General features: G+C 36.9%; 49 protein-coding genes. 34 read left to right on the forward strand and 15 right to left on the reverse strand.

What is annotated here, in order from left to right; genetic code table 11:
- Positions 1-19: 19 nt before the first annotated feature.
- Genes ACYQ0O_RS01545 through ACYQ0O_RS01560 form a run of 4 tightly spaced genes read left to right on the forward strand, consistent with a single transcriptional unit; the run spans position 20 to position 2,956 of the window.
- Complete coding sequence (locus ACYQ0O_RS01545; RefSeq protein ID WP_075068145.1) at positions 20-202, forward strand: hypothetical protein; 183 nt, start codon at positions 20-22, stop codon at positions 200-202.
- Between the two features lie 3 nt (positions 203-205).
- The gene (locus ACYQ0O_RS01550) at positions 206-1,336 is read left to right on the forward strand and encodes an LptF/LptG family permease (protein ID WP_459890004.1); all 1,131 of its coding nucleotides are present in this window, start codon (positions 206-208) and stop codon (positions 1,334-1,336) included.
- A gap of 9 nt (positions 1,337-1,345) precedes the next feature.
- Entirely contained in the window at positions 1,346-2,425 is a 1,080-nt protein-coding gene (locus tag ACYQ0O_RS01555; protein WP_459890006.1) for an LptF/LptG family permease, read from the forward strand.
- 24 nt (positions 2,426-2,449) lie between these two features.
- Positions 2,450-2,956 (forward strand): hypothetical protein, encoded by a 507-nt coding sequence (locus ACYQ0O_RS01560; protein ID WP_459890008.1) that lies wholly within the window; start codon positions 2,450-2,452, stop codon positions 2,954-2,956.
- Between the two features lie 158 nt (positions 2,957-3,114).
- Here ACYQ0O_RS01560 and ACYQ0O_RS01565 read toward each other — a convergent pair whose 3' ends face one another.
- Positions 3,115-3,882, reverse strand: coding sequence for an alpha/beta hydrolase (locus tag ACYQ0O_RS01565; protein WP_459890010.1), 768 nt, complete (start codon positions 3,880-3,882; stop codon positions 3,115-3,117).
- Between the two features lie 113 nt (positions 3,883-3,995).
- Here ACYQ0O_RS01565 and ACYQ0O_RS01570 point away from each other — a divergent pair, with 113 nt between their 5' ends.
- The 21 genes from ACYQ0O_RS01570 (at position 3,996) to ACYQ0O_RS01670 (ending at position 27,250) form a co-directional block, all read left to right on the forward strand.
- Positions 3,996-4,391 carry a type II secretion system protein gene (locus ACYQ0O_RS01570; protein WP_162506634.1) on the forward strand — a complete coding sequence of 132 codons (396 nt, stop codon included), beginning with the start codon at positions 3,996-3,998 and terminating at the stop codon, positions 4,389-4,391.
- Between the two features lie 9 nt (positions 4,392-4,400).
- A complete protein-coding gene (locus tag ACYQ0O_RS01575; protein ID WP_075068153.1) occupies positions 4,401-4,850 on the forward strand; it encodes a pilus assembly FimT family protein in 450 nt (149 codons plus the stop codon).
- Complete coding sequence (locus ACYQ0O_RS01580) at positions 4,819-5,241, forward strand: prepilin-type N-terminal cleavage/methylation domain-containing protein (protein ID WP_075068154.1); 423 nt, start codon at positions 4,819-4,821, stop codon at positions 5,239-5,241. The genes ACYQ0O_RS01575 and ACYQ0O_RS01580 overlap by 32 nt, the downstream gene beginning before the upstream one ends.
- Complete coding sequence (locus tag ACYQ0O_RS01585; protein ID WP_459890013.1) at positions 5,238-5,759, forward strand: type II secretion system protein; 522 nt, start codon at positions 5,238-5,240, stop codon at positions 5,757-5,759. The genes ACYQ0O_RS01580 and ACYQ0O_RS01585 overlap by 4 nt, the downstream gene beginning before the upstream one ends.
- Positions 5,760-5,763: 4 nt before the next feature.
- Positions 5,764-8,805 (forward strand): beta propeller repeat protein, encoded by a 3,042-nt coding sequence (locus ACYQ0O_RS01590; RefSeq protein WP_459890015.1) that lies wholly within the window; start codon positions 5,764-5,766, stop codon positions 8,803-8,805.
- Positions 8,806-8,818: 13 nt separating this feature from the next.
- Positions 8,819-9,037, forward strand: a complete 219-nt coding sequence (locus tag ACYQ0O_RS01595; protein WP_459890017.1) for a hypothetical protein — start codon at positions 8,819-8,821, stop codon at positions 9,035-9,037.
- 38 nt (positions 9,038-9,075) lie between these two features.
- On the forward strand, positions 9,076-10,806 hold the full coding sequence (locus tag ACYQ0O_RS01600; RefSeq protein ID WP_459890019.1) for a hypothetical protein: 1,731 nt from the start codon (positions 9,076-9,078) through the stop codon (positions 10,804-10,806).
- Positions 10,807-10,830: 24 nt separating this feature from the next.
- A complete protein-coding gene (locus ACYQ0O_RS01605) occupies positions 10,831-11,349 on the forward strand; it encodes a hypothetical protein (protein ID WP_075068165.1) in 519 nt (172 codons plus the stop codon).
- A 5-nt stretch (positions 11,350-11,354) separates the two neighbouring features.
- Entirely contained in the window at positions 11,355-11,834 is a 480-nt protein-coding gene (locus tag ACYQ0O_RS01610; RefSeq protein WP_459890021.1) for a hypothetical protein, read from the forward strand.
- A 15-nt stretch (positions 11,835-11,849) separates the two neighbouring features.
- Positions 11,850-13,829 (forward strand): type IV pilus secretin PilQ, encoded by a 1,980-nt coding sequence (gene pilQ / locus ACYQ0O_RS01615; RefSeq protein WP_459890023.1) that lies wholly within the window; start codon positions 11,850-11,852, stop codon positions 13,827-13,829.
- A 16-nt stretch (positions 13,830-13,845) separates the two neighbouring features.
- On the forward strand, positions 13,846-15,537 hold the full coding sequence (locus tag ACYQ0O_RS01620; RefSeq protein ID WP_459890025.1) for a GspE/PulE family protein: 1,692 nt from the start codon (positions 13,846-13,848) through the stop codon (positions 15,535-15,537).
- Positions 15,538-15,542: 5 nt separating this feature from the next.
- Positions 15,543-16,763 carry a type II secretion system F family protein gene (locus tag ACYQ0O_RS01625; protein WP_459890027.1) on the forward strand — a complete coding sequence of 407 codons (1,221 nt, stop codon included), beginning with the start codon at positions 15,543-15,545 and terminating at the stop codon, positions 16,761-16,763.
- A gap of 199 nt (positions 16,764-16,962) precedes the next feature.
- Complete coding sequence (locus tag ACYQ0O_RS01630) at positions 16,963-18,426, forward strand: HD domain-containing phosphohydrolase (RefSeq protein WP_075068171.1); 1,464 nt, start codon at positions 16,963-16,965, stop codon at positions 18,424-18,426.
- An 82-nt stretch (positions 18,427-18,508) separates the two neighbouring features.
- Positions 18,509-19,495, forward strand: a complete 987-nt coding sequence (locus tag ACYQ0O_RS01635; protein WP_459890084.1) for a protein-glutamate methylesterase/protein-glutamine glutaminase — start codon at positions 18,509-18,511, stop codon at positions 19,493-19,495.
- Between the two features lie 16 nt (positions 19,496-19,511).
- Complete coding sequence (locus ACYQ0O_RS01640; RefSeq protein ID WP_459890029.1) at positions 19,512-21,425, forward strand: HEAT repeat domain-containing protein; 1,914 nt, start codon at positions 19,512-19,514, stop codon at positions 21,423-21,425.
- Positions 21,426-21,438: 13 nt separating this feature from the next.
- Positions 21,439-22,323 carry a CheR family methyltransferase gene (locus ACYQ0O_RS01645; RefSeq protein ID WP_459890031.1) on the forward strand — a complete coding sequence of 295 codons (885 nt, stop codon included), beginning with the start codon at positions 21,439-21,441 and terminating at the stop codon, positions 22,321-22,323.
- On the forward strand, positions 22,313-22,708 hold the full coding sequence (locus tag ACYQ0O_RS01650) for a PilZ domain-containing protein (protein ID WP_459890033.1): 396 nt from the start codon (positions 22,313-22,315) through the stop codon (positions 22,706-22,708). Before ACYQ0O_RS01645 ends, ACYQ0O_RS01650 begins: the two co-directional genes overlap by 11 nt.
- Positions 22,709-23,494, forward strand: coding sequence for a ParA family protein (locus tag ACYQ0O_RS01655; RefSeq protein WP_459890035.1), 786 nt, complete (start codon positions 22,709-22,711; stop codon positions 23,492-23,494).
- Between the two features lie 5 nt (positions 23,495-23,499).
- Positions 23,500-24,129, forward strand: a complete 630-nt coding sequence (locus ACYQ0O_RS01660; protein ID WP_459890037.1) for a chemotaxis protein CheW — start codon at positions 23,500-23,502, stop codon at positions 24,127-24,129.
- Positions 24,130-24,225: 96 nt separating this feature from the next.
- Positions 24,226-24,609 (forward strand): response regulator, encoded by a 384-nt coding sequence (locus ACYQ0O_RS01665; RefSeq protein ID WP_459890039.1) that lies wholly within the window; start codon positions 24,226-24,228, stop codon positions 24,607-24,609.
- A gap of 16 nt (positions 24,610-24,625) precedes the next feature.
- Positions 24,626-27,250 (forward strand): Hpt domain-containing protein, encoded by a 2,625-nt coding sequence (locus ACYQ0O_RS01670; RefSeq protein WP_459890086.1) that lies wholly within the window; start codon positions 24,626-24,628, stop codon positions 27,248-27,250.
- Between the two features lie 174 nt (positions 27,251-27,424).
- Here ACYQ0O_RS01670 and thyX read toward each other — a convergent pair whose 3' ends face one another.
- From thyX to ACYQ0O_RS01715, 9 genes are all read right to left on the reverse strand, one after another.
- Complete coding sequence (gene thyX, locus ACYQ0O_RS01675; RefSeq protein WP_459890041.1) at positions 27,425-28,048, reverse strand: FAD-dependent thymidylate synthase; 624 nt, start codon at positions 28,046-28,048, stop codon at positions 27,425-27,427.
- Between the two features lie 4 nt (positions 28,049-28,052).
- A complete protein-coding gene (gene ruvB / locus ACYQ0O_RS01680) occupies positions 28,053-29,015 on the reverse strand; it encodes a Holliday junction branch migration DNA helicase RuvB (RefSeq protein ID WP_459890043.1) in 963 nt (320 codons plus the stop codon).
- Positions 28,996-29,622 carry a Holliday junction branch migration protein RuvA gene (gene ruvA / locus ACYQ0O_RS01685; RefSeq protein ID WP_459890045.1) on the reverse strand — a complete coding sequence of 209 codons (627 nt, stop codon included), beginning with the start codon at positions 29,620-29,622 and terminating at the stop codon, positions 28,996-28,998. The genes ruvB and ruvA overlap by 20 nt, the downstream gene beginning before the upstream one ends.
- Positions 29,619-30,104 (reverse strand): crossover junction endodeoxyribonuclease RuvC, encoded by a 486-nt coding sequence (ruvC, locus tag ACYQ0O_RS01690; RefSeq protein WP_459890047.1) that lies wholly within the window; start codon positions 30,102-30,104, stop codon positions 29,619-29,621. Before ruvC ends, ruvA begins: the two co-directional genes overlap by 4 nt.
- A 3-nt stretch (positions 30,105-30,107) precedes the next feature.
- Positions 30,108-30,857: a YebC/PmpR family DNA-binding transcriptional regulator gene (locus ACYQ0O_RS01695; RefSeq protein ID WP_459890049.1), complete on the reverse strand. Its 750-nt coding sequence runs from the start codon at positions 30,855-30,857 to the stop codon at positions 30,108-30,110.
- Positions 30,858-30,879: 22 nt separating this feature from the next.
- Complete coding sequence (locus tag ACYQ0O_RS01700) at positions 30,880-31,470, reverse strand: RlmE family RNA methyltransferase (protein WP_459890051.1); 591 nt, start codon at positions 31,468-31,470, stop codon at positions 30,880-30,882.
- 82 nt (positions 31,471-31,552) lie between these two features.
- Positions 31,553-31,966, reverse strand: a complete 414-nt coding sequence (locus ACYQ0O_RS01705) for a YkgJ family cysteine cluster protein (RefSeq protein WP_459890053.1) — start codon at positions 31,964-31,966, stop codon at positions 31,553-31,555.
- Positions 31,966-33,186, reverse strand: coding sequence for a peptidase U32 family protein (locus tag ACYQ0O_RS01710; RefSeq protein WP_459890055.1), 1,221 nt, complete (start codon positions 33,184-33,186; stop codon positions 31,966-31,968). The genes ACYQ0O_RS01705 and ACYQ0O_RS01710 overlap by 1 nt, the downstream gene beginning before the upstream one ends.
- On the reverse strand, positions 33,187-34,044 hold the full coding sequence (locus ACYQ0O_RS01715) for a PHP domain-containing protein (RefSeq protein WP_459890057.1): 858 nt from the start codon (positions 34,042-34,044) through the stop codon (positions 33,187-33,189). It abuts the gene before it with no gap.
- Between the two features lie 269 nt (positions 34,045-34,313).
- Here ACYQ0O_RS01715 and ACYQ0O_RS01720 point away from each other — a divergent pair, with 269 nt between their 5' ends.
- From ACYQ0O_RS01720 to ACYQ0O_RS01730, 3 genes are all read left to right on the forward strand, one after another.
- Positions 34,314-34,508: a Trm112 family protein gene (locus tag ACYQ0O_RS01720; RefSeq protein ID WP_075068178.1), complete on the forward strand. Its 195-nt coding sequence runs from the start codon at positions 34,314-34,316 to the stop codon at positions 34,506-34,508.
- 104 nt (positions 34,509-34,612) lie between these two features.
- Positions 34,613-35,023 carry an Hsp20/alpha crystallin family protein gene (locus tag ACYQ0O_RS01725; RefSeq protein ID WP_459890059.1) on the forward strand — a complete coding sequence of 137 codons (411 nt, stop codon included), beginning with the start codon at positions 34,613-34,615 and terminating at the stop codon, positions 35,021-35,023.
- Between the two features lie 22 nt (positions 35,024-35,045).
- Positions 35,046-35,408: an Hsp20/alpha crystallin family protein gene (locus ACYQ0O_RS01730; protein WP_075068180.1), complete on the forward strand. Its 363-nt coding sequence runs from the start codon at positions 35,046-35,048 to the stop codon at positions 35,406-35,408.
- Positions 35,409-35,442: 34 nt separating this feature from the next.
- Here ACYQ0O_RS01730 and ACYQ0O_RS01735 read toward each other — a convergent pair whose 3' ends face one another.
- A complete protein-coding gene (locus ACYQ0O_RS01735; RefSeq protein WP_459890061.1) occupies positions 35,443-36,753 on the reverse strand; it encodes a lactate racemase domain-containing protein in 1,311 nt (436 codons plus the stop codon).
- 124 nt (positions 36,754-36,877) lie between these two features.
- Here ACYQ0O_RS01735 and pgi point away from each other — a divergent pair, with 124 nt between their 5' ends.
- From pgi to ACYQ0O_RS01760, 5 genes are all read left to right on the forward strand, one after another.
- Positions 36,878-38,533 carry a glucose-6-phosphate isomerase gene (gene pgi / locus ACYQ0O_RS01740; protein WP_459890063.1) on the forward strand — a complete coding sequence of 552 codons (1,656 nt, stop codon included), beginning with the start codon at positions 36,878-36,880 and terminating at the stop codon, positions 38,531-38,533.
- Positions 38,533-41,523, forward strand: coding sequence for an acyl-CoA dehydratase activase (locus ACYQ0O_RS01745; protein WP_459890065.1), 2,991 nt, complete (start codon positions 38,533-38,535; stop codon positions 41,521-41,523). The genes pgi and ACYQ0O_RS01745 overlap by 1 nt, the downstream gene beginning before the upstream one ends.
- Before the next feature lie 81 nt (positions 41,524-41,604).
- The gene (locus ACYQ0O_RS01750; RefSeq protein WP_459890067.1) at positions 41,605-43,341 is read left to right on the forward strand and encodes an aldehyde ferredoxin oxidoreductase family protein; all 1,737 of its coding nucleotides are present in this window, start codon (positions 41,605-41,607) and stop codon (positions 43,339-43,341) included.
- A 49-nt stretch (positions 43,342-43,390) separates the two neighbouring features.
- Positions 43,391-43,627: a MoaD/ThiS family protein gene (locus ACYQ0O_RS01755; RefSeq protein ID WP_459890069.1), complete on the forward strand. Its 237-nt coding sequence runs from the start codon at positions 43,391-43,393 to the stop codon at positions 43,625-43,627.
- Between the two features lie 3 nt (positions 43,628-43,630).
- Complete coding sequence (locus ACYQ0O_RS01760; RefSeq protein ID WP_459890071.1) at positions 43,631-44,314, forward strand: HesA/MoeB/ThiF family protein; 684 nt, start codon at positions 43,631-43,633, stop codon at positions 44,312-44,314.
- A gap of 6 nt (positions 44,315-44,320) precedes the next feature.
- On the opposite strand, the gene ACYQ0O_RS01765 is transcribed toward ACYQ0O_RS01760, so the two are convergent.
- The 4 genes from ACYQ0O_RS01765 to ACYQ0O_RS01780 all read right to left on the reverse strand — a co-directional run bounded on the left by ACYQ0O_RS01765 (position 44,321) and on the right by ACYQ0O_RS01780 (position 49,139).
- The gene (locus tag ACYQ0O_RS01765; protein WP_459890073.1) at positions 44,321-44,968 is read right to left on the reverse strand and encodes a response regulator; all 648 of its coding nucleotides are present in this window, start codon (positions 44,966-44,968) and stop codon (positions 44,321-44,323) included.
- A 13-nt stretch (positions 44,969-44,981) separates the two neighbouring features.
- Positions 44,982-47,420, reverse strand: coding sequence for a c-type heme family protein (locus ACYQ0O_RS01770; protein ID WP_459890075.1), 2,439 nt, complete (start codon positions 47,418-47,420; stop codon positions 44,982-44,984).
- Between the two features lie 14 nt (positions 47,421-47,434).
- Entirely contained in the window at positions 47,435-47,683 is a 249-nt protein-coding gene (locus ACYQ0O_RS01775; protein ID WP_459890077.1) for a hypothetical protein, read from the reverse strand.
- A gap of 64 nt (positions 47,684-47,747) precedes the next feature.
- Complete coding sequence (locus ACYQ0O_RS01780; protein WP_459890079.1) at positions 47,748-49,139, reverse strand: YeiH family protein; 1,392 nt, start codon at positions 49,137-49,139, stop codon at positions 47,748-47,750.
- 473 nt (positions 49,140-49,612) lie between these two features.
- Between ACYQ0O_RS01780 and ACYQ0O_RS01785 the strand changes: the two genes are divergently transcribed.
- On the forward strand, positions 49,613-49,836 hold a 224-nt coding region (locus ACYQ0O_RS01785; protein WP_459890080.1), incomplete at its 3' end, for a transposase.

Here is a 49,836-nt window from a genome sequence, read left to right on the forward strand (position 1 = left end):
AAATTAGGAGGACAAGAACATGTCTACTATTATGCCTGAGGAAAAGAAATTAAGGGATGCAATTACCTGGATTTCTGAAAACAGGGGCAAGAAGAAAGATCCAGACCTGGTCAAAGAGGCCTCTTTTCGGTTTAATCTAAATCCCAAAGAAGAGGAATACCTCCTCAGGGTTTTTAGAGGACAGGATACTGAAGATAAATAGTATATGGGTATAAAGCTCCTATACCGCAAGATGTCTTTGGAGATACTCCAGGTGTTTCTTATTACCCTTGGGGTATTTATCTCAATTATCTTGATTGGAAGGTTAATTCAGCTGGGAAAGATACTTATGTCCCTTAACATAAGTATTGTGGACATACTCTATCTGATCTTTTATCTCTCACCATTTTTTTTATTTGTGCTCATGCCTGTTAGTGGTATGCTTGCCCTTTTTGTGACCTTCCAGAGGATGAGTACTGACAATGAACTGGTTGCCCTAAGGAGTGGTGGTATATCCCTATACAATATTTTGCCCTGTCCAATCTTTATTTTACTGATTTTTACAGGAATAAATTTTTTTATCTCCTTTCACGGTATTTCATGGGGCATGGAGAGGTTCAACTCATATTTAATAGACCTTGCACAAAAAAAGACCAAATTGTCCATAAGGCCAGGTATGTTTAACTTAAAGATTCCAGGATTTGTAATCTACGCCCAGAGGGTATCAGAAAATAGTGAAGTTTTGACAAATGTATTTATAAAACAGGGGATAGAGAAGGATAGGGAAATAATAATTGTTGCTCCACAGGGGTTTTTAAAGTGGCTCCCTGGTAAAAAGGAGCTTTACTTTTCCATATTAAATGGAAGGATATATGAAAATCCATTTGACAGCAGGGGATCATACATCTCATTTGGAAAATATGAGATAAAGCTGGACCTAAACAGGGTGCTTAAATCTTTAAAAATCCATACAGATGAGCCAAAGTATATGTCTTTTTCAGCCCTTAAGAAAAAGTTGTCCGTATCTCCAAAGAGAAACTCCAGTTATGTGGTTCAATTAATAGAGGAAAAGTACAAGAGGATAGCAATTCCCACATCATGTATGATCCTTGGTCTTTTAGCCATTCCCCTTGGGTGGCTCTTAGAGGGTATGAAGAAGTTTTATGGAACTATTATTGTGGTGCTTGTGTTCTTTGTATATTACGCACTCTTTGCCATGGGAAAGAGCCTAGTGGAGGGTGGGGTCCTTGCACCAGTTATTGGCATATGGGGACCAAATATTTTATTTTTTATACTGACTATATTTGCCTTTTATTTTGCTGAAAAAGAAAAGTTTAAATTTTCAACAAGGGATTAAAATCTACTTATGAGACTGCCTATCCTTTACAGATACCTTATAAAGAACAACCTTAAATATCTCATTATCTGTTCTTTGTCCTGTATTTCAATTTATCTTTTAGTTGATCTATTTGACAGACTGGATAATTTTTTAAGTAAATTAGCCCCATTTAAGTGGATAATAAATTATTTTTTGTGGAAGATTCCAATAATAATCTCCCAGATATTTCCAATGGTATTTTTTTTGACCTTAATTATTCAATTTAGCTTGATGAAAAAAAACAGGGAATGGGAGGCCTTAGAGGGTGGAGGTATATTTATTGGAAATGTAGTGGCCTTTATTTTAATCTATTCATTTTTGTTTTCCATATTTCAGATAATATTTTCTCAGTATATTGGGGTAATGGCAATTCAAAAGACAAATGCAATCTGGGATAATTTGGGTAAGAAAAAAATAATAAAACATAAATTTATAACAAATTTCTGGTTTAGAAAAGGTAAATATATTGGTTATATTGGAAGGTTAAATGAGGAAAAAAGAGAGGGGGACAATTTTCAGATATATGAGGTAACTGATAATTTTTCCAGGATAAATTTGGCTCTTTTAGCCAAGAAAGGTAGAATCTTAAAAAACAAACTTATTTTATCAGATGTGTTATTATCGTATCCAGATGAATTTGGGATTAAGAAGGTTGTATCATATGAAATAAAAGAAAAAGATATGGATGTAATACTTGATATAACTGGGTCAAAGAACATTGAGTCAATACCAGTATGGAAATTAAGGGGGCTTATTAGAGAGCTTAAAGAAACTGGAACCAATGTTGGGTCAATTATGACTGTGTGGTATTCTAAATTATCATATGGTCTTTCTTTGATTTTCTTAGGGCTTTTGTCCCTGTTTATTGGGAAAAGAAGTGATAATTTGCCCCTTAACCTGGCTATTGGTCTCATTACCATTTTTTTGTTCTATGGACTCTATGTGACAGGGACCATTTTGGGAAAACATTCAGTGGTTCCTCCATTTATAGGTGCGTTTGGGGTACATATTGTATTTGCCTTTTCCCTGATTTATGCTTATATGAAAAATAGTGATTTCTCCTTTTAGATATATTATTGTGAGGAGGTATTTATGGTAAGAAAAATAATATGGTTTGCTTTTGTGTTGTTATTTATGTGTACAGGGGTCTTTGCCAGTGAACAGGGATTTACCCAGAAGGACAGGGAGATACTGATAAGATTAGAGGCTACCCTGAAGGTGTTTATGGAACAGACAGATAAGAGGTTTGCTGAACTTCGGGATGATATGAACAAAAGGTTTGAGCAGGTGGACAAGAGATTTGAGCAGATAGATAAAAGATTTGAGCAGATAGATAAAAGGTTTGAACAGGTGGATAAGCGTTTTGAGCAGATGATGGAGTTTTTATGGATGCTTGTAGGGATATTTACCACCTTAACCGCCACCACCATAGGATTTGCCTACTGGGACAGGAGGACCATAATAAAAAAGGCACGGGATGAAGCAATAGAGGTAATAGAAAAAGAGGGGAAATTAATTAATCTTATAAGAGCGCTTAAACATCTGGCATTTGAGGACAAAAAATTGGCAGAGGTCTTGAGAAGCTTTGGAATTTTATAGGACTTACAGGCTCTATTTTAAAATAATCTGCTTATTCCATTAACTCTGAAGTCTCAAGCTTTTGATGTATCTGAGAATGTCTAAGGTTCAACGTTCAAGGTTTTAGGTGGTCTTCATCCTTCACCCTTCTCCCTTTCACTAATCACTATTCACTATCACTAATCGGAGCTAAAGAAATAGGCAGATAAAATAAAATTAAGGGTGCTGTCCCACATTGGTCTGTAATTATTTGTTAATGTGTGGTCGCCATTTTTGATTATGAAGAGCTCTTTTGGCTCCCTGGCATTTTTGTATAAAATATGGGTCTGGTTTGGGTCTACCACGTTATCTCTGTCCCCTTGAATAATCAAAATAGGTGTAGGGGATAGGTTTTTTACCATTGAAATCACGTCCCATTTTTTGAGATCGTTAAAAAATGTATTTTTCACTCTTACTTCTTTTCCATCTCCCTTTAGAGTGAATATCTCCCCATCCTTTTTATATATAAATCTGGAAAAGAGTTCATATGGCATGGCAACAGAATTTACGCATATTATCCCACACACATTTTTTACCTTGTGATGTCCCTGAAAGCATATTGCAGTGGTTCCCCCAAAGCTCCTTCCCATGATAAAGATTTTTTTAAATCCAAGACTTAACATGAATTTAACTGCACTGAATAGGTCTTCTACCTGCCCGCTTAAGGTGATGTCTTCAAATTTCCCATCACTTTCACCATTTCCAGAAAAGTCAAACAACAGGGTGGTGATATTGTGATGGGAAAGATATTCTCCCATGGAAATGGCTTTTCCACCACCTTCCTTTGAACCAGAAAATCCATGACACACAATTAGGGCAGAAGACTCATCTGGGTCTATAACATCTCCAATTAATAAGCCTTTTATTGAATTTTTCCCCTTGCCAGGAAATGAAATTTTTTTTAACATTTTTTGTCTCAGTAGATGTTATTGTACAGTGGCAAGTAATTTAGTAAAATTTAAAATTAAGTCAACATAACCAAGGTATTTAAAATACTAAATATATTTAAGAGGAGGTATTTATGGAAAGAAGAAGGAAAAATGAAAAGGGTTTCACACTAATTGAGATCATTGCAGTACTCATTATTTTGGGTATTTTGGCGGCTGTTGCTGTACCAAAGTATTTAGATTTGCAAAAGGAAGCAAAGAAGAAGGCTGCTCAGTCATTGATAGCGTCAGTCCAATCAGCTCTCACTATGGAGTATTCGAAAGAATTATTGAAAAATAATGGCGACACAAATGCTACCTGGGAAAACTTTAAGACTAATCTTGACACAGATTGTTTAAATTATGTCTCTCAAGATGGTTATGATGATTATACATGTAACCTCACCCCTCAGGATAACTATATAGAAATAAAAGTGACGACGCCTGATAATGAGGATGTTTACGGAAATTTCACCAATCCTAATTCTTAACAAGTACAAATGGCAAAAGGTTTCACCCTCTTAGAAGTTGTTGGTGTGCTTATAATTGTGGGAATTATTGCAGCTGTTGTCTTGTCCAGGGTGAATTTTCAACCAGAGGAAGAAATCACCCTGGATGAGATTAAAAATCACATAAGATATGCACAGCTCAGTGCCATGAACTCAAATTATGTTTGTGGCATTTCTTTTGTGCCTGGTGGATATTTTTATTTTTGTGATTTAAATGGAAATAAGGCCATAGATGATAGTGAAAAAATGATGCTTCCAGGTATGGATGAAGAAGATGTGGCAGATGATCTGGTTACATCCAATTTCTTGCTTGTATTTGATAATTGGGGGAGGCCTTATTCTGATCTTTCTCTTAACTCCACGTCTCAGTTTGAGGGGGATATTGAGTTTAGTTCAGGACTTAAAATACATGTCACAAAAGAGACTGGATTTATCAACTAGGGCTGGATTTACTCTAATTGAGATTATAATTACCTTGATAGTTGCAGGTATTTTAGGTGTAATGATATATACCCTTATTTCTGCACATTCAAAATCAAGTGTCCAATCTGTTCTACTTGTCAGGGAAAATGGGGTCTTGATAGATGCCATGGAAAGGGTGGATGGGCACTATAGGGCCCTCATTGAGAACCATTCCTTAGACCTTGACAGCTTTAAAAATGACTTAGATGGTATTGTTCATGGTGTTGATTCCTCTATTTCTGTTGAAAGCAAATTTATTGATTTTGACTCTAATAATAGAGAAGTTCCAGATACATCTGGTGATCATAAATTTTTAAAGGTTACATTAACCAAAGACAATATTTCTGTGGTAAATTTATTTAGTAAATGAAAAATAGTAGTTCTGGTTTTACACTCCTTGAAATAGTATTGGTGCTTATTATTGTAGGTATAATTACCCTATTTTCCACCTATGGACTACTTGATGTTATGAAGGGTTATATCCAGAACAGGGAATATGCTGAATCCGCCCTGAAATTGAATATTGCAACAGGTAGGATCTACAGGGAGTTAAAAGAGCTTCATGGTGTTTATGGCTATAGTACCAATAAAATTTCCTATTTACGCAATGATACACACTATGCAATGGCAATGGCTGGAGATGAAATAAAGTTGAGTCTAAACTCTACATATCCCAATGAAGATTTTGGATATGAGTTAATTGACAGGGTAAAAAATTTTACCATATCACCCAAAAAAGCTGATGGTTCTGAGTGGACCACATCTGACAATATCAGGGATCTTGCGAGAATTGATGTGACCATAGAGCTAAATACAACCCCCCAGATTGGGGTCACCTTTTCGGTGAATCCCTGGTTTAATGATACATATAATGGCCCTGGGAAGTAGATATATGTCAAGAGGAGAAAATGGATCCATACTTTTATACATTGTAGTGGTAATGATTGTCTCGCTGCTGCTGGCCGGGGGACTCTATATTATGTCCTCTACTTCCCTTATTACCCAACCATCAGTTATATTGGGAGAGAAGGCCTTATATCTTGCTGAGGCAGGGTATAGATATGCTGCTGGAAAGTATTTAAGTGGTCAGAATATGACTGATAAAATTGATATTTTAGAAGGGATGGATAATTCTACCTATTTCTTTGATGATGGAAGCTCTTATACCCTTCATATATATCCCTTTTTCTTTAGACTTCCAGAATCTTACAACAATGCAACGAATATAAAATTAAAGGCCCCTGGAACAATTCCCCCTCAGATTCATTTTCCTGATAAAGGCTATCTTAAGATTGGAGAGGATGTATATCACTACACAAATGGTAAAAAAACAGGTCTTACAAACGCAACTGTTACTCTGGATTCACCTATAACCGCTTTTAAGGATACAATAGTCTATTTTGCCTTTTATCCAAAATATACCCAGGATGTTCAGGATGGAGGGACACTTGTTTTAGAAGGAGACCCGAGTCAGCTAACGGTTTTTCCAGAAAGAAATGGGTATATTGAGATACAAGGTGAAACCTATTTTTACCACTTTAGAAAACCTGGTTCCATCAAGCTTACTGAGCTTCAAAAAGAACATTCCCCTTCTTTTACTATTCATGTTACTTCTTCAACTCCAGTACTACTTAAAACCAGTGCATATATAGAGTCTGTTGGCAGGGTAGGGACGTCATCTTTTCTCTCTTCATCCAGGAAGATATCATATTATGTACCAATAACCGATGAATACCATTCTGCTGGTGGCGGGACACAGGTCCTTGCCTTGAGTAACGAGCCTGGTGGCCAGGATATCTTTCAGAACCTGCAGAATTGGGATAAATCCATAAATAATCCAGAAGGTCACGTGACAACAGAGGCTAATATTGGCTCAAATCATGGTTGGAGCAAAAGATGGGCTACTTTTTATAACCTGCCCCTAAAAGTAGATTTTAACCCAACTTTGATGAATTCCTATACAGACAAAAATTTGCATGCAATATGGGGAAATAGCTGGGACAATGTTTATGTTGTTGGTGATGGGGGTACAATTTTACATTTTAATGGAAGCAGCTGGACAAAAATGAACACGCCCACAAGTGTGATTTTAAGGGATATATATGGTTTTGGGGAAAAAGGGTCAGAAAAGATGGTTGCAGTGGGAAATAATGGAGAGATCCTTTTGTGCGATATGGGTGGTGATGGTCAGTGGAAGAGAAATCTCATGACAGATGGATCTAACACATATACTGAAAATGACCTATTTGCTGTTTGGGGAACAAGCTGGGATCACATAACTACCTATGGCAATTACGGCTCCAGCCCCTTTAAATGGTATAGGGGTTCAGGTGATTGGCCTAGGATGGATTGCAAGGGATGTACTGGACAATATAGTTGGTATTCTTTCCCTAAGGGAACTTTATGGAGGCCCTATGATTGGCCTGGGTGGAAGAACTGGCACTTTAGAAAGAGCTGGGAGATTTATGAAGGTGGTTACACATCAATTTTTATTTGTGGCAAAACAGTTGGCCCAAATAGCAAGGGTCTTATTTTCAGGGAAAAGCCCGATAATCTTTCCTATTATCGAACCTATAATACTCCCAAATCTTTTAACAGTATTTGGGGATCCTCTCTTGACGATATTTATGTGGTTGGAAACAACGGAAAGATTTATCATAACAATAATGGTGGCCGAAGTTGGGCATGGTCAGAACAAAATTCAGGTACAAATAAAAAACTAAATGGGGTATGGGGACAGCAATGTGGAGATATAGTATATGTGGTTGGTAATGATGGTACTTTGCTATACAAATTACCCAAGGATATTTCCTCATGGCAGATGGCGGATCTGTCAGGAATTACTTCTAAGAATTTAAATGAAGTATGGGGTGATCCAGATGTTGGCATCTATGCGGTGGGAAATCATGGAACCATAGTGTTTATGGGGTTTGTAGGAAATCCCTACAAGGAATTTATTTTGCCTTTTAAAAGTCATAAATTCAATGAGATTGAAAAATTTTGGCAGGAACACTCTAAACTCTTAACATACACCGCCCAAGTAAAAGTAGGATGGGGATATCAACTTCAATATGGCGCTACTGGACTTAATTTTAGATGGCATGAGAGTGATGCCTATCCAGGGCTTTATGAAGGATATGGTGTTTCTTTTATGGTATATAAGAAAAAACAAAATTGCGAAAACGACTATATTCCAAATGGGATAAAACCTGGGTTTGGCACAGAGAGCGAGCTAAATGATAGACTCCTACTTGTATTATGGAGGCAGAAAGTTGTAAATGGTGCCATAAAAAGGGATTGGATTGCATATAAGGATTTAACAAATGATGAAAAATTACTGGGAGATAGTTGGGCTTACAGTGGAAGGCTTGAAGATTTGTCTACTTTAGTTGTGAGGGTAGAAGAAAAAAAGATAAATGGACAGAAACTAAATGATGTAAAGATATTTTACGGTGATGCATCCACTGCACATGATGAGCCCCATAATCCAGATTATATGTACAACAACACCAACAGGCAGGCCTATAATCCTACCTATAGTGATGTATCTATTACAGAAATAAAGTGGCCTCTTTGGGATTTAAATAATTGGAATCCAGATGTTGATTTTTTTACCCTGGTTTGCAATGTCCCAGTTTCTGAAAATCCTATTCCAGAGGAAGGGAAAAATTATTGGATCTTAAATCCCCAAATAAAAGAGGCAAAACTTCTTGCAGATGGTGCTACTATAAGACTAACTGGTTTTACAACTCCAAGTGGAGATAAGTTTTATACAAATGACGCACATACAAGACCAGAGGTTGCACTTCATGCATACGGTGATATAAGATCGCTAAATAGCCAGACCTTTGTGGGATTCAGTGAATTCGCACTCTCTTTGGGAAGTGATCTCGAGGGAATAAATAAAGAAAGTTCATTTGGGGCATTATATTAAAAGAGGGGGATTAATGATCAGGGTAATTATTGCATTGATATTTTTTATAACATGCGCTACTGCCTATGGGCTGAAATATGAACCTCCCAAGAGTAGTAAAGATAAAGTAAATAAGAGGCAAAAAGTAAAGATCCAACAGAAATATATATTGCAGGGGGAAAAGAATATAGCTAAAGATATTTATTTAATGAATTCTAAAAATAGCACTAAGATAAAAATTCAAAAAAGATAGTTCATTGTAGGTAAAAAAGAGAGAGGTTGTTAAATTCAATGGGCAGTACCAGTCAAAGTGGTGTGTTGGAAAAACTAAAGACAAAAAAGATAAGTCTTAATTTTTTTCAAAGACAAGGTCATAGTGTAAATGTTGCAATAGATATTAGATACAAAAGCGTTATTATTGCAGTTAGTGAAAGGAAAAAAGGGGAATATGTACTAACAAAATTAGAAGAAAAGGTTTTTTCTGAAAAAATAGACAAAGACAGTGAAAAGTTTCAAAAGTGGTTAAAAAATATATGCAAGGCCCTTGAAAAGGAATTTTCAAAACCCTTTTACTGGATCCTTATCTCTTCCAAATTTGTTGACACCTTTTACTTCACCATACCAAAAGTAAATAAATCCAAAATAGATCATCTTGTTGAGATTGCCCTAAAGAGGGAATCAAAGGGTAATTTACGTGGTAATGTATATGACTACTCAATAATTGGAGAAAAACAAGAAGACGGAATAGAAAAATTAGAGGTTTTTGCCTATATTGCTCAGAAGGAATATATTGGGGAAGTTGCAAAATTAGCAGATAAACTGGATTTACAACCCCTTGGAATCAGCGCATATCATCTCACCCTTTCAAATTTATTTCGAGGGAATGGCACAGTGGCCCATTTTTTCCTGGGAACTGATTGGTCAAGGATAGATATATATAAAGGGGGATATCTTGTTTTTAATAGGGATATAAAAACTGGTTTTGTATCATTTGCAAATGAAATAATTGAAAATATCAAGGCAAGTGAAGAAGTGGAAATAACTGTTGATCTGTCAGGGAGAGATATAAAGGAACACAAAGATGTCCCTGATCTTACTCAGGATGATGTGAAAAAATATTTTATGGAGATATCTAGCAGGGGGGCTGCAAAAGGGCCATATGATAACAAATTGTCAGGGTTAGATTTAAAGAAATCAGTCTCTTCCTCTCTTCAGAGGCTGATTTTACAGATTAGACGTACCATGGAGTTTTACTCGTCCTCTACAAAAAATCCAGAGGTAAATAAGATCTATGTATCAGGTGTTATAGATCTACCAGATGATATTTTAGAGGAGATTGAAAAAAATCTTGGAATTAAAGTAAAAAAATTAAGACCTGTAAGTGATGGGCTAGTTGGAAGCAAATTAAATATAAATATTCCAGAGATAAAAGAATCTGACTATGCCCCTGTTGTTGCATGTTCAATTCAGGAGAAAAATGAGTTTAATTTTTTGTCTACAAGATTTGATAGGCAAAAGGATAAACTAAAAAAGATTGTATCCACGTCCATTTCTGTCTTTTTTGTATCTTTGACTATTTGTCTATCTATTTATTATCTTTACCTTTCTTCAGAATTAAAAAACACAGAATATACTTACCAGAAATATTTACACCAGCTAAGGTCCATAAATCCAGTGATAGATGGGGTTAAATTAAAAAAAATAGCAGAGATATTGAACAATGAAAAATTAAAGGTAAAAAAGGCATCTTCTGTATATAGACCCATATCCTTGATAAAGGACCTGGCCAGACTCACACCAGGGGATATCAAATGGACTAAGTTACATATGGATGTTCCAGCGGGAAAGTTAAGGCTGGATGTAGCTATTAAAAATTACGATCTGGCAAAATTAAAGATTGCCAACTATATATTGACCCTAAAATCATCACCACTGGTATCAGATGTTGTAATATCTGGTGAAAAAACAGTGTTTTATTCAAAAAATAAGTATTATTCGTATTCCATTGAGGTAAGTTTTTAGCTGACATTGGAGTTATATTTACTTATGAAAAAAATAATTGAATTAATTGACATTAAAAATTTACTGATTTCCACTATAATTTTTGTTTTACTTGTTTCAATGCTGGTAGTTTTTTTTATAATACCGACTAAAGAGAAAATAAAGTCCACAAGGTATAAAATAGATCAACTAAAGCAGCAAATAGAGGTCCACAACAAGCTTTTACCGATTTATATTCAATTAAAATCCAATCTAAAGTCCCTTGACAAAGGCATTGAGATAAAATCCAGGAAAGTATCTTTAATGGAATTTAAGGACAAAATTTTCAATGTATCACCTAAGTTTAATTTAAATATTATATCTATGTCTCCAAAATTAAAGAAGAAAGTATTAGAAAATGGACTTATCTCTCTTGATTTGGTTTTAAATGGTAAATTTAAGGATTTTATTAATTGGATAGAATATCTTATAAAAGAAGGTTATATAAGTGAGATAGGGTCAGTTAACATTGAAAGCGATGTTAACAAGTTGAAGATTGATTTAACAGTAAAAATTAGAGTTTAATGTAAATGAGTAGACGAGAAAAGGTAATAGTTGTACTGGCAGTTATAGCCCTTTTATATGGTGGATTTAATTTTTTATTTAAAAACAAAAAAAAGCGTTTACCAGTTACTAAGGTTAATATTGCGTCAATAACAAATAGTGTTTTTGCAATTGTAAAGAAGACCAGCATAACCAACCAGGAAAAAATTATATACGATATAATTCCTGATAGTGTAAATGATCCGTTTATGTATTTGAATTCAAAAAAGATAAGAGATGAAGAACCAGTGGTTAATTCTAATATTTCATTTGAGTATAAGGGTTTTGTAATAAGTGGAGGTAAGAGGTTTGCTATTATAAATGGAAGGGAATATGGTGAGGGAGATGAACTCAAGGAAAAGGGATTTAGGGTCTGGTCCATTTTAAAAGATAAGGTTGTTATAAAAGGTCCAGGAAAAAGTAATTTTATTGTTGTGCCATTTATTGACAATATAAAAACAAATTAAATTAGAGATGGTACCATGAGAGGAAAGATAAACTTTTTGTTTGTTTGTATGGTTATAACAGTTATTAGTGTGGGATGTAGTCCTCCTAAGGTCAGAAAGGACAATTATTTTGAAAAGTGGAGGACTTATGCCAAATCACATCTAGGCTCTTCTCCTAAAACTACTATCTCTTCAGTGGACATAGAAAAAGGGCTTTATAAAGAGAAAAAGAAAAAAAAGAATAAAGGGGAGAAGAGTATTTTATCGAAGGTCCCTGTTACCCTGAAGATGAGGGATGCCAGCCTAAAGGCCATTATACATGCCCTGGCAAAGGCAGCTAATGTAAATATTATTACCACCCAGAACATAAGTGGTAGGGTGGATGTGGACATCATAAATCAGCCCTGGGACCAGGTTTTTTTGTCTTTACTCAAGTCTCATGGCTTGACCTATAGTGTTGATGGAAAGATAATAAGGGTTATTTCAAAGGAAGATCTAGGAGCAGAGTTAGCTATAGAGACCTTGGAGACCAAAAAAAAGGAACAAGAAAGGGCAAAGAAGGAAGTTTCCCCCCTTGAAACAAAGGTGGTAAAGATAAATTTTGCAGATGCAGACAAGCTGCAAAAGGTACTTGTTAATCTTTTAACAAAGGATGAGAAGGGTAAGCTCAGGGGTAATATTGTGGTTGATACCCACACCAATTCCCTTGTGATTTCAGCAATAGAGACTGATATGAAGAAAATTATTGATCTTGTAAAGGTCTTGGACAAACCCACAGATCAGATTCACCTCAAGGCATATATTGTGGAGGCCAATCGAAATGTTGCAAGGGAGTTGGGTATTCAATGGGGTGGAAAATGGATGAATTCAATAAATGGAGGGAAAAATCAGATTGGCCTATCTGGTCCAATATCCAGTTATTCTGAAACAGGAGGAACTACTACTTCTATGGATACCTTTGGGACAGGTAAGAGTGGCACAGGTTTTGGTGTTCAATTTCCAATTGGAAGTATTTCCTCTCCATCTGCTACGTCCAAGGGAGCTGGGCTAAATATATTAATTGGAGATCCTGCCAAGAACATTTTGGAGATGCAGCTTTCTGCTCTGGAAGAAGAGGGACAGGTACATATCCTCTCTAGCCCGTCACTCACTACCTTAGACAACCAGATGGCCTTTACTGAGAGCGGTCAAAAAGTTCCATATGTAACAATTGATCAGGATGGAAACAGGGAAGTTGAATTTGAAGATGCAGTTTTGAGATTAGAGGTAACACCCCATGTTATTGCCGATAAATACCTTAAAATGGACATAAAGGTCAAAAAAGATGAGGTGGACTTTACCAAAACAGTTGATGGAAATCCCACAATAAACAAAAAAGAGACACAGACCTCACTCTTGGTATCAGATGGGGAGACAATTGTTATATCAGGGCTTAGCAAACAGACAATAAGGGATGCAGTCTCAGGTATTCCAGCCTTGAAAAATATTCCAGGGCTTGGTTATCTTTTTAAAGGAGATAGCAAAAGCAAGGAATTTGAGGATATACTTATCTTTATCACTCCAACTATACTAAAGAGCAAGGATAAATTAAAACACGATGTATCAGAAAGTAATCTCTCCCCTGAAGAAGTTGAAAGGATATCTGTTCCCTCAGGGAATAAGAGGGCTTCTGATTGGTTAAAAAAGAGCATTGGCTTTATTGAAAAGAAGAATTGGGATGAGGTTTTGAGGTGTGCTCATATTGCTGCGGACCTGGATCCATCCAATAAAATGGCATACTACAATATTTCTCTGGCATATTACAATAAAGAGAAGTATAGAAAATCACTTTTTTACATAAATAGATCACTTTTTCTGGATCCAAACTATGGAGATGGATTGAATCTAAAGGGAGAAATATTGGAAAAGTTGGGATATGTGGATAAGGCTTTAAAATTTTATGAAAAGGCCTGTTCATTAAATCTAAAAAATGCATGTGAAAACCACAAAAGGGTCTTCTATCTCTTGGAAAAATAGAGGATTATAATTTAAAATGGCTAGAAAAAAACTTGGGGAAATTTTAGTAGCTGAGGGGCTACTTACACCAGAACAACTTACACAGGCCCTGAAAGAGAAGCCCAGTTCCCAAAGATTGGGTGAGTATTTAATTAGATCTGGGATGGTTAAGGAAGATGAGTTGGTTAGGGCACTTAGTCGTCAATTAAATATACCTTTTTTTGTCCCTGAACGATATTCTTTGGATCCTTCCTTGCAGAAGGTCTTGCCCTATGAAATTGCTTCAAAAAATAGGGTGGTGCCACTTGGAGTTAAAGACAGGATCATTACATTGGGAATGGAAGACCCTCTGGATTTAGAAGCTGTTGATGAAGTGGAGATATTCACTGACAAAGAGGTTGATCCTGTTGTCTGTACTCCATCCCAGATAGATCAACTCTTAAGTACTCTCTATGGTTCAGATCAGGATTTAACAAAAGTCATTGATGAGATAGATAAATTGGAGATCACAACTGCAGAGGAATCAGATGTAGAAGGGGAACTAGAGATATCAAATCTAGCCGGGTTAGCTGAAGAGGCACCTGTTATCAGGGTGGTAAATTCCATATTGTCCCAGGCGGTAAAAGAAAATGCCAGTGACGTTCATATATCCCCTGAAAAGGAGAGGATTCAACTTAGATTTAGAATAGACGGCATTCTCTATGAGAGGCCAGCTCCTCCAAAAAAGATGTTTTTGGCAATTGCATCTAGGATTAAAATCCTTGCAAATCTGGATATAGCAAATACCAGAATACCCCAGGATGGTCGATTTACAATTAGGCTTGAAAACAAGGAGATTAATGTAAGGGTTTCAACCCTTCCCACTATCTATGGTGAAAATGTGGTACTTAGGCTGCTTGACATGAGCAGGCGTATGTATACCCTGGAGCAGCTTGGCTTTGATAAGAGGAATAGAGAAATAATTGAAGAAGTTGTTAAAAGTCCATATGGGATGATCCTGGCCACTGGACCAACTGGTAGTGGTAAGTCCACTACCTTATACACCATATTGAATATGATAAACACGCCAGATATTAATATTATTACCCTTGAGGACCCTGTTGAATACCGGATGAAAAATATAAGGCAGGTGCAGCTAAATAGAAAGGCAGGTATGACATTTGCCAGTGGACTCAGGTCAATTCTCAGACAGGATCCAGACGTGGTAATGGTTGGGGAGATAAGGGATGGGGAGACAGCCCAGATATCTGTACAAGCTGCCCTAACTGGCCATAAATTGCTCTCTACAGTTCATACCAACGATGCAGCAAGTGCAATAACAAGGCTTATTGATATGGGAATAGAACCTTTTTTAGTGGCGTCAACCCTCCTTGTATCCATTGCCCAGAGACTGGTAAGGCGCATATGCCCATATTGTGAAGAAGAATATATCCCAGATGCAAACTTAATAGAGTTTCTAGGTCTATCTAAGGAAGACATAAAGTATAAAAGGGGAAAAGGCTGTCCTCAATGCCATCATACTGGATTTATTGGCAGAATGGGTGTGTATGAGATATTGAGAAATGATGAGCAGGTCCAGGAACTGACAGTTAAAAATGTGTCGTCTAAAAGGATCACAAGAGAACTTGTGGAGGCAGGAAAGTTGAGGACACTTAAAGATGATGTCTTAGAGAAAGTGAGACACGGCCTTACAACCTTAGAAGAAGCTATTAAAGTCATTATTTCTTAAGAGCTATGGAATTTGTATATCAGGCAATAAATGATAAAGGGGAAGTAGTCAGAGGTATTGTTTCTGCTGATTCAATAGAAAAGGCAGAGGCCATCCTGTTTGATAGGGGGCTTTATCCTGAAGAAATCAGAAAACAAATTAATACCAGGGGATCTTCGTATTTAGACCAGTTAAGGGCCCGGGTATCAAAGGTAAAGGCCCCAGAGTTAATTATATTTACAAAACAGTTTAGGACTCTATTTCGGGCTGGGATATCCGTTGTTGAGATCCTGTCTATTTTAGAAAAACAGGTTGACAATTTAAAATTAAAAAATGTCATAAAAAATATGCAAGAGGATATAAAGGAAGGTAAGACCCTATATCAGGCCTTTTCCAACCATCCAGCTATATTTTCTAATCTCTACTGTGCCATGATCAGGGCAGGGGAAACCACTGGAGCACTGGTTGAGGTTATGGACAGGCTATGTTATTTGCTGGACCATGAATACAAGATCAAACAGGATATAAAGTCTGCTTTGCAATATCCAATAATTGTCTCCGTGGCATTAACTGGTGCTTTTTTCTTTTTGCTTACCTTTGTAATTCCAAAATTTGTAATGATTTTTAAAAGTGCCAAGATTACCCTTCCCCTACCCACAAAGATCGCTGTGAATCTCTACCATTTTTTAATCAACTACTGGTATTTGTGTATTTTAGGTGTACTTGCCTTGGTTTTTGGCCTTGCATTTTACTTTAAGACAGAAAATGGGCGATTGGTTAGAGACACCATACTTTTAAAAATGCCCATATTGGGTCCTGTTTTTCAAAAGGCGGCCATGTCTAGATTTTCAAGTATTTTCGCAATCTTGCAGGCAAGTGGAGTGGGGGTATTAAATGCCCTTGACATCCTGTCATCAACAATTGGAAATGCCGCTATATCCAGGGAGTTTTCAAATCTCAAGGAAAAGCTACGGGAAGGCATGGGTATTTCAGGACCCCTTAGCACTGCAAGATTTTTTACTCCAATGGTAATCTCCATGGTAGCTGTTGGAGAAGAGACAGGGAATTTAGATGAAATGCTATCTGAGATCTCAAAACACTATGACGAAGAAGTGGAATACGCTGTGGCAAAGATGTCAGCCAATCTAGGCCCAATCTTGATTGTGGGTCTTGCAGCTGTTGTTGGATTTTTCGCCCTTGCCATTTTCCTTCCAATGTGGGATTTGACAAAATTAGCCAGGATGTAGCTTTCCAAAACAAAAAAATCATTTCTTGCCTTTAAAATATATTTTTGCTTGAATTTGAACAAAAAAAACAGTAGCTTTTTTTTAATTTAATAACTCCCTTCGTCTTTTTGTTAAAATTTTGTTCCTAGTTGTTCTATGTTAAAGAAGAAATTAGTGTCTTAGTAACTTAATTTATTTTATAAAATATGGAGTGAGATAGATGAGTAAAATAACTCATAAAGGTAAGATTCTTGTGGTTGATGATGAGGAGAGTTTGAGGGAGATTTGCAGAGAGGCCCTGGTGGAACATGGGTATGATGTAATTGAGGCCAAAAATGGGAAGGAAGCAGCTCAACTCCTGAAAGATGATAAAGATATAGATATTGTACTTTCTGATCTAAACATGCCAGAGATGGATGGAATGGCCCTTATTGAGCATATTAACAGATACAATCTGGACGTGGAACTGGTTGTTATGACTGGTTTTGGGACCATAGAGACTGCTGTGGAAGTCATGAAAAAGGGAGCATTAGACTATATCCCCAAGCCATTTTATTTAAATCATCTTCTGGTAAAGATAGATAGTGCCATGAAGAGGAGGGAGGAAAAGAAGCAACGTGAAAGACTCGATAAATTAGTTCAAATCCTGAAATTAAATAGAGATCTGAATGCCAAGCTGGATTTAAGTGCGCTTTTGAATGAATTTTTGTTCCATGTGGAAAGGACCTTTTCTCCTGAGGGTACTGTGATTTTTGTAAAAGGAAATGGAGAGTTACATCCTGACAGGGTGAGGGGAAGTTTTAAAAATGACCCTGTATTGTTAAAGAAGGTGAAAGAAATCATTGAGTATTTAGTCAGAAAAAGGAGATCGAGTCTTCTGTTTATTCCAGGAAAGATAGAAGATGAAGATTTGAAAATAAGGGATAAGTTATTAGATACATCTAGACAAATTATGATATCTCCACTTATAAGTAAATCTGGAATAATTGGTTCAGTGTGTTTAACAAGGGGGCTTGATTCCCTTAATTTTAATTTTGATGACCTTCAACTCCTAACTGTGTTTTGTTCTCAGACTGCAGCAATCTTAGAAAACGCTAAACTTTACAATAGAGTTTGGGAGATGAACAGGGAGATAATAAGATCCCTGGCAAAGGCAGTGGAGGCTAAGGATTTGTATACTAAAGGTCATTCTGATCAAGTAGCATATTATGCAGTGAAGTTGGGAAGGCGACTTGGGTTAGACTCAAATGAACTTGATAAGTTGTACTGGTCTGGGATAGTCCATGATGTTGGCAAGATAGGAATACCAGATAATATTTTAAATAAGCCGGGAAAGCTAACCGATGAAGAATTTGATATAATGAAGAGGCATCCAGTAATAGGAAAGGAGATACTGTCCCAGATTGAGAGCCTAAGAGACATAATGCCAATTATTTATCACCACCATGAGAGGATAGATGGAAGGGGCTATCCAGAGAGGATAAAGGGGGATGAAATACCATTTTTGGCGAAAATAATAAGTGTGGTTGATGCCTACGATGCCATGACTTCTGATAGGGCATACAGGATGGCCATGGAACCTATCAAAGCTGCCTCTATATTAGAGTCTGGGGCAGGGATGCAGTGGGACCCTGAATTAGTTGATAATTGGCTTAAGGTATTAAAACAAGAAAAAAAAATATAATAATAGGGAGATAGGATATATGGACAAGGTAAAGGTATTGGTTGTTGATGATTCAGCCTTTATGAGAAAGGCAATTAGTGGAATGCTGGAAAAAGATCCCATGATTGAAGTTGTTGGAACTGCTAGAAATGGTGAGGAGGCCCTGGAGAAGATTAAGACTCTAGATCCAGATGTTGTGACCCTGGATATTGAGATGCCAAAAATGGATGGACTTACGGCACTTAGGCATATTATGATGGAATTTCCAAGGCCAGTTATTATGGTTAGTTCTCTTACCCAAGAAGGTGCAGAAGCCACTTTTAAGGCGCTGGAGCTTGGAGCTGTTGACTATATACCAAAACAACTGTCAAAGGTTTCACTGGAGATAGTAAAGATAGAAAAGGAACTCCAGGATAAGGTCAAGAGCGTTGCAAAGAAAAAAGGTAAGTTAAAGGTAAGACGTAGAAAAATTGTAGAAAAGGCAGTTGAGACCAGCCAGTTTAAGGGTAAGATGCAAAAAAGAGACCTTGTTGGAATAGGTGTCTCAACAGGAGGTCCAATGGCCGTTCAGCAAGTTTTAACCAAATTGCCAGCTGAGTTTCCTGCCCCTATTTTGATTGCCCAACATATGCCTGAAGCATTTACTGGTCCATTTGCAAAGAGGCTTGATGAGATGTGCAAGATTTCTGTTAAAGAGGCAGAAAATGGTGAAGTTGTAAAATCTGGGGTTGCTTATATTGCAAGGGGAGGACACCATCTTAGAATGGTTCAGAAGGTAAGCAGAATCGAGTTGGAGGTAAGCACTGAGCCAAAGGATGCGCTGTACAAGCCATCGGTAAATGAGCTAATGTATTCAATAGCTTTAGGTGTTGGGAAACGGGGACTTGGTGTAATTTTAACAGGAATGGGGAATGATGGCCTAAAGGGTATAGAGGCACTTAAAGATAGGGGTGGTAGGGCACTTGCTCAGAGTGAAAAGACGTGTGTTGTATACGGTATGCCTAGGGCAATAGTTGAGGCCAACCTTGCAGATGAGGTGGTAGATATATCAGATATGGCAGAGGCAATAATTAGAAATCTATATGTATAAAATTTAAGAAGCAACTATGATGGAAAATTGTAGGACTTATATTGAAAGATTGATCTCAGATGACCCATCTGAGGTCAGGGAAATGTGTTTTAGGATTGGAGAGGATGGCTGTATAGAGGGGATACCTCATCTTGTAGAGCTACTAAAGCATGAAGATATAGGTGTTCAGGAGGCCGCAGAATTATCCCTCAGGAAATTGGGAGGAGAGAGGGCGGTGGAGTCCCTGATTCCTCTTTTGTGGGAGGAAAGACCTTGTATTAGAAATGTGGTAATAGATATACTAAGAGACATAGGGTCCCAGGGGGTAGATCTCTTGTTAGATCTTCTATATGAAGAAGATCCTGATATTAGAATATTTGTAGTGGATATTTTGGGACACACAGGTAATGTGATGGTGGCTCGTGCACTTTGTGAGATACTTCTAAATGATCCTGATCCCAATGTAAAGGCACAGGCCGCTATAAGTTTGGGAATGCTTGGATTTCTTGAATCTGTTCCCTGTCTGGAGAAGGCATTAGAAGATGAAGAATGGGTGAAATTTTCAGCAATAGATGCCCTGAAAAAGATAGGTAGTGAGTCATCTGCAGAAATACTTATAAACTATCTGGGGAAGGGTTCTGATTTAATAGATTCTGCCATAATAGATGCCCTGGCTCAGATGGGAAAAGTGAGAATAGTGCCTATTTTAATAAATAAATTGGATACAGAAAACGTCCCTTTGAGAAATAAAGTAATTCAAGCCTTGGTTAATTTATTGGGGGAGAGGACGCTGGAAATTCTAGATAGAGGTCAGAGGGACAAGTTTAAGCATTATTTTTTTGAAGCCCTCTCAGATGAGGACAGGGATGTTCAACTGGCTGCTTTAAGGGGGCTGTCATATGTAAAGGGGGAAGATGCAGCAAATGCCATTTTTGAATATGCGCTTACTCTGGACCCAGAAAATGATGAAGAATTACTAGAAGAAGTTGAAAATATTTTAAAAGAAATTGGAGTTTCAGATGGATTAATTGAAGGAGCCCGTTCTAAAGATGAATATAGGGCCAGGCTTGCCATAAAAATATTGTGTCAAATGGAAGATGATAGGGCATATGAAGAACTTACAAAAATTTTTTGGGAGCAAGATAGGGATTTTCAGAGGGAAATTGCTCTTGAGCTGAGCCAAAAGAACCATCCGCTATTAAAAGATTTTTTCTTAAAGGTGCTTAAAGAACACAAAGATGGCAAGGTCATAAAATGTGGTTTGAGATTCCTTGGGGAGAAAATGAAGTGTGAAGATGCAGAATCAGAAATAATTAAATTCTTAGACCATCCTTACGACGATGTTAAGGAAGTAGCCCTGCAAGCCGCCATTTCCATTGGCACAGAGTCTGTTAAGCAAGAATTTATGCGAATGAAAAAAGATGAAGATCCTATTAAGAGATTTATGGCAATATATGGATTTGGGAGTTTGGGGGATAAGCGATTTTTGGCAGATATAAAAGAGGCCTTTTGTGATGAGGTGGAGGATGTTAGAAAAGTAGCTGTGGAGGCCTATGCCCAATGTGCTGATTCAGATGAGGAGGTTTTAGAAGTATTATCTCCAATGTTAGAAGATGGTAGCAGAGATGTTAGATTGGCTGTTCTAGATGTATTGTCTCATGTTAAATTAAGGGATAAAGTAAGGGATTTGATTATTCCTCTGCTTAAAGATAAAGATGATTGGGTTCGTATTAGGGCAGTTGAGATACTTGGAAATATAAAGGAAGGTGTAGAACCAAGTATATTACGGCCTTTACTTAATAGTAAAAATAATTTGCTTAGAATAAAGACTTTAGAGGCCCTTGATAACATTGGTGGTGAACAGGTCACAAGGATATTTATTGACCTCTTAAAAACGGAACGGGATCCAGAAGTACAAAATACAATTGAAAGGATGCTTTCTAAAAAATGAGGATACGTTAAGTATGGTATTTTTGACTAAAACTACAACTCTTCGTAAAGATTATAAAATCAGTGATGAAGAGTTTAAACTTTTAAGAGATTTTATCTATAATCAGACAGGAATTTATATTGCAGACAATAGAAAATATTTATTGGAGACGCGACTGAGAAATAGGCTCAAGGAATTGGGTCTTAGTTCTTTTTCAGAATATTACTATTTTTTAAAATATGATCCTTCCAGAAGAAAAGAGCTTGAAAAACTTTATTCAGTTGTAACCACAAATGAAACTTCTTTTTTTAGAAATGAGCCCCAATTAAAAGTTTTTCAAAATATAATTTTGCCAGAGGTAATTAATCGAAAGAAAACAGTTAAAAAACTCAGAATATGGTCTGCTGGATGTTCAACAGGTGAAGAACCCTATACAATAGCCATAATCCTTCACGAGGTCTTGAAAGGAGAAATAAAAAATTGGGATATAAAGATAACTGCAAACGATATCTCGGCAGATGTGATTAGAGCGGCGAAGAGGGGAATATATGGAGAATATTCACTGCGTACAACCCCTGGATTCATAAAGGCAAGATATTTTGATGTTATTTCTGAGGGTAGATATAAGATAAAAAGAGAAGTCCAACAACTAGTGGAGTTTAAACAGATAAATCTAGTAGATGGACTTCAAATAAGACAAATTGATAAATCCCAGGTTGTTTTTTGTAGGAACGTTATTATTTATTTTGATGATGTCGCCAAAAAAAAAGTAATAAATTTTATTTACGATAATTTAGAACCTGGTGGTTATTTGTTTTTGGGGCATTCTGAGACCTTACACAATCTGTCAAGGGCCTTTGTGCCTAAATATTATCCTGGTTCAATTGTTTACAAGAAGGGGGAGGTTCGTGGAGGATAGTAAAGATAGGAGAAAGTATCAGAGGTTGAATAAAGAACTCAGAGTAGAGTTGAAGAGATTTATATTCCCAGTAAAGAGTCAGAAGGTTATTAAGACCAAGTGCTTGAACATAAGTCCTGGCGGAATCCTTTTGGATGTAGGAGAGAAGTTTAACATAGGTGAAAAAATACAACTTACTTTATATGTACCAGGGCTAAACAGATATCATCCAAGTTTTTTTAAGGTTTTTGAGAGTTCACTTAATCAATCACTGGTGGCGGTAGCTGAAGTAGTTAGAGTGGAACTTAGGGGTGGAAGCTATAAGGTGGGGGTAAAATTTTTAAATATATATGAGGATGACTGGAAGGCCTTATACAACCTTCTGTCTAGGGAAATTAAGAGTTAAATGGCCATATCTCACACAAATATTTTGGCAATAGCAAATCAAAAGGGTGGGGTGGGTAAGACTACCACAGCACTTAGTCTTGGAGCCGCTTTTGTTTTATTAGGAAAAAAAACACTTGTAGTGGATTTAGATCCCCATGCATCGGCAACAATCCATCTTGCCTATTATCCCGAGACCATTACAATAAGCGTTTTGGATATGTTTTTACGAGAAGAAATTGATCTGGATTTTTTATATTCATTGATAAAGAAGGACAAGAGACATTTTTTTGATTTTATCCCAGGTTCCATAAAGCTTTCAATGGTGGAGTCCGAATTAAGAGAAAGACCGGGAAAAGGGCTTATTTTAAAAAAAATAGCTAGAAAACTAACGGGTCAATATGAATACATAATTTTAGATTGTCCCCCAAATTTTGGGATAATCCTTGTTAACGCACTGGTGGCGTCAACACTCACAGTTATACCTATTCAGGCGGAATTTTTGGCACTTCATGGGTTGAAACTTACTTTTGATACTATAAGGATGTTGAATAAAGTTTTGTCTAAATCTATTTACTATAAAGCCCTTGCAACTATGTTTGATCAAAGGGTTGGTGCATGCAAAAGGGTGGTTGATGTCCTTAAGGAGAACTTAAAAGACAGATTTTTTGAAACCATTATCTCAATTGATACAAAGTTTAGAGAGGCCAGTGCCAGAGGTGAGATTATATATAATCTTTATCCAAACAGTAGGGGTGCAAAACAGTACATGCAGCTTGCAAAGGAAATAGAAAGTATAAGGGTATAATAATCATGGGTAGAAAGACTCCAGAACAATATCTTAAAGAGCATGTAATATTGCCAGAAGAGGCAGATGAAAAGGGAAGTTATAGCTCCTATGAGTTAGAGTTTATAAAAAAATACCTTGGTGAGGAGACACCTCCAGTAATAGATGTACACGGTCAAAAGATATCAGAGCCATCTGCTTATATAGAAGATGATATCAGATCTTTTGAAGAGGTTCAACTAGTTGGTTTTGAGATAGGAGATAGAGAAATTGCATTTCCAATACACTATGTCCAGGAAGTTATAAAAATGGTCAACTATACTAAGTTGCCATCATCTCCACCTAACGTTGTTGGTGTTATTAATTTGAGAAATAACATTGTGCCTCTCCTTGATGTTTATCCACTGATCTGTGACAGGACAAAAAATATAGAAGACTATAGATTTATAGTGATTTGTAATTTTAAAGAGTTTAAAATTGGTGTATTAGTTGAAAGGATAACTACCATGCACAAAGTTCCACAACAGGACCTGGAATGGAATATAGATAGCCGGATTGGTGCTAGTGGCGTTACAATGGGACTCATTAAAAAAGATGAAAGATTGATAGGTATTATGGATATAAATAAGTTAGTTGAAATTGTAATGGGTAGTTGACGAAGTTTATGTTTGTATGGCACTTGAAAAAAAAGAGAAATTTTTTTAATTGTTATCCCATATAGTAAAAAAATAAATTGGCAAAGAAGGAATGCTATGTCTGAAAAAAAAGCAATTTTAATTGTTGACGATTCAAAAACTGTGAGGAATTTGGTTTCATTTGTGATAAAAAAGGCAGGGTTTAAGGTTGTTGTTGCAGAAGATGGGCTAGATGGCCTGGAAAAACTATACTCTAACCCCGATATTGTGCTGGTGGTGAGTGACGTAAATATGCCCAGGATGGATGGCCTTACTTTTATAAAAAATATCAGAGAGCAAGAGGCCTTTCGAGATTTACCCATTATAATCCTAAGCACAGAAGGTGAAGACAAGGATATACAAGCAGGCCTAGAGGTAGGAGCTGATATTTATATGGTGAAACCAGCACAACCTCATAAGTTGCTTAAAAATATAAATATGTTACTTGGAAAAAAGAAATAAAAAAAGGATATGGGCCATGATGATGGATCAGGAAGTCTTGATAGATTTTATAGCTGAAGCAAGGGAACATCTAGAAACCATAGAACCCAATTTATTGGAACTGGAGAAAAATCCAGATGATCTTAGTCTGATAGATGAGATTTTTAGGCCAATGCACTCTTTAAAAGGTGCTTCTGGGTTTCTCAATTTAAACAAGATGAATAAATTGGCACATAAGGCAGAGAATATATTAGATGAGATGAGAAAGGGGAATTTAAAAAATACCCCTGAAATTATGGATGTAATTTTAGCTGCTACAGATGCCCTGAGACAGATGCTGGACAATCTAGAGGAAACTGGAGAAGAGGGAGATGTTGAAACTGAATCAATTATTGAGACAATAGAAAGCCTGTTAAAAGGGGAAATTCCCACATCCTCAGTTGAGGAGTCAGGATCTAGTAAAGGAGATAGTGAAGATAAAGGTTATTTACTTACAATTAATAGTCCTGAACACTTAAACGACTTTTTGGAGGAAGTTGAGGATAACATAGAGAATTTGAATAAGCTTTTGGTAGATATAGAAAAAGAGCCAGAAAGAAGTGAAGAAATTATTCAAGACATCTTTAGATACTTTCACAATTTAAAGGGCAATAGTGGGCTTATAGGATACAAGGAATTTTATGATCTGACCCATAAGGCTGAAAGCTTACTCAATTATTTTAGGCAGAATAAAGAGAAGATTCCCAGTGATATTTTAGATCTTCTTTTAAAGACCCTGGATCTCTTAGAGGAGATGGTGGATGCAATAGATCAGGAAAGTGGATTGGTAACCCCTCCTGATCTAAAAGGACTTCCCCAGGAACTGGAAAAGGTTATATCAAGATTAACAGGTTCTAAAGAGTCTGAAGAATCTGCTGCAGATAAAGGATTAGATGAGGGAGCAGAAGAAGCATTGGAAGAAGGTATGCATGTGGATGACGAGGATCTATCTATTTTTCTTGAGACTGTTAGACAACAGTTTGAAAATATAAAACTTGCCCTAGGTACCTTGGAGAAAGAACCAGATAATAAAGAGTACATTGATGGACTATATAGGGCCTTTATTTCCCTTAAAAATGCCTGTGAATACATGGAACTTGACGAATGTGCCAAATATGCTGATCAGACTGCTGTTTTAGTTGATCAGGGGAGGAATATGGAGGGAGGCTTTGATACCCTGCTCTCCATATTGTCCCAAGAGTCTGAGATACTGGAAGAGATGATAAATAAAGAGATAGAGAAACTCACAAAATCGCAGGTAGAAAAGATCTCAGAGAAACAGGATGAAGACGTTGGGTCACAACAAGAGATAAAAGAACAACCTGAGGTCAAAAAAGAAGAGACTAAAGAATCTAAAACTCAGCTCACCGACAATAAGAAAGGAGAACAAGATAAAAATAAACCACAAAAGTCTCAAAAAATTAAGAGCTCTGCAACTATAAGGGTAGACCATGAGAAATTAGATCATCTTATGAATTTAATAGGAGAGCTCATTATCAATAGAAATAGATTTGTAATGCTCACAAAACAACTGGAAGAGAGCCAAAATCTATCTGATATGATTCAATATTTTTATGAAACAACTGATGCCCTTGGGAGGATTTCTGACGATCTGCAAGATACCATTATGCAGGTGAGGATGGTGCCAATTCGAACTGTATTCTCCAGATTTCCAAGATTGGTTAGGGATTTAAGCAGGAAAAGTGGTAAAAAGATTGACCTTATCATTGAAGGTGAGGATACAGAGCTGGACAAGAGCCTTGTTGAGTTAATTGGTGATCCAATCCTACATCTTATTAGAAATGCAGTGGATCATGGTCAGGAAAGCCCTGAAGAGAGAGTGGCTGCAGGGAAACCAGAAGTTGGAAAAGTGTGGCTTCGCGCATTTCATGAGGGAAATTCTGTTATGATTGAAGTGGAAGACGATGGTAAGGGTATAGATCCTGAAAAAATAAAGAGCAAGGCCATAGAAAAGGGAATAATAACCCCGGAAGATGCCGAAAAAATGGATGATCGAGAAGCAATTGAACTTATCTTTGCCCCTGGTTTCTCCACCGCTGAAAAGGTGACAGATGTCTCTGGTCGTGGGGTGGGCATGGATGTTGTGAAAAATAACATCAAAAGTCTAAATGGAAATGTTTTTGTACACAGTGAAGTTGGTAAGGGAACAAAATTTACCTTATCTCTCCCCCTTACCCTTGCTATTATTGAGGCCCTTTTAGTGGATGTTGGGAAACAGACATATGCAATACCCTTAGATGCAGTGTCTGAAACCACAAAGATCAGCTCAGATAAGGTTTATGAGGTAAACAGGAGGAAGACAACCACCTTAAGGGGTGAGGTGGTAGGTCTGGTTGAGCTTGGAGATATATTGGGTGTGAAAAATGGAAGCGGAGGAGATAGAGAAATACTTCCTCTGGTAATAATTTCAGTTAATGAGAGAAAGCTTGGCGTGATTGTTGACAGGCTACTCCACAGACAGGAGATAGTAATCAAATCAATGGGTGATTACCTGGGTGATATTCACGGATTTGCAGGGGCAACCATTCTTGGGGATGGTAGGGTGATTTTGATCCTTGATCCAAATGAGATTATGAGTATTGCAACAGCCACTAAAAGGTAACAGATTAATGTGCCTATTTCTTTAGCTCCGATTATTGATTGTTATGGAGTAAGTGAATAGTGATTAGTTTTTAGTTATTAGTGAAAGGGTGAAGGATGAAGGTAGAAGGGTGAAGAAGACCTCGAACTTTGAACGTTGAACTTTGAACCTTAGGCACCCACAGACACAGCTAGATTAATATGTAATATCGTCAAAAATTACAGGGACCCTTTTTTTCAAGTCTTCTAAAAGGGGTATCATTATTTCTCTTATCTGTGGATGTGCCCTTTTTGAGCATCTAAGCTTAAGTACATGACGCCATTCTCTGAAATTTGCACTCATCACAATTTCTGCCTTGAGGCTATTGGGAAGTACAGAACGGGCTTCTTCAGGCCGTGCTCCACATCTGAGTAAATCCATGTATGCTTTTTCAGCCTGCTCCATGGCATTTAGCCATACATTATATTCTTGAGATCCCTCTTTAAAAAAACATGGCTTTATTACTGTGATCTCAGATCCAAAGCGATCCATGGAATAATTGGCATACCTAGTGCTTTCCTGGGAATAAGCTGCCAGCCTGTGTCTCACTAGCTCATGGGTTACTCCACGATCACATATAAACTTCACAGTTAAAAAGCTGTGCTCAATTACGCTTTCATGACCTGATCTAATTATTCTTCTAATAAATTCCTTGGCAGAATCGTGGGAGATTTTATGTTCAGATTTATAACAGGTCCTTCCAGCAGTTTCTATTACCTTTAAGATATCCTCTGGCTCTGGGAGATATAGTATTTCGTATGAGGGCTCTATTACTTTCATGACGCTACTCCAAAATTTGTATTTTTAAATGGTTATAGGCAGACCTTGTTGCAACCCTGCCCCTGGGTGTCCTTTTTATAAATCCAAGTTGAATTAAATATGGTTCGTAAATTTCTTCCAGTGTCCTGACCTCTTCACAGCATGCAGTGGCAATGGTCTTGATTCCAACAGGACCTCCTCCAAATTTATTGATTAAGACCCTGAGTATTCTCCTGTCCATGGAATCCAGCCCAAGGGGATCAATATCAAGCCTGTTAAGTGCCCTTTTTGCCACCTCTTCTGTTATTTTTTCATCTCCCTCAACCATGGCAAAGTCAATTACCCGTCTAAGGAGTCTGTTGGCTATCCTCGGGGTTCCCCTGGACCTCCTGCCAATTTCCAGTGCCCCATGCCTTGAAATTTCTATTCCCAGGACCCTGGCTGACCTTAAAATTATATTTGCAAGCTCATCTGGTGAATAAAAGTTTAGTCTGAAAATTACTCCAAACCTGTCCCTTAATGGGGAGCTTAAAAGTCCAATCCTGGTGGTTGCGCCAATTAAAGTGAATGGTTCTAAATCAATTTTCACGGTCCTTGCCCCTGGTCCTTGCCCTATGACAAGATCCAGTTTAAAGTCTTCCATTGCAGGATATAAAATTTCCTCAACTGCTGGGTGGAGTCTATGTATTTCATCTATGAACAATATGTCATTTGTGTTTAAATTTGTCAAAATAGCAGCAAGGTCTGCCCCCCTTTCTATAACAGGGCCAGAAGAGGTCATGAGATTTACTCCAAGTTCACTGGCAATAATCTTTGCTAGGGTGGTTTTTCCAAGGCCAGGATTTCCGTAAAGTAGTATGTGGTCTATGGCCTGGTTTCTCTCTTTTGCTGCTTTTATAAATACTTTCAAGTTCCTTTTCAGCTCTTCCTGTCCAATAAATTCATCTAAATTTTGTGGTCTAATGGATTCATCTTTTATTTTTTTCATGATTTTTTGCTAATTTTTTTAGAACATTCCGTATAATTTCTTCCACTAACAAGTCTGGATCGTTATTTATTTCCTGTTTTATGAAAAAATCAACTTCATCTTCCCTGTATCCAAGATTTTTTAGAGCTGATAATGCATCTAGGTATATTTGGTTATTTATTTTCTCAGGTTTTAGCCTGGATATATTTATATCCCGGGATTTTTCCAGTTTTTCTTTTAATTCCAATATAATCCTTTTTGCCGTTTTTTTGCCTATCCCTGGGACCTTGGTCAGTGCTGATACATTTTCTTTAAATATTGCTTCAATTAATTCATCTGGGGAGATCTCAGATAAAATATTAACTGCGCTCCTTGGACCAAGCTTTGTAATCTGGATAAGGCTTGTGAAAAGGTCTTTTTCTTCACTTGTAGCAAATCCATATAGGTCTATTGCATCCTCCCTGACAACAGTCTTTATAAAAAATCCAATTTCTTCTTTTTTTAAAGAGTTGTTGCCTGGCAAATGGTGTTTGGGGATAGTTACTTCATAGCCAACTCCCGAAGGAGTTAGAATAGTAACAACATCCCCTTTGATGAATATAATTTTCCCCTTTATGTATCCTATCATTTGTATTTCTTAAGTGTAGTCCTGATTAAGTGGTGGCAGATGGCAATTGCAATTGCATCACTGGCATCCTTTGGCCAGACAGGTTTTTCCCCCAAAATCTGACCAACCATAAAGGCAACCTGTGATTTGTCTGCCCTTCCCCTTCCAACAATGGTCTTTTTTACCAGGGTTGGTTCATAGGTATGGATGCTAATATTGTTATTTGTGCATGCCACCATGGCAGCTCCCCTTGCATGGCCCAAAGTAAGGGCTGACCTAATATTTACAGACATAAATACATCTTCAATTGCAGCTTCTTCTGGGGAGTATTTTTTTATGATACTTACTACTTCATTGTATATATACGATATCTTCTGGCTAATATCTTCTTTGGGATTTGGAGATATGACCCCGCTATCCACAAGGGTTAAACTCTGTCTATCCCCGGTTATTATACCAAACCCAGTATGTCTAATACCAGGGTCAAGTCCTAAGACTACCATAGGTTAATTTTTTAATTCTTCGTATAGTTCATCTGGAATTTCAAAATTGGCGTGTACCTTTTGCACGTCGTCGTGGTCATCTAATTGTTCATAGAGCTTCAATGCCTTTAGGGCAGTTTCTTTATCTAAATTTACATAGTTTTGAGGGATCATGGTTATTTCCGCATTTTCAAATTCAATCCCAGCCTTTTCATAAGCTTCCTTTACCTTGATAAAGTCTTCCACAGATGTTCTAACTTCATATGAATCCCCATCATCTACTATGTCTTCTACACCTGCCTCAAGACCCACTTCCAGGAGTTCATCTTCAGAATACTTTTCCTTGGAAAAGGTGAGAACTCCCATTTTTTCAAACATCCAGCCCACACATCCTGTCTCACCTAGATTTCCATTGTTTTTACTGAATATCTTTCTGATTTCAGCAACAGTCCTATTTTTGTTGTCAGTGACTGCCTCTACAATTATCGCAACGCCACCTGGACCATATCCCTCATATACAACTTCATCTAAGGATCCTGCAGAAATTTCCCCTGTACCCTTTTTGATGGCGGTTTCAATCTTGTCTTTGGGCATGTTAATGCTTTTGGCATAATCTATTGCCATTCTGAGCCTGGAATTCATAGTAGGGTCTCCGCCACCTACCTTTGCAGCAACCATTATCTCTTTAGTAGCTTTGGTAAACAGCTTTCCCCTTTTTGCGTCCTGGCGACCTTTTCTGTGTTTAATATTTGCCCATTTACTATGTCCTGCCATATTTCCTCCTACAAAAATTAGATTAAGCTAATTTCCTAAAACCCAAAATAAAGGTTTCTTTGCTCTCAGACCTGGAGCTTTTAGGCTTGTAGGTCTTAACTATTTTGAAAAATTTACGTACCTTTTTCTGAAAATCAGGGACATCAGGGCCATTAAAAATCTTGACAACAAATGAGCCCTGGTCCTTTAAAAATTTTAAAGCAATGTCAAGTGCATTTTCGGCAAGTTCTAGGGAACGTGACTGGTCTGTTATCTTAATCCCTGTGGTCTTTGGGGCCATATCGCTGAGTACCACATCAAATGGACTGTTTGAAGAGATAATGGTCTCCATGGGTGCGTCCATATTCAATATATCCCCTTTTAAGAAAATTATACCTTGGGAGATGGGGATTTTTAGCTCATTTAGATCAATAGCAATAACTTTGCCAGACGCACCGATTCTTGATTTAGCATACTTGGTCCATGAACCTGGGGATGCCCCAAGATCAAGTACCACCTGACCTTTTTTAAAGATATTAAACTTCTTGTCTATCTCTTTTAGTTTATAAACTGACCTGGCTGGAAAGTCTTCTTTTTTGGCCTTTTTAAAGTAATAGTCCCGGTAATTTTTCAAATTTTTCTCCTATCCCCTGAATTCAAACAAAATATATATGAAAAAGCCTACAAAGCCAAGGGGAAAACAGGTGATAGCCGTTTTAAATTGGACTTTTTGAGATAATATCAATGATCTCTTCCACGGTAAATAATTTTCCCTTTCCAATTCCAGGACACTGTCTTTCAATTTCTTTCCAGTTTTTTTCATTTCTCAAATTTTTGAGCCAGAATGGATAAGTCCTGCACTGCATTGGACGGACAGGATATATGGCACATGATTTATCTTTGTAAAAAACACAATTCCCATTTTTTAATTCTTTAATGCTATATGAATCTCTAAAAGGGTATAAAAAATCTTTTTTGAATTTTTTGGTATCTATATTCAGGAAATCTGAAATTTTTTTTATTTCTTCTTCTGTTACATATACAGTTCCTGGTTCACCTGTGCAACACTTTCCACATTGCTGGCATTTAAATCTAATTCCATTTGCGAAAAAATATCTCTTTAAATCCACTATAAATTACCCCTGACCAAAAAATTTTCTTTTAAATCCTCTGTATTGTATCTGAAATAACAATTGATCCCTGAGTTTACTTCTGTGATAGCATTTCCCCTTTCATCTTCAAATAAATAAGTTCCGGGATCTATTTTGGGCCTATTTAGACCTGGCATAAGGATTTCTAACCCTTTGTCTATGTCTATTTTATGCCTTACAGAAATTAAATATTTATCAGTTGATACCCTTTTTAATACCTTGAACACAACTGGATTTTTGTTACTTTTTGCCTCAAGTACATTTACCCTTTTCCCTGGTAAAAAGAATCCCGTATTTAATACCCTTGTGGCGGTATTTTTTAGTTCCTTTAGATATAAGGGCAGCCTTAATTTTTTTTCTTGTAAATCCTTAAGGGCTGTTTTATATACATCAATTACAACTCCAAGATATGAGCTTGTCTTATTGCGGCCTTCAATTTTTATGGCATCAATATTATTTACACAAAACCATTTTAAGTATTTAATTAGGCATAGATCTTCAGCAGCAAAAAAAGAGCTAAATTCATGATCCTCAAAATATTCCCATAAGATCCTGCCTGGCCTTTCCTTTTCCTCCACTGCAATACCTCTAATTTTATATAAAAATCTACACGGGTGGGTACAGAGCCCTTGATTTGCAGATCTGTTATTTAAGTAAGCGCTTAAACTGCACCTACCAGAGATTGCCATGCACATGGCACCGTGGACAAAGACCTCAAGCTCTATATCCTTATGTGCATCTCGAATACTTTTTATGTGTTTTAAAGTTGTCTCTCTGGCAAGGTTTATTCGCTTAATTCCCTGTTTTTTCCAGAATGAAACACTTTGGCTATTTGATGTGTTTGCCTGGGTAGATAGGTGGATGGGTAGATGGGGACACTCCTGTTTTACTATTTCTATGACACCTGGGTCTGCACATATTACCCCATCAAAGGGTATGTGTTCAATTTCCTTGAGGTATGTTTTAAACTGACTTATTTGGTGGTCATATAAATATGCATTTAAACAGAGATAAGCCTTTTTCTTGTATCTTTTAATGAGTTTTACTGAATTTGTTAGCTCTTTGTTTGTAAAGTTTGCCCCCTTTGCCCTTAAGTTAAATTTTTCACCACCAAGATATAGTGCATCTGCTCCATAAGTCAGGGCAGTTTCCAGTCTATCCATGTTGCCAGCAGGGCAGAGGAGTTCTGGAATTTTCAACTAAAGCCCCCTTTTTCTCCTGTATCTCTTCATCTCTTCAACAAGCTTGTAGGGTATCTTTAAATTACCCCTACCCCAACCAAGCTGTATATGTTTTTTTACTGTTCCATGGAAATCTGATCCCCCACTAACCAGCAGATCAAGTTCCATACAAAACTTGAGATAGGTTTCAGTCTGTTCTTTTGTGTGTTCAGAATAATACACCTCCATGCCATCTAACCCCATTTCCTTGAGTCTGATTAGCTCTTGTCTTAATTTTTCATCTGATAGGTTGAGGGAAAAGGGATGGGCCAAAATTACTGTTGCGCCTTCTTTTTTTAAAATAGAGATTGCCTTTTTAGGAGAAAATTTGGTCTTTGGGACATATGCAATTCCAGATGGTCCAATGTATTTGTCAAATGCTTCTTTTATGTCTTTAGCTGCCTTTTTTGCCACAAGGACCCTTGCTATGTGGGGCCTACCAACAGTTGATCCTGTCTCTACTATGCCAAGCACATCCTCATATGAAATATCTACTCCAGCATCTATTAATTTCTCAATTATCTGCTTGTTTCTATCATGTCTTTTTTTTCTTAAATACTCAAGTTCATAAGCTACGTGTTTGGGTTCAAGGGGCAGCCACAGGCCAACTATATGCATCTGTCCCATTGGATATTCAACACTTAGCTCGCACCCTGGAATCACTTCCACACCTTTTTCTTTTCCAGCAAAATAGGCTTCTTTTAGACCCTTTGTGGTGTCGTGGTCAGTTATTGCTATTGCCTTAAGACCAATTTCTCTGGCAAGTTTAACGACCTCTGTTGGTGAATAGGTCCCGTCTGATGCAGTTGTGTGCACATGTAAGTCAATGTATTCCATTAGTCTTAGCTCCTGTTTTATAAGAAAAAACCGTTTGATCTTTTTTAGTTGGTTATTTAGATTTAGTCAAATGAGGAAATTAATATAGTGAATAGTGGATAGTGGGTAGTGGAAGGTAGAAGGGCGAAGGGTGTATGTGAAAGTGTGAGTGTATATGGGAGTTACAGACCACAGACACAGATCACATACACAGACACATCAAAGCTTGAGACTTTGGAGTTAATGGAATAAGCAAAAAAAGTTCACCATTTTTTTTGAGGAGGTTTAAAATGGCGTTAAACAAAGAATTACTGGATATTCTGGCATGTCCAAAGTGCAAGGGGGATCTGGAGCTTACAGAAAACGAAGATGGGCTCATATGCTACCAATGTAAGCTGGTTTACCCAATAAAAGAAGAAATCCCCATTATGCTTATTGAAGAAGCAATAAAATTGGAAGATTTTATTGGTAGTAACCAGGACTAAAATTTAATATCCCCACTTGACACCTCCTGTTTTGATATTAATTTCTATGTTAGAAATGATTAAGAAAATAGAAAATAAAAACATAAAACAGGAGGTGATTTGATATGGTACTAGATTTTAATACATTATATGATATACCAAGTACAATAGAGAAGTTTTTTGATGAACTGTGGGCTCCATTAGAGATAAGTCAAAGGAGACTTGCCTATCCTCCAATCAATATTGCAGAAGATGAGAATAATATTTATGTAGCAATGGAGCTTCCTGGAGTAGATGTAAAAGATTTAGATCTAACAATCTCTGATAAGAGTTTGATATTAAAAGGTGAAAGGAAATCAGATGAAGCTGAATACATTCGTCAGGAAAGGCCAACAGGTTATTTTCAAAGAATTATAAATTTAAATGTTGATGTTCAAAGGGATAATATTAAAGCTAAGATGAAAAATGGAGTCTTGGAAGTAGTTCTTCCAAAGGTAGAAGAGATAAAACCAAAAAAGATACAGATTGAATCTTAAATAGAAAAAAGGAGGTGATATTATGGCAACTGAAGTAGTAAAAAAAGAAGAATATCCAAAGGTACAGCCTTTTACAGATATAATACATAAAGACAATTCCTATTACATTGTAATGGATATGCCAGGAGTACCAAAGGAAAATCTAAATATATCAGTAGATAAAGATGTATTGACCATTGAGGCAAAGACTGACTTTCCTACCTTTGAAGGAAAGGATTTGCTCAGGAGTGAGTTTGGTAATGTAAAATACGTAAGACAATTTACATTATCAGATGCTGTTGATAGGGAAAAGATTTCTGCCAACTTGAAAAATGGGGTATTAACACTTACCCTGCCAAAGGCAGAAAAACTTCAGCCAAAGAAGATAGAGATACAAGCTGAATAAAAAGGCCGGGTTTGTCCCGGCTTTTTTATTTTCTTTAAATCAAGGGGAAAGTAGATCCAGCTTCTTTAAATACATATACAAGGGGTCTTTTCCCAAGCTTTTTAGATCCTTTCTCTATTACCTGTTGTGGAGCATAAAAGTTTTCAAAAATCCCCAATTTTTTTGTCTCATCCCTGGATATTGTTGGGGCATGTACATACAATCTATAGTCAGCCACTAAATTCACAGTATAATAGGTCAAAAATTTCTCTTCGGGATTTTTATTTGCGCTAATTAATTCCACAAATTTCCATATCCTCTTTTTTCCCAAGACCTTTAACAGGAGTCTTAGGAATGGTAAAGGAAGGGATCTGTTGGGGAGGGTTATGTCATCTATTCCTTTTTTTGCCGCTAAAAATCCCATTATTATTCCGTTTTTCTTAACAGCTGGAAGGGTGTTCGCAACCCCTTTCATCCCCTGTTTTAAATTTATATCCATGGGATGAGAGCTAACTATTATTCCATCTGCCTTTTTTGGTACATTCAACCCAGATATTTTTTTGCAGATGCAAATCCCCTCTCTATGGGCAGATATTGGATGGCCGCTTACACAGTCAATTATCCTATTTTCCCCGTCAAGCAGGACATTTACCATAAAGATATCTTTTTTTAACAGGTTGTATACCTCTTCCAATTGAAGTCTAAAGGAATTTCTGTGAGGTTCATATCCAACCCTGTTTACCTCATAAGGTGGCCTGGCAATGAGCATGTGGTGTTCTGAAATGGATTTAGCAGACCCAAGGCCAGGGAAGATGAGCTTCATGCCTCCGCCATATCCTGCCCACAGATGGGGTTCAATCATTCCTATTAGGACTATGAAATCACTAAGTAAAAGCTCTCTATTTAACTCAATATCTAATCCCAAAGATGTCCTTCCAATGGATATATTTTGGTCTTTGTCATATGCATCATGGTTTTTCCATCTTATATATTTTAGATTCTCTGTGCCTATTTTTTCTTCCATCTCCATTTGGCTCATCTTTGTGTGTATCCCAAGCCCAGGGATAAGGGTTATGTTTTTTTCCTTGGCACCTGCTTTTTTTAGCTCATCTATTACAAGATGAAAAAATTTATATACTGGTGTTGGCCTAGTGTTGTCATCAACTACAATCAGCACCTTTTTGTCCTTTAAATCCTTTTGTCCAATTGGTATTTGTTCAAAGGGATTTGCCATTGACCTTTTTATAACCGATACTTCATCCCCTGTTTGAGCCCCTATTTTTTGTGTATCAGGTATTACTATCTCCCAGTTATCAGGGACTTTTAGGGACAACTTTTTTTCTCCAAATGGTAGATCTATTTTCATACCCACCTCTTCTTAATTAGTAATTGACCTTTATGGTTGTTTTAACCTATATTTAATCAGAATTGTTTATGTTTTTCAAGGTGTTGGGACAAATTTAATAAAATTATAAACAAGGAGCAATACCATGGGATATTTTTTTTCAAAAAGTTTAGCATATAAGGATTTGTGTAAACACTACACCGAGATAAGAGATATACATATGAGGGATATGTTTTTAGATGACAGAGACAGGTTTTACAGATTTAGTATAAAATTAGGTCCAATAATGTTTGATTATTCAAAAAACAGGATAACATCAAAGACCATGGCGCTACTTTTTAAACTGGCAGAAGAGGCCTCTTTAAAGGAAAAAATTCAGGGTATGTTCTCAGGAGATATTATAAATGTAACTGAAAATAGACGTGTTATGCACTGGGCACTTAGATCTCCTGAAAACAAAGAAGTAATTGTGGATGGTAAGGACTGGTCAAAAGAAATACATTCAGTCTTAAGGAGGGTAAAGGGATTTGTTGAGGACATAAGGTCTGGAAAATGGAGGGGATTTACAGGTAAAAGGATTACAGATGTTGTAAATCTGGGGATAGGGGGATCAGACCTTGGGCCAAAGATGGTTGTCAGGGCACTGGATTTTTTGTCTTCAAAGGACCTTAAAGTGCATTTTGTATCAAATGTGGATCCAGCACATTTAAATAAGACCATTGAGGATTTATCTCCTGAAACAACCCTGTTTATTATTTCTTCAAAGTCATTTACAACCCAGGAGACAATGGAAAATGCAAAAAAAGCCAGACAGTGGGTGGTTGAAAATTTAAAAGATGATAGGTGCGTTGAAAGACATTTTGTGGCTGTTTCAACTAACAGGGAAGGGGTAATTCAATTTGGTATAGATCCCAAAAACATGTTTGAATTCTGGGATTTTGTTGGTGGAAGATACTCTCTGTGGTCTGCAATTGGGACATCTATTGCTATTTCTATTGGATTTGAGAATTTTGCCCAGCTCTTAAAGGGTGCCCACATGGTGGACAAACACTTTAAAGAAACTGAATTTAAAGAGAATATACCGGTTATTATGGGCCTTTTAGATGTATGGTATGTAAATTTTTTTGGGGTGAGATCCATTGCCATCCTACCCTATTCCCAGTGTCTTGAGGAATTTCCAAATCACCTTCAGCAACTAATTATGGAATCAAATGGGAAGCGAATTACAATGGATGGAAGAGAAGTGGATTTTGATACATCACCGGTGATTTGGGGGCGGGTAGGAACAGATGGCCAGCATTCCTTTTATCAACTTCTTCATCAGGGCACACAAATAGTACCATGTGATTTTATTGGATTTGTAAAAAATCCATATAACACAGAAGACCAACATAAGATATTTATGGCCAATTTTTTTGCACAAACCCGGGCACTTATGGAGGGGAGAGATGAAAAACAGGTACTTGAGGAACTCAAAACCAGTTCAAAGGATAGAGATGAGATAAACAACATCCTGCCGCATAAACTATTTCCTGGAAATAGGCCATCCAATTCAATTTTAATAGATGAGCTAACTCCCTATAGCCTGGGAGCCCTTATAGCGCTATATGAGCATCGTGTCTATGTTTCCGGATGCATATGGAATATAAATTCCTTTGATCAGTGGGGGGTAGAGCTTGGAAAAAAACTTGCTAAGGACATAATAGATAAATTAGATAAGGATCAGTTATGTGGCTTTTATGATTCATCTACAAATGGACTAATCAATTACTACAATAAAACAAAGAGAGGTGATTTATAGTGTATTATCTGGGAGTTGATGTAGGCTCTGTTAGTATTAATGCTGCTATAATTAATGAGAATGGAGAAGTTGTATATGAAGCACCATATACAAGGCACTTTGGAATAATATATGATAAAACTTATACAGTTTTAGAGAATATTTTTTCAAAATATCCCATGGAAGAAATTTATGGAATATTATTTACAGGTTCAAATGGAAAATTGATAGCAGAGGTTTTAGATGCACCATATGAAGTGGAGACAATATGTATTGTAGAAGGTGCAATTAACATAGTTCCTGGGGTTAAATCCATTATAAATATTGGAGGACAGGATGCAATGTTATTTAACCTGTCCTATGAAGGAGATAGATTTTTTTTGACCAATTTTTCAATAAATGGTCCATGTGCATCTGGTACAGGTTCATTTATAGATCAACAGGCAGAAAGGCTGTCAATAGCCATGTATGGAGCAGATTTTAAGCTCACCCAGGATAAATTAGACACAACCCTTAAGGACTTTATAGACCTGGGTCTTAAAAGCACATCTCCAGCACCTGTGGCATGTAGGTGCACAGTATTTACAAAGTCTGACATGATCCACCTGCAAAATAAAGGGGAGCCCATAGAAAACATAATTGCGGGTCTCCACCATGGAAATGCCAAAAACTTTGTGAGCACAATAGTTGGCAATGTGGAAGTGGAACCACCAGTTATATTTATTGGCGGAATGGCTGCAAATAGGCTTCAATATATTGCACTTAAAAAATACTTTCCAGACCTTATTGTCCCTGATTTTTTTGCATCCATTGGTGCAATTGGGGCAGCAATTCTTTCTAGAAAGGAATTAAAACCTTCAGCAATTAAAATAGAGAAGTTAAAAAGGGCAACAAAGGGAAAATCTGTTGACTTTCCAAGGACCTATCCCCTCTCCCTTGAGCTTTCCTGTTTTAATGAAAGTAAGGACATAACTCCTCCACATAGATCTGGGATAGTTAAAGGCTATCTTGGTGTAGATATAGGTTCTACCAGCACAAAATATGCATTTATTGACTTAAAAGGAAACATTATTTCCAAGTGTTATGTGACCACCAGGGGAAAGCCAATAGAGGTTACCCAGTATCTCCTTTTAGACCTTATAAAAAAGCTTGGGGAAGATGTTAATGTCCTAGGGATCTCCACAACGGGTTCTGGCAGGAATGTGGTTGGGGATTTTCTAGATGCAGACCTTATCATAGACGAGATAACTGCCCATAGCAGAGGTGCGGTGCATATAAACAAGGAAGTTGACACTATATTTGAGATAGGTGGTCAGGATTCCAAATACATTAGGATAAAAGATACCCATCCAGTGGATTTTGACATGAACAAGATCTGTGCAGCAGGCACAGGAAGTTTTTTACACGAGCTGGCAAATAAACTGGGGATAAATATTGTGGGTGAGTTTCAGGAAATAGCACTTAGCTCGAAAAATCCCATTAACTTAACTGAGAGATGCACAGTATTTATGGAATCTGATTTAATGGGATATTTGCAGCAAGGAGCCAGGATCCAGGATTTAATAGCTGGACTTTGTTATGCAATTGTTCACAATTATTTAAATAGGGTGGTGGGCAAGAGGTTTATAGGGAATAAAATAATGTTTTTAGGTGGCCCATCCTTAAATAAGGCAATTGTGGCTGCTTTTGAAAAAGTCCTTGGTAAAGAGATTATAGTTCCTCCGCACAGGGAAGTGATGGGTGCTTATGGGGCTGCCCTGCTCATAAAAGAACAAATGGAAAAATCTGGGAACAAACAAAAGGATAGGAATATAAAGGAGCTGGCAATAAGTGAAGTGGGTTATAAAGAGATAATATGCAGGGCGGATATTACTTGCACCAATGAATGTAAACTAAAAGTATATAATTTCCATGGTAAAAAGAGTATATGGGGTGGGGAGTGTGGTAGATATGAGGTGACAAATTATCTGGGAGAACCCTGTGATGATTATTTTTTAAAAAGGGAAGAGATATTTTTAGATATCCTTAAACAATGGGACGTTGAGCCTGGTAAACTCAATACCATAAACAGCTCTCCTGTTATAGGGATCCCTTTTGCTATTCAATTTTTAGAGTGGGGCTTTTTCTGGTCAATATTCTTTAGAGAACTTGGATTCAATGTGTATCTTACCCCCAAAACCCAAAATAAGATAGCTACTCTTGGGGTGGAATCTGTTGTAACTGATATGTGTTTTCCCATTAAGGTGTTTCACGGACATGTAAAATATTTGATTGATAGATGTGATTTTTATTTCCTTCCAAATGTAATAGATATGCCAGCATATTCTGATAATGAAAAGTCCATGTTTTGTCCAATGGTGGCAGCATCAGCATATATTGTAAAAAGAGCGATTTCAATTGATGATAAAAGAATTTTACAACCACATGTGTATCTAAGGGATGGTCCAGAACATCTGACAAAAGATTTATATGAGGCCATGGGGAATAAGTTTAATGTTACCATAAAAGAAATAAAAAGGGCAGTGGATTTAGCTTTTTCTAAGTACAATTCCTATAAAAAGGGATTAATTGATATAGGAAAAGATGTACTTTCTAAAAATGGAGACAAGCCAATCTGGATAATAAGTGGCAGACCGTATAATTTATATGATGTTAGACTAAATCTTCACCTTGGCTCAAGGTTATCAAAAAGGGGAATTTTAGCACTACCAATGGATTTTATTGATGTCTCCCAAATAGATTTATCAGATTTTCCAAGGATGTACTGGGGCTTTGGATCAAGGGTTTTAAGGGTAGCCAAGTATGTAAAAAAACATCCAAATCTCTTTGGGGTCCATATTACGAATTTTAGTTGTGGACCAGATTCTTTTATAGAACATTTCTATAAGTTTATTTTAAAGGATAAACCATATCTCATACTTGAATTTGATGAACACACAGGCGTTGCTGGTGTCTTAACAAGGATTGAGGCCTTTTTTCATGTGGTGGAAAGTGTTATGAAGGGCTACTGAAATTAATTAATTGACATAATTTTGTCTAAGGGTGTAACTAAAGTAATTAATATTTAAAAATAAAAAAAGAGGGGGTGAGTTATGGAAAAATTGCTCAGGATTAATACAAGGACAGGTGAATATAAATTTGAGGGGGTGGGGGATGATCTAAAATTTCTTGGGGGGAGGGCCCTTACATCAAGGATTATTAGAAAAGAAGTACCTGCCAAGGCTCATCCTCTGGGAAGGGACAATAAGCTGGTAATAGCGCCAGGAATACTAACTGGAACTCCAGTTGCCAATTCCGGAAGGATATCCGTTGGAGGGAAATCTCCTTTAACAGGTGGAATAAAAGAGTCTAATTCTGGCGGATCCATGTCCCAGAAATTGGCAAACCTTGGGATAAAAGGGATTGTTTTAGAAGATAAGCCAGAAGATAGTCGGGTTCCAAGGGTGGTTTTTATTAACAGTGAAGGCGTTGCCATTGAGGAATTCCCGGAGCTTTCAGGAAAAGGCACCTATGATACTGCAAAGAGGCTTTTTGAGAGATATGGGGATAAAGTGGCCATTATGGTGATTGGTCCTGCAGGTGAAGATTTACGCCTTGGTGCCTCTATTCAATTTACTGACCCAAGGGGTCGACCAGCAAGGGCTGCTGGTAGGGGAGGACTTGGTGCTGTTATGGGGTCTAAAGGTATTAAGGCAATTGTTGTGGACGATAAGGGCGGAAAAGGAGTATCCATTGCAGATAAAGATGCATTTAAAGCTGCTGCCAGAAGGTGGGTGGAAATCTTAAAGGGACATCCAGTTACATCACAGGGACTCCCATCTTTTGGAACTGCTATTTTGATAAATATAATCAACGAGGCTGGTGCACTCCCCACTAAAAATTTCAGGTATGGGCGTTTTGATAAGGCAGCTGATGTAAGTGGTGAGAAAATGGCAGAGATAATAGAAAAAAGGGGAGGGGTTGTTAAAGAAGGATGTCATCCAGGATGCATTATCCAGTGTTCCCAGGCATATGTTGATGAAAATGGGGAATATATCACGTCAGGTTTTGAATATGAGACAGTGTGGGCACTTGGTCCCAACACCACAATATCAAATTTAGATGACCTGGCACACCTTGATCGACTCTGTGATGACCTTGGGCTTGATACTATAGAGATGGGAAATACCATTGCTGTTGCAATGGATGCTGGTATAATCCCATGGGGAGATGGAAAGGCTGCAATTGAACTTTTAAAAAGGGTCTATAATAAAGATGATTATCTGGGAAAAATAATTGCCAATGGTGCGTCCTTTACAGGAAAGGCCCTGGGAGTTGATAGGGTACCTGTTGTAAAAGGCCAATCCCTGCCTGCATATGATCCAAGGTCTGTAAAAGGGGTTGGGGTTACATACGCCACTACCCCAATGGGGGCTGACCATACAGCTGGATATGCTGTGTGTCAAAATGTCCTGAAAGTTGGAGGGGATATAAATCCCTTGAAAAAAGAGGGAAATGTTGAGGTCTCTAAAAATTTACAGATTGCAACTGCAGCGATAGATTCAACTGGTTTTTGTCTCTTTGTTGCATTTGCAGTTCTGGATACAGAGGATGCAATGGAGACCATGGCAAATCTCTTATCTGCAAAGATGGGCAAAAAAGTGACTGTAGATGATATAATTAATTTAGGTGTGAGTGTTTTAAGAGATGAATATTCTTTTAATGTTGATGCAGGGTTTACTAAGGCCCATGACCAGTTACCAGAATTTTTTATAAAGGAAAAACTACCTCCTCACGATACTGTTTGGGATTTTACAGTAGAAGAACTCCAGGCTGCCAAGGTGCTTTAAGAAAATTGAGGGGTGGACAACTTGTCCACCCCTTTTTAATGAGTTAAAGATGAAAATTATTATGAGAATAGAAGTCCTGTGTTTTGCCACCCTAAAAAAATACACCCCTGACAATGAGGAAATTGAAATTGAGAAGGGATTTAAGGTCTATCATGTACTTGAAAAATTGGGTATTGATAAAAAGGAGGTCAAGGTGATCTTTATAAATGGAAAGCATGCCTCCTTGGATAGTGAGCTCAAAGAGGGAGATAGATTGGCTCTGTTCCCTGCTGTTGGGGGAGGATAAAACATGGATCTATCTCACCTTATAAGAAATTTTTCTGCTATAACCAAAAAAGATCAAGAGAGATTGTTATATTCCAGGGTCCTTGTTGTTGGATGTGGAGGACTTGGAGGTTATGTCCTTGAAATTCTGGCAAGGATTGGCGTGGGGCACCTCATTTTTGCAGACGGTGATAGGTTTGAAGAAACTAATTTGAATAGACAGTTGCTTTGCTCTGTTAATACATTGGGTAAGAACAAGGCAGAAGTGGCCAAAAAAAGGATTTTAGAGATAGCCCCTCATTGCAGACCCTTTGCCATTTCAAGAAATTTAATAAAAGAGGAAGTTGTGGAATTGGGCAGGGGAACTGACATTGTAATTGATGCAGTGGGAGGAACTTTATTTAAAAAAGAAATAGTGGCTGAGTGTTTAAAAAACTCAATTCCCATAATTACTGGCGCAGTGGCAGGGTTTGAGGGGTTTGTTTCCACAGTTCTTTCTGGTTTTAAAACACCTGTTGATTTTTTTATGTCTAAGGACAGAGACTCTGCAGAACATTTACTTGGATGCACTGCGCCAATTGTTTCAATTATAGGAACCCTCCAAGCTTACGAGGCCATATCATATATTTGCTGGGAGAAATCAAACTTTGCAGGTAAGGTTTTTTATATTTCTCTTAAGGATTTTAGCTTTTCAACTTTTGAACTTTAATCATAGTTATTCTATGAGTCCTTTTTGTAGGGCATATCTGGTAAGTCCAGCTATATCATGAATATCCAATTTTCTCATTAATGCATTTCTATGTGTTTTTACTGTTTGGGGACTTATACTCAAAATTTCGGCAATTTCTTTTGTTGTTTTTCCCTCAGCTATCATTTGTAGAAGCTGTTTTTCTCTTGGAGTAAGTGTGGAATAAATATCCAGTTTTGATTTCTCTTGGAAAAGACCCTTGTATTCTTCTACTACATATTTTGCTACGGGTGGGCTTATATAGATATGTCCATGTAAAACAAAATCTATACTTTCAAGGAGTTCTTCCACTGCTGCATCTTTTAATAAATAGCCTACAGCGCCTGCCACAAAGGCATTTAATACATATTCCTTTTCTTTATACATGGATAAAATAATAATTTTGCTTTTACTTCTACTTTTTTTTATTTCTTCGGTGGCAACTATTCCATTTATGTTGGGCATTAATATATCCATTATAACTATATCGGGTTCTAAATTAAGTGTTTTTTCAATGGCCTCTTGTCCTGTTTGTGCTTCTCCTATAACTATATAGTCTTTATTTTGAGATATTATTGCTTTAAATCCTTCCCTTACTAAATTATGATCATCTGCTAACAAAATTTTAGCCTTCACAACTCTTAACTCCTTAACTTAGATATTTTTCTTGCAAAAGGTTATCAACTGGTATCTTATAGGTAAGAGTGCTTCCTGTTGATTTCTTACTGGATATGGTGAACTCTCCTCCCAGGTATGTGACCCTTTCCCTAATCATATGGAGACCCATTCCATTTTTAGGACTCATATTTCTTTGTATATCTTCCGGAAAGCCTACACCATTATCACATATCTTTATTACAAGTTCTTTTTCTTCTCTCATCTCAATATGGACTGCTACGTGAGTCGCCTTTGAGTGTTTTGCACAGTTTAAAAGCCCTTCTTGTACTAAACGGAATAATAATGTTTCCACTTCCTGGGGATACCTTCCTATGGGTTCTAAAACCTTTAAAGAGGTCTTAATGGGGAATTTTTCAGCAAATATGTCTAAATACCAATTGAGTGCAGCAGTAAAACCCAAATTGTCTAATATTATAGGATACATTTCAGATGTAAGATCTCTTGTTATCCCAATTACTGTGCTTAACAAATTATCAACTTTATCTAATTCATCAGCAAGACCTTTATTTTTTTGTTCTATATTTTTTTTAAGCATCCCGATATTAATTTTAATGGCTGCTAAATCTTGCCCAAGTTGGTTGTGTAATATGTCAGCAAATTTCCTCCTAGATTCTTCTTCAACCTTTGAGAGTTTTATGGTAAGATTTCTTAATTCCTTGTTCCTTTTTTTTAGTTGAGCATTCATGGAAAGTAATTCTTTTTCCAATCTACGGCGGGTGGTTATGTCTCTTAAAATAGACATGGTATATCTATGGTTATCCATAAAGAAAGAACTTGAAATCAACTCAACAGAAGTGCGTCCTCCTTTTTTGTTGATAATATCAAAGGCACAGGGATTAGGATTAGGACTAATCAGGCATCTCTTGGCTTTTTTTCGGTCTTTGGGATCTAACAGGTTCAATAAAGAAGATGATAGAATTTCTTCTTTTGAATATCCTGTTAGTTCTGTCCATTTGGGATTTGAATCAATAATTTGAAGGGTATGGGCATCTAAAAAGATTATGGCATCATTAGCGTGGTTGAATATTTCTTTATAGCGTCTTTCTGATTGACGCAATTGAGTTATTTTTTGTTCTACTAAATCTTCTAATTCTTGTGTATATTTATTAAGCTCTTCTTGTAAATTTTTTATTTCTGTAATATCAACAAAATTAATAATAAAATCAGTGGATTTATATGTATTATCTATTATAACAGAGCTGTTTACTAAAATGTATTTTCTATTTTGATTTTTATCAATGAACTCATACTCAATTTGAGTATCAGTTAATGTATTTTTATTCATTAATTTTTTAAATGGTATTGGCAAATTTAATTCATTAATGTTTTTATCTTTAACGTCATTGTAGTTTATTCCAATTATTTCCTCTGACTTTCTGTTCCAAAATCTTATATTACCATTTTCTGTTAAGACTATAAATCCAATAGGAGCACTGGAAAGTATTGCTTCTAAAAAGACTTTATGTCTATTTAATTCTCTTGTCCTCTTCTCTACCATAACTTCCAGTTTTCCAGAATACTCCAGTAATTGATTTTGTACTTTACCTAAATGACCTATTAAATGTACAAAAGTCTTTGTAAGTTCTCCCAATTCGTCATGTTTGTATTTATCTATAGTGTCTGTTAATTGCAGTTCTCCATTTTTAATACGTCTACAATAATTTATTAGATTAGTTAAAGGATTATACACTAATCTTTGAAAGAAGAACCAAACTAGGATAAATAATAGAACAATAAAGGCAACTCCAATAGCAAAAATATGTAAAGTGGTTTTATACATTGTTGCCAACTGACTTTCGATATTCACTCCAATGACGTCTAATCCAGCTACACTACCTTCCTTTCTAAAGTATCCTCCTCTGGAGCCATATTTTTTTATTAGTTCTGCAGGTGCATCCTTGGGATCCCCATGACATCTAAGGCAAGATTTTTCCATATAGATTGGCTCAGTGACCATAAACCATCTGGCTCCATTTATTGTTACTATTCCTTTCCATTCTTTTAACGAATGGGTCTTATTGTAATAGCTGATCATCTTTCTCTCAAAGGCATTGGCCTTGTTCAGGGGATTTCTAGGGTTAAGGGCAGCCCTCTTGTATTTAACATCTTTGAAATATTGAGACACATTCCCCATAACCCTTCTAGTAACATACGAAGTGGACATGGCTTCTACAATAAACTGGTCCTTTGATAGGACTGAATACATTTTTGGCCTTAAAATTTCTTTTACATATTTTCTGGCGGCTTCTGCCTCTGCCATGAAAATCCTTGTTTTTTCATTGGCCTCTTTAAGTATCCAATTTTTGTATTGGATGGAGACCAACAAGCAAATTATCAATGTGGAAGCAATAAGGACAGAGGCAGTTGCCAAAAAGAATTTAGTTCTTAGAGAAAGGTCTTTTGTTTTCATTGGGTCAGATTTAATTAGGAAATCGAGTATACATTATATGTTCCACTGATTTGGTTGTCTATATTTTTATTTTCCCTTGTACAGAGGAAATCACTACATTTTCCCCTTGGAAATAGATAGACTCCATGTTTTATACATACACCAGCATCCCCCCTAACACATCCCCAGGCAGAACTTAAGGTATTTAGACCGTGGTAAAACTCTTCTAAAAATTTAGGGTCATTGCGAAAATATTTACAATGCAAGCAAGTATATTGGTTCATGGTATACCCCTTTTATTATTTTCTTGCGGCCCTATTGGGGCCGCATTTTCTGTAATTTGAATTTTTATTTTAAAACACCTAATGCAGTTGACCAATAATTTCCAAATATTATGGCTGAGAATATAAATCCCAAGATCACATTTACTATAACTCCCATGGTAAATGCCTTGAATGGTTTGTTTCCTGCTGATGCCAGTTCTCTAAACCTGGTTGTAAGTCCTATGCTTAGAAAACAAAAGATAAAAGTCCATGTCCTCATGGCCTTGATTGGATTTATTAAATTTGGTTTTACAGTGTGCAAATATTCATTCATTGAATAGGAGTGAACCACAACGGTAATTATTAGGGAAGCCAAAAAAAAGCCCAATACAAACTTTGGGAATCTCCACCATACCTCTTTTAAAGTGGGCTTCTGTCCCAACCTATCTCCTTTTTCCCATTTGGTAATTGATATTACCGCAAATGCAAAGGCCCATAAACCGATCCAAATATCTCTTCCTATTACTTTCATTAAAGTAAATGCACGTACAGCAATTTCTTCCATTCCAGCCATAAGTCCATAGGCCTGTGCAGCGGCAAATCCAGCTGCATCTGCAAATTCTGAAGTTCCTATCCATGCTCCGGCCACTCCTGCATGTAAATGAAGAATCTTGGATATGAATGGCAGGAAGAAGATCATTACTATTGCCCAAACTATAACCAGAGTAATGGCAATACAGGGATGTTCCTTTTTGGCCCTAACTGCACCTGCAACTGCAATTGTTCCAGAAACGCCACAAACAGAGGCTCCAGCCCCAAGACATGCTGCAAGTCTTGGATCTAATTTAAATAATCTCGTTGCGGCAAAATATACTGTCAAACAAGTAGATACAGAGATTATGGTAGCCTGTAGCATGGCCACAGGACCAGCATAGATAATAAGAGTAAAAGGTAAAGTTGCCCCAAGCAACACAATTCCTGTTTTAATAAAATATTCAACACGGAAACCAGTATCCATCCATTTTGGCAATTTGATAAAATTGGCAATGATCATCCCTATTGCCAAGGCCACTAACGGTGGTTCAAGGTTGTAGTGGTGTGCCTTTTCCCATGCCCCAATTGAGAATATTATCACAGAAATCACGTACACAAAGATGAAAGAAGGGACGAATTCAGACAGATTGAATCCCATTATTTTACTGCTTAATGAAAATACTATAAGCCAAAAGAAAAATTGCAGGAAATAGAGTTTATAATTAAGTGCAAAGTGATGAAACAGTTGATCTAGACTAGACCACTTTGCTGGAGTAACAGCTAGTGGCTTCAAACTTCCTCCAGAAAAATAAAGGAAAATTGCAGCAAAGATAATCCCCATGGATAACCAAATAGCCCACCAATCCTCTTTTAGATACAACTCCTTCCATCCTGAAGGTTTTACTTCAGGAACTTCACATACATTTTTTTGATTCTCATTCATCTGACAATACCTCCTTTGTGTTTGAATTAAATTAGTTATACTATAAATATAATAACATAAAGGAGGTCTGATGAAATTACCCTTTTGGTGTATTTAAGATATACCAAATGGAGTAGTTGATTTTTGATTGCAAAATATATGATTGTTATTTTTGTTTGGATAGATTTGAAAAAAAGGTTACAATCCAGACAAGGATCATTAAGATTGTAAAAGTTAAAAGATGGCAAGTTTACCAAAAAACGAAAAAATAGAAAATTACTTAGGGAGGAGACAATGTAAGTCACATAAGGACGAAATTAGTTAAATAAAAATTATATTGGGCTTTAGGCCGTGGATTGAGTATAAAGACCTTCTTATGCCCCCGGCAGGATTCGAACCTGCGGCGCCAGGATTAGGTATAATGGACTCCAAAAACTGGACAGAGGAATAAGGTGGATGTTAGCCTGAAAGGACAGAAAGGAGTCAAGGATTAGATGGGTAACATCCGGAAGAGGCACAACGGAGCATTTAAGGCAAAGATAGCACTGGAGGCACTAAAGGCGGAGAAGACGATCTCAGAGATATCCAGTAAATATGGAGTACACCCAAGCCAGGTGAGGCGATGGAGAAAACAACTTATTGAGGGACTACCATCTATATTTACAGACAAGAAGAAAAAGGCAGAGAAAGACAGAGAGGAGCTTGAGGCAGAACTATA

Source organism: Desulfothermus okinawensis JCM 13304 (assembly GCF_054654515.1).

What these genes read in the sequence shown, in the direction of transcription:
- ACYQ0O_RS01545 (WP_075068145.1), top strand. Translation starts at nt 20, where the DNA reads ATGTCTACTATTATGCCTGAGGAAAAGAAATTAAGGGATGCAATTACC.
- ACYQ0O_RS01550 (WP_459890004.1), top strand. Translation starts at nt 206, where the DNA reads ATGGGTATAAAGCTCCTATACCGCAAGATGTCTTTGGAGATACTCCAG.
- ACYQ0O_RS01555 (WP_459890006.1), top strand. Translation starts at nt 1,346, where the DNA reads ATGAGACTGCCTATCCTTTACAGATACCTTATAAAGAACAACCTTAAA.
- ACYQ0O_RS01560 (WP_459890008.1), top strand. Translation starts at nt 2,450, where the DNA reads ATGGTAAGAAAAATAATATGGTTTGCTTTTGTGTTGTTATTTATGTGT.
- ACYQ0O_RS01565 (WP_459890010.1), bottom strand. Translation starts at nt 3,882, where the DNA reads ATGTTAAAAAAAATTTCATTTCCTGGCAAGGGGAAAAATTCAATAAAA.
- ACYQ0O_RS01570 (WP_162506634.1), top strand. Translation starts at nt 3,996, where the DNA reads ATGGAAAGAAGAAGGAAAAATGAAAAGGGTTTCACACTAATTGAGATC.
- ACYQ0O_RS01575 (WP_075068153.1), top strand. Translation starts at nt 4,401, where the DNA reads ATGGCAAAAGGTTTCACCCTCTTAGAAGTTGTTGGTGTGCTTATAATT.
- ACYQ0O_RS01580 (WP_075068154.1), top strand. Translation starts at nt 4,819, where the DNA reads ATGTCACAAAAGAGACTGGATTTATCAACTAGGGCTGGATTTACTCTA.
- ACYQ0O_RS01585 (WP_459890013.1), top strand. Translation starts at nt 5,238, where the DNA reads ATGAAAAATAGTAGTTCTGGTTTTACACTCCTTGAAATAGTATTGGTG.
- ACYQ0O_RS01590 (WP_459890015.1), top strand. Translation starts at nt 5,764, where the DNA reads ATGTCAAGAGGAGAAAATGGATCCATACTTTTATACATTGTAGTGGTA.
- ACYQ0O_RS01595 (WP_459890017.1), top strand. Translation starts at nt 8,819, where the DNA reads ATGATCAGGGTAATTATTGCATTGATATTTTTTATAACATGCGCTACT.
- ACYQ0O_RS01600 (WP_459890019.1), top strand. Translation starts at nt 9,076, where the DNA reads ATGGGCAGTACCAGTCAAAGTGGTGTGTTGGAAAAACTAAAGACAAAA.
- ACYQ0O_RS01605 (WP_075068165.1), top strand. Translation starts at nt 10,831, where the DNA reads ATGAAAAAAATAATTGAATTAATTGACATTAAAAATTTACTGATTTCC.
- ACYQ0O_RS01610 (WP_459890021.1), top strand. Translation starts at nt 11,355, where the DNA reads ATGAGTAGACGAGAAAAGGTAATAGTTGTACTGGCAGTTATAGCCCTT.
- pilQ (WP_459890023.1), top strand. Translation starts at nt 11,850, where the DNA reads ATGAGAGGAAAGATAAACTTTTTGTTTGTTTGTATGGTTATAACAGTT.
- ACYQ0O_RS01620 (WP_459890025.1), top strand. Translation starts at nt 13,846, where the DNA reads ATGGCTAGAAAAAAACTTGGGGAAATTTTAGTAGCTGAGGGGCTACTT.
- ACYQ0O_RS01625 (WP_459890027.1), top strand. Translation starts at nt 15,543, where the DNA reads ATGGAATTTGTATATCAGGCAATAAATGATAAAGGGGAAGTAGTCAGA.
- ACYQ0O_RS01630 (WP_075068171.1), top strand. Translation starts at nt 16,963, where the DNA reads ATGAGTAAAATAACTCATAAAGGTAAGATTCTTGTGGTTGATGATGAG.
- ACYQ0O_RS01635 (WP_459890084.1), top strand. Translation starts at nt 18,509, where the DNA reads ATGCTGGAAAAAGATCCCATGATTGAAGTTGTTGGAACTGCTAGAAAT.
- ACYQ0O_RS01640 (WP_459890029.1), top strand. Translation starts at nt 19,512, where the DNA reads ATGATGGAAAATTGTAGGACTTATATTGAAAGATTGATCTCAGATGAC.
- ACYQ0O_RS01645 (WP_459890031.1), top strand. Translation starts at nt 21,439, where the DNA reads ATGGTATTTTTGACTAAAACTACAACTCTTCGTAAAGATTATAAAATC.
- ACYQ0O_RS01655 (WP_459890035.1), top strand. Translation starts at nt 22,709, where the DNA reads ATGGCCATATCTCACACAAATATTTTGGCAATAGCAAATCAAAAGGGT.
- ACYQ0O_RS01660 (WP_459890037.1), top strand. Translation starts at nt 23,500, where the DNA reads ATGGGTAGAAAGACTCCAGAACAATATCTTAAAGAGCATGTAATATTG.
- ACYQ0O_RS01665 (WP_459890039.1), top strand. Translation starts at nt 24,226, where the DNA reads ATGTCTGAAAAAAAAGCAATTTTAATTGTTGACGATTCAAAAACTGTG.
- ACYQ0O_RS01670 (WP_459890086.1), top strand. Translation starts at nt 24,626, where the DNA reads ATGATGATGGATCAGGAAGTCTTGATAGATTTTATAGCTGAAGCAAGG.
- thyX (WP_459890041.1), bottom strand. Translation starts at nt 28,048, where the DNA reads ATGAAAGTAATAGAGCCCTCATACGAAATACTATATCTCCCAGAGCCA.
- ruvB (WP_459890043.1), bottom strand. Translation starts at nt 29,015, where the DNA reads ATGAAAAAAATAAAAGATGAATCCATTAGACCACAAAATTTAGATGAA.
- ruvA (WP_459890045.1), bottom strand. Translation starts at nt 29,622, where the DNA reads ATGATAGGATACATAAAGGGGAAAATTATATTCATCAAAGGGGATGTT.
- ruvC (WP_459890047.1), bottom strand. Translation starts at nt 30,104, where the DNA reads ATGGTAGTCTTAGGACTTGACCCTGGTATTAGACATACTGGGTTTGGT.
- ACYQ0O_RS01695 (WP_459890049.1), bottom strand. Translation starts at nt 30,857, where the DNA reads ATGGCAGGACATAGTAAATGGGCAAATATTAAACACAGAAAAGGTCGC.
- ACYQ0O_RS01715 (WP_459890057.1), bottom strand. Translation starts at nt 34,044, where the DNA reads ATGGAATACATTGACTTACATGTGCACACAACTGCATCAGACGGGACC.
- ACYQ0O_RS01720 (WP_075068178.1), top strand. Translation starts at nt 34,314, where the DNA reads ATGGCGTTAAACAAAGAATTACTGGATATTCTGGCATGTCCAAAGTGC.
- ACYQ0O_RS01725 (WP_459890059.1), top strand. Translation starts at nt 34,613, where the DNA reads ATGGTACTAGATTTTAATACATTATATGATATACCAAGTACAATAGAG.
- ACYQ0O_RS01730 (WP_075068180.1), top strand. Translation starts at nt 35,046, where the DNA reads ATGGCAACTGAAGTAGTAAAAAAAGAAGAATATCCAAAGGTACAGCCT.
- ACYQ0O_RS01735 (WP_459890061.1), bottom strand. Translation starts at nt 36,753, where the DNA reads ATGAAAATAGATCTACCATTTGGAGAAAAAAAGTTGTCCCTAAAAGTC.
- pgi (WP_459890063.1), top strand. Translation starts at nt 36,878, where the DNA reads ATGGGATATTTTTTTTCAAAAAGTTTAGCATATAAGGATTTGTGTAAA.
- ACYQ0O_RS01750 (WP_459890067.1), top strand. Translation starts at nt 41,605, where the DNA reads ATGGAAAAATTGCTCAGGATTAATACAAGGACAGGTGAATATAAATTT.
- ACYQ0O_RS01755 (WP_459890069.1), top strand. Translation starts at nt 43,391, where the DNA reads ATGAAAATTATTATGAGAATAGAAGTCCTGTGTTTTGCCACCCTAAAA.
- ACYQ0O_RS01760 (WP_459890071.1), top strand. Translation starts at nt 43,631, where the DNA reads ATGGATCTATCTCACCTTATAAGAAATTTTTCTGCTATAACCAAAAAA.
- ACYQ0O_RS01770 (WP_459890075.1), bottom strand. Translation starts at nt 47,420, where the DNA reads ATGAAAACAAAAGACCTTTCTCTAAGAACTAAATTCTTTTTGGCAACT.
- ACYQ0O_RS01775 (WP_459890077.1), bottom strand. Translation starts at nt 47,683, where the DNA reads ATGAACCAATATACTTGCTTGCATTGTAAATATTTTCGCAATGACCCT.
- ACYQ0O_RS01780 (WP_459890079.1), bottom strand. Translation starts at nt 49,139, where the DNA reads ATGAATGAGAATCAAAAAAATGTATGTGAAGTTCCTGAAGTAAAACCT.